Below are 57,173 nucleotides of genomic sequence, written 5' to 3'. Positions count from 1 at the left end.
TTGAAAATACAACTTCTGGCTTTAACGCTTCTACGTTCCTTAAAGAAACAAAAGAGGAATTGGACAAAGTGGTCTGGCCTGGCCGACAGCAACTGCTGAGTGAGTCGGCGGGGGTGTTGTTAATGGTCACTCTCTCGGCCAGCTTGATCTATTTAGCAGACAACTTCCTTCGTTGGGCGTCGGGGCAAATCTTCGGATGACTTTTACATCAGACGAATCAAAACATTCAGACCTCATGGCGGATACAGACGAACGTTCCCAGGAGTTTTCACCCGGAGAGCGCCGTTGGTATGCTGTTCAGGTGGCTTCTGGCTGTGAAAAAAGAGTCAAAGCGAACTTAGAACAACGGGTACAAACCCTAGATGTTGCAGAACGAATTTTGAAGGTGGAAATTCCCCACACCCCAATGATTAAACTGCGAAAAGATGGCAGTCGTCAGCACGGTGAGGAGAAAGTATTTCCAGGTTATGTTCTCATCCAGATGAGACTGAAATGGAATAACGAACTCAATCACTGGGAAATTGACGATGAAGCTTGGCAGGTGGTCAAGAACACGCCACACGTGATTAATTTTGTTGGGGCGGAACAAAAACGGCATTCCGGTCGAGGTCGAGGTCATGTTAAACCTCTCCCCTTGAGCAATGCTGAGGTGGAACGCATCTTCAGACAAGCGCAACAACAGGAACCGATTGTCAAAGCAGCAATGGCGATTGGGGATCATATCATCGTACTTTCAGGGCCTTTTAAAGACTTTGAAGGGGATGTGATTGAAGTCAGTCCAGAACGGAGTAAGCTGAAAGCTTTACTTTCGATTTTTGGACGGGATACCCCGGTAGAATTAGAGTTTAATCAGGTTGAAAAACAAGGCTAAGGAATGGCAAAAAAAGTTGTAGCAGTTATTAAGTTGGCAATTACTGCGGGCAAAGCCAACCCAGCGCCCCCAATCGGCCCAGCCCTGGGTCAACATGGGGTGAATATTATGGCGTTTTGCAAAGAGTATAACGCTAGAACCGCAGATAAAGCAGGTCTTGTAGTTCCGGTAGAAATATCGGTTTTTGAAGATCGGAGTTTCACCTTTATTCTCAAAACTCCTCCAGCTTCGGTGTTAATCCGTAAAGCCGCCGGAGTTGAACGGGGATCGGGAGAACCCAACCGCAAGAAAGTCGGTAAAATTACGCAAGCTCAGTTACGAGAAATTGCGGAAACCAAAATGCCCGACTTAAATGCCAATGATGTGGATGCCGCCATGAAAATCGTGGCCGGAACCGCCCGCAATATGGGTGTAACCATTGTTGATTAAGCCTGTTTGTGACCGATAACTGCACCCAAACAGTGATCGATCTCAATCGGGGGCTCAATGGCGATGAATCATTGAAGTCCGTAAGAATTTCAAGAAATTTTAGTTAACCCTTTATTGGGGGAGAAGTGCATCTTCGTTACCACCCCAGGAGAGATAAAATAGAATGGCAAAAAAAGAATCACGTCGATTACGAGAACTCAGAAAAAAGGTTGAAGACCGACCTTACGAACCTTTAGAGGCGATTAATCTGCTGAAGGAAACCGCTACAGCTAAGTTTCCTGAATCGGCTGAAGCCCATATTCGTTTAGGTATTGACCCCAAATATACGGATCAACAACTGCGGACAACGGTGAGCTTACCCAAAGGTACGGGTCAGGTGATCCGGGTGGCGGTATTGACGAAGGGGGAGAAAGTCGCCGAAGCTCAAGCAGCCGGGGCCGATCTTGTTGGATCTGAAGAGTTGATTAATGAGATCCAGAAGGGAATGCTGGATTTTGATTGCTTAATTGCCACACCGGATATGATGCCCCAAGTGGCTAAACTGGGACGTTTGTTGGGGCCGAAGGGCTTAATGCCTTCTCCCAAAGGCGGAACGGTGACGACGGATGTGACACAGGCGATCGCTGAATTCAAAGCTGGGAAGTTAGAATTCCGGGCTGATCGCACGGGTATCGTGCACGTGATGTTTGGGAAAACCGGATTCTCGGCAACGGATTTACTGGTGAACCTATCCACGCTGCAAGAGTGTATTGACCGCAACCGTCCTTCTGGGGCTAAGGGTCGTTACTGGCGTAGTGTGTTTGTCGCGTCTACGATGGGGCCGTCAATTGAAGTGGATATTACGGCTCTGCGAGAACTGAAAATTGCAGACCTAGTTTAATCTGGGGATTTCAGCCACCCTTGATGATTGATTTGCCTAGGGTGTGCTGATTTCTCCGGTGATCTAGTCGGAATTGGGGGTTGACAAATCCAAGCAAATATGCAATGATTTAAAACTGCGTATTTAAACCAATAAACGACTAACTCACCGCAGACAGCAGGGGCGAAACGCTTAATTTCCTGCCGAGGTTCAATAAGTTTAAAGCTAAACAATCAGGTTACAGACCTTATTAATCTGTCTGTGTTGATGATTTATGTTTAAGTTTTAAGTCTTGACCTCGGTGAAAAAACCGAGGTTTTTTATGGCGAAATCGCTGCTGTTTAATCGGGGAAGGAGTCAACCGTTGTGGGTCATTCCGTCCCTTGGAGGGGATGAGAATGGACTGCAATGCTACATGGAGGTTCAACAAGAATGGGAAGAACCCTAGAAAATAAACAAGGAATTGTTGCTGAACTTAAGGAAACCCTTAAAGGTTCACAACTGGCGATTGTGATTGACTATAACGGTCTATCCGTTGCGGAAATTACTAATTTACGGCAACAGTTGCGTCCTTCAGGCAGTGTTTGCAAGGTGACAAAAAACACCTTAATGCGAATTGCCATCGAAGGTCAAAGCAACTGGGAGCCGTTGAATGAGTTGCTCAAGGGTTCTAACGCCTTTTTATTAATCAAGGAAGACTTCGGTAGTGCCATTAAAGCCTATCAAGCGTTCCAAAAGGCTTCTAAAAAGACGGAAGTTCGCGGCGGCGTCATGGAAGGCAGACTGCTGAGTGAAAGTGACGTCAAAGCCTTAGGAGATTTACCCTCCAGAGAGCAACTTATGGCTCAAATTGCGGGTGCTATCAATGGTATGGCGACCCAACTGGCCGTTGGCATCAACGAGGTTCCAGGGTCTTTGGCACGAGCACTCAATGCCTATGTCGAAAAAGATCAAGATGGCTCAAACGACGAAGCTGCATAGTTTCTGGGAATGCTTGGCCAACGAGTCTCAAACACAAACCGTTACATTGTCTAGGAGTTTAACAAATGTCTGCAACTACTGATCAAATTCTGGAACAACTGAAGTCTTTAACCCTGTTAGAAGCGTCTGAATTAGTCAAACAAATTGAAGAAGCTTTTGGCGTGAGCGCCGCGGCTCCTGTGGGTGTTGCAATGGTTGCTCCTGGTGCAGCAGCCCCTGTGGAAGAAGTTGAAGAAAAAACTGAATTCGATGTCATCTTGGAAGAATTCCCTGCTGATAAGAAAATTGCGATTCTGAAAGTGGTGCGTGAACTGACTGGTTTAGGTCTGAAAGAAGCTAAAGATTTAGTGGAAGCAGCCCCCAAAGCGGTTAAAGAAGCTACTAATAAAGATGATGCTGAAGCCACTAAGAAAAAATTGGAAGAAGCTGGTGCTAAAGTCTCCATTAAATAGTTTTAACGGAGTTTAGTTTTAGTTTTTTATTCATCCCTAACCTGATTTCTGAACGAGAAATCAGGTTTTTTCATAGGATCAGGAAACCATGCAACGCTATTTTGAGATTTTAATATTATTTTGGGAAACTGCGATCGCAGCCGAACTAGAATATCGAATTAACTTTCTAATTTCTGCTGTCACCAGTTTAGGAAGTTTAATAGGCAGTATTTTTAGCCTATTTTTATTTTATAGAACGGGCTATACTTTTGAAGGATGGAGTTGGGAAGAAGTCTTAATTGTTCTGGGAATATTTACAATATTACAAGGATTTTCCACCACAATATTAATTCCCAATTTGAACAGAATTGTCACCCATGTTCAAGAAGGAACCTTGGATTTTGTATTACTTAAACCCCTGAGTAGTCAATTTTGGCTATCGACTCGGATGGTTTCTCCTTGGGGCCTACCCGACCTAATTTTTGGCTGTTCAATGGTGGCTTATCAAGGGAGTAAACTCGGATTAACCTGGAGAGATTATTTAGCCAGTTTATTACCCCTATCCTTTGGAATGATCAGTTTATATAGTATATGGTTTATTTTGGGAGCCACCAGTATTTGGTTTGTTAAAATTTATAATGTTACGGAAGTATTACGAGGATTATTAGAAGCGGGAAGATATCCCATGGTAGCCTATCCCATCGCCTATCGTTTCTTTTTTACCTTTATTGTTCCCGTTGCATTTTTAACAACTATTCCAGCCGAATCAATTCTAGGAAAAACCGAAATATCCTGGGTGATGGCTTCAGGATTATTAGCCCTGGGATTATTATTAATTTCGGCTAAATTTTGGGAATTTGCCTTAAAATTCTATACCAGTGCATCAAGTTAATTCCAAACTTCAGTTAAATCCAAGATAATCAAGAAAGTTATTTATTTAGGAATTAAATTGCGATCGCGAAGCGTGCCGGAGGCATATCGCACCCACTGCCGAAATCCTCGCCTTGCTGCACTATCTCCGATAATTTCACTTTGTTGTAAAAACTGTAAAATTCCGCCTATAACTGGCAAATTTCCAAAGATCTGGCTAGTTTCTGTTGACAAGTATTCACCTTGTTGTAAAATAAAAATTTGTAGTTTTCCTTCTGTATAAATCCACAATTCCGGTACGCCTAAAGCTAAATAAGCATCGAGTTGAGTTTTTGAGGTAACATCAACTTCAATGGCTAAATCAGGAGGCGGATCAACGGATAAATTAACCCTTTGCTTTCCGATCATTAAAGCAGCATTCTGAATATAAAAACAGTTATCGGGTTCGATCCCTGCTGTCATTTCTGGTCGTTTAAAAGTTGTTGATCCAAAAGTTTGTGAATCTAACTCTAATTCATCCAATAGAATTTTCACAAAATCGCTAATGAGTTCTTTTTTTGTTTCATGTTCTGGTAATGGCATCCGAATTTCTAACACTCCTTGATAGTAAACGACCCGTGAAGCCCGATGTTCTCCCATTTCCTCTAAAATGGCTTCAAATTCCTTCCAACTCACCTGGCGCAAAGTTAGATGTTGTCCGGGTTGAATATCAATTTGTTGTAATTCCAATGTAACAACCATTGCAGTCTCCCTAACTCGCTATTATTGTTAATTCCAAACTTCAGTTAAATCTAACATAAACCCCGGCAAAATATCTTCTCCTGATAAATTTTTGGGATGATTCAGTAATTCTACATTCTGATTTTTTCGATAAATTTCTACGGTTTTATTTTTCCGATCAATTAACCAACCCAAACTAGCCCCATTTTCTATATATTCTATCATTTTAGCTTGTAATTTATCTATTGAGTCATTTTTTGAACGCAATTCTAATACAAAATCTGGGCAAATTGGCGCAAAGATTTCCCGTTCCTCCTGTGTTAGTAAATCCCATCTTTCTTGACGTATCCAAGAGGCATCAGGAGAGCGATCAGCACCATTGGGAAGATGAAAACCCGTTGAAGAATCAAAAGCTATTCCTAATTGATTTTGACGGTTCCATAGCCAAAGTTGTCCGGCTATATCAAGATTTTTATTTCCGGTTTCGCTTCCTGTCGGTGGCATTATAATTAACTCCCCTGTAGCCGTTCTTTCTAATTGTAAGTCTCGATTTATTTGAGCTAACTGGACGAAATCTTCATGGGTGATCGATAGTATTAATGAAGGTGAAATATTGACCGCAAGCGGTTGTAAAAAATTAGCTTGTGTCATGATCTTATCCTATATATAGAGAGTGTTTACAAATTCTTTGTGTCTTTGTGTCTTTGTGTCTTTGTGGTTAAATTAGGCTTGACCTTTTGCTATATTTGAAACCCAGTTCCAAGTAAAAATAGTAAATTTCACTATTCAATCTTTACTCAAAAACTGGGTTTCAAACTCAAAGTTTAGGGTTTTTAGAAAAATTAACTCACTTTAGAGGGTTGTTTTTTCTCAACAAAAAAAGATTCCCGAATTTGTTCAGCAATTTGAGAACTGGTTAAACCTAAATCAGCAAAAGATTCATTAGGTTCGGCATGATCGACTAAAATATCGGGAACCCCGAAACGCTTCACAGGAACTACCACGTTATTATCTAATAAAGCCTCAGCAACAGCCGAACCAAAACCCCCCATTAAACAACCTTCTTCTATCGTCACGACTTTCCCAATTTGTTGGGCTAAAGGCGCAATTAATTCCACATCCAAAGGTTTAACAAAACGGGGATTAATTACAGTAGCTTCAATGCCATGTTCACTGAGAATTTCTGCGACTTGCATGGACATATTCACCATAGTTCCATAACCGATTAATAGCAGATCATCCCCATGTCTTAAAATCTCTCCTTTGCCTATAGGTAAAGGTTCCCAACCTTCTTCCATTAAAGGAACACCTAACCCCGATCCGCGAGGATAACGCATAGCAATAGGGCCGTTTGTATGCTCAATTCCGGTGACTAACATCCGTTGTAATTCGGCTTCATCTTTAGGAGCCATAATTACTAAATTAGGCAAACATCGCAGATAGGCAATATCATACATTCCCTGGTGAGTCGGGCCGTCTACCCCAACAATTCCCGCCCGATCTAAACATAAGAAAACCGGGAGTTCTTGAATACAAACATCGTGGATAATTTGATCATAACCCCGTTGTATAAAGGTAGAATAAATTGCTACAACCGGGCGCATTCCTTCGGTGGCTAACCCGGCAGCCATGGTAATGGCGTGTTGCTCGGCAATACCGACATCAATATATTGTTTGGGCAGTTTTTTCTGGAGAATATCTAACCCAGTTCCCGTTGCCATTGCTGCGGTAATTCCCACAATTCTAGGGTCATTTTCCCCCAATTTAACTAAGGTTTCACCAAAGACTTTAGAATAACTAGGAGGTTTGGGTTTACTCGCCGGAACAGCTTTTCCCGTAGCTAAATTAAAGGGGTTTTGAGCATGATAACCGACTTGATCTTTTTCGGCGATCGCATAACCTTTTCCCTTCACCGTGGCGACATGAACTAACACTGGCCCGGGTATTTTATGGGCTTGTTGAAAAGTATTAATTAATTCTTTTAAATCATGACCATCAACCGGCCCCACATAGGTAAACCCTAATTCTTCAAACACCGCCCCGACTTTAGAAACTGCTAACCGTTTCATCCCCTCTTTCATCCGTTCCATTTCCGGGGTGAGGGCTTCTCCCACAAAGGGTAAATGCTTAAATTGTTCTTCTAAATTATCGGTTAAAAACTGAACGGGAGGAGACAAACGCATTTTATTCAAATAACGAGAAATTGCCCCAACATTGGGAGAAATTGACATCTCGTTATCATTGAGAACTACCATTAAATTGGTATGGGGTAAATGTCCGGCGTGGTTAATGGCTTCTAGGGCCATACCTCCGGTTAAAGCTCCATCACCAATAATGGCAACGACTTTGAAGTTTTCCCCCTTCATATCCCGGGCGATCGCCATTCCTAGCCCCGCAGAAATACTGGTAGAAGCGTGTCCGGCTCCAAAATGATCAAATTTGTTTTCACAGCGTTTTAAATAGCCTGCAACGCCGTCTTTTTGCCTTAAAGTATGGAAATTTTGATAACGTCCGGTGATTAATTTATGGGGATAGGCTTGATGTCCCACATCCCAAATCACTTTATCTCGATCTAAGTCCAGGGTTTGATATAAACCTAATGTTAGTTCCACAACCCCTAAACCCGGCCCTAAATGTCCTCCGGTGGCGGCAACGGTTTCTAGGTGTTTCTCCCGGATCTGGCGGGCAATTTGTTCGAGTTGGTGGATCGACAAACCATGGAGTTGATTCGGATGAGTAATTTCACTTAGGTGCATATTTGTTAAATGCCTACATTTACTATAAATGTCATGGTAGCACCGGACGAGTTAGGGGGAGCAGGGCTGGGCTGTTTCATGTTGGATCATGTCAAATCTCAACCTCTGGTTCTAAATTGCTGGTAATACTCTGAAACAGTTGCAAAGCCGCTTCTAAATCCTCCATAATTTCCGTTGCTAAAACCAACGGTGTCGGGAGGTTGTCAGAGTCCTCTAAACTTTCATCTTTTAGCCAGAAAATATCGAGGCTGAGTTTATCCCGTTGCATTAATTCCTCATAACTAAACGCTTTAAATCGTTCCGTCTCTTGACGTTCATAACGATTTTCAACATTAAAACACTGGATAAAATCTAGTAAATTCTCAGACCGTAAAGGATTAGTTTTTAAAGTGAAATGTTGATTGGTTCTAAAATCATAAATCCACAGTTTCTTTGTCCAAGGGTCAGCACTGGCGGGTTTACGGTCAAAAAATAAAACATTCGCTTTCACCCCTTGGGCGTAGAAAATCCCTGTAGGCAATCTCAATAAAGTGTGTACGTCACAACTATGAAGTAATTTTTCCCGAATCTTCTCCCCTGCACCGCCTTCAAAAAGCACATTATCAGGAACAACAACAGCCGCTTTACCGTTAATTTTTAACAAGGTTTTAACGTGCTGAATAAAATTTAATTGTTTGTTAGGAATGAAAAACCAATAAGGTGACTAATTGAGCAATAGTTTACAGTAGATCAAGGTTTCCAGGTTGTAATTGTGCAAGTTATTTATTTTTCATTCCTTAGAAGTCGTTGCTAAAAAGTCATCCCGTAGATAAACAATTTTTTCTTTATCCGCTTTTCCCGCATCATTTATTCATTATACTCGGAGACTGACAAAAGAGGGATATAGCAAGTCTAAATCAGTTGTATAAATTAACAATTAGAGTGTAAAATAAAAGTTCAAGAAAAACAAGAGGAAATAAAAATGTTAGATATGCCAGAAAATCAAGAATTACGAGAAAAATTAAAAGAATTAGAAGAGTATATCTCTAATATCAAAAATGTCAGGGAATGGAAAAGAGGTGAAGCCGTCAGATTGAGATTAATACAGAAAAGCTATGAAGAAATTCAACAGAGATTAGGAGTTTCAATTAGTTTTATCGCTAAGAGCCAGAAAAAATACTTAGAAAAAGGAATTTCGGGATTAAAGTTAGGATATCAAGGTTCAAAAAGCTATTTAACACCCTCACAGCTTGAAGAGATTGAACAGTGGCTAATTCCCTTAGAAAGACGAAACATCTCCGAGCTAGAAAGGCATCTAATCGAAGAGTATGATGTGGTGTTTAAGTCCCCAGAAAGTTATTATAAAATTTTGAGAGACAGTCAATTAAGCTGGCAAAAAGGCAACCTAGAAAACCCTAAAAAAAAACCAGAAGTAATTGCGAAAAGAAATCAAGAAATTGCTGAAATGTTAAGGGGATTAACAGGGGAGATTGAGTCGGGAGAGCTATTGGTGTATGCTCTGGATGAATGTCACCTGCAAGGAGATGATATCTAAGGAAAAGAAGAGAAAGATTGGTTGATAACTTGTTGTTTATTTGCACCTTATGGCCCGAAAGAAAATCCAGTAGAAGCGATCTGGTTACAAGTGAAAAATTTTATTAGACGGTTTTATTATCGATGTCGGAGCTTCTCAATAGCTAAAAAGTTATTCCAGCTTTTCTTTAAGTTTAATTTGTTCAATCCTCCCAACTTAGAAAAATATGATGCTTTTGTACAACTGATTTAGACTCGCTATATAATAATAAACTGTTCCTTCACCTCAGCATCAGGGGTGACACCTTGAAAATTCGTCGGGTTAATTGTTCGAGTTCCCCGTCCTTTCATTTGTTCAAAATAAATCCGTGATTTCACATCTCGCATAAAAATTAAACATTCCAGAGGTTTAATATCTGTTCCCGTTGAAATCATATCAACTGTAACAGCAATGCGAGGATCATACTCGTTCCGAAACCAACGGATTAAATCTTCAGTTTTCTCCCCCGTCGTGCGATAAGTAATCTTTTTACAAAACTGATTTCCCTTGCCAAATTCCTCCCGCAAAATTCGGACAATATCTTCAGCATGGGAATCATCCTTAGCAAAAATCAAGGTTTTCGGAACATCTGTTCTATTAGGAAAAATCTCAGTAAATAATCGTTCTTTAAACGTCCGAATCACCGTGCGAATTTGGTCAACAGCAACCACCGACCTATCCAATTCCTTCCCAGCATAACTTACATCCTCATCCAACTGCTTCCACCTGATTTCACGGGTTTGACGATTCCTTTTATCAACATAAAACCCCGCTTGAATCGTGCTCCCTTGTTCGGTAATCTGAGTTTTAATCCGATAAACCTCATACCCGACATTCACCCCATCGGCTACCGCTCGTTCATGGGGATATTCCATCACCAAATTTTGATTAAAAAAGCCAAAAGTTTGAATAGAAGGCGTTGCCGTCAATCCAATAATAAACCCATCAAAATATTCTAAAACCTGTCGCCACAGATGATAAATTGAGCGGTGGCATTCATCGGTAATAATAAAATCAAACATTTCAAGCGGTATCTTAGAATTATAAACAACATCCTTGGGATTCTGGTTTTCTTCCTTATCATCAAATTGTGATTTTTCCTCATTTTCTGATTCAAATTCAGCATCACCCCGCAACATTGAATAAAGACGTTGAATTGTAGTAATACAAACTTTATTCACCGGAGCAATTGTATTAGAACTTAACAACTGCACGTTATAAAGTTCAGTGAATTTACGCCCATCATCCGGGGTAACATACTGTTGAAATTCTTTCTCGGTTTGTTCTCCTAAATTCTTTCTATCTACTAAAAATAAAACCCGTTTCGCCCCGGCTATTTTAATCAGCCAATAGATAAAACTAACGGCGGTATAAGTTTTCCCCACCCCCGTCGCCATCTGAATCAGCGCCCTAGGGCGGTTTTCCTTCAAGGAATCAAATAAACCTGCCAGGGCTTCTTTTTGACAATCCCGTAAATCCTCAGTATCAATTGTTGGTAACTGTTGCAACCGACCTCTAAGGGTGTCGGGCTGTCCTAACCATTCCTGTAAGGTTTCCGGTTTATGAAACGCAAACACCGACCTGGAGCGATAATCAGGGTCACGGGAATCTCGAAAATAAGTTTCTCCCCCGGTGCTTTCATAGATGAAGGGCAAGGTTTTCTGGTGACAGGGTAGGGTTTTGGGCAAATTAAAGGAATATTTATCGGATTGTATTTCTACCCCACTGAGGGTTTTACCTACAGGTTTGGCTTCAATAACTCCAACAGCTTTGCGGTTAATAAATAGCAGGTAGTCCGCGAACCCAGACTTGAGGGGATATTCCCGCACGGCAATTCCTAACGCCGCGCTCAAATTAATTTGTTCATAGTCTTGAACTTGCCAACCTGCATTAGTGAGGAGTTGGTCAATTTTCTGCCTTGCTTGTGCTTCGGGCTTCATAATAGGTGCAATCTCTACTAGCCTATTATGCTTTATTTTGTATGAATATGGGATTTAAGCTGAGTATCAATATTTTTAATATGGTTGACAAACCAATCTATCAAATCTCGTTTAACCTGAACTCGAATTAATTCTAACGGTTGCTTTTGATCGATTTTATTATTAATATCTTGTAAGGTTGTTAAAAAATTAGTATGGGCTTTTTTGTTGTCGCAAGCAACGGGACATTTATAGCTATCCATGCAGGATTCTTCGTAATTAAAGTGATTATTTGTATACATTTTTAGAAATCCCATAATCCCGCGAATTTCTTGATCGCCTTTGTGATTATCCATGGCAGTTAATAACTGATCCATTTGATCTAATAACTGTTCATGTTGACAGTCGAGTAAGGGGATACCAATTTTCAAAGACTCATTCCATGTTCTCATATTTTTATCCTAACTTTGGGGCTGGAGTGTTAACTTAAAGCGATCATTTCCTGAAGCCGGATCGTAATCCTTGATCATCATCTTAACCCGGATTTTTAAGATAAATTTAATGATTTAATTGCATTAGTCAGGACTTACGCAAAACAACCATATCTAGTAGGGGCGAACGGCCGTTCGCCCCTACAGATGCTGTATAATTGGGTATTCTGCGTAAGTCCTAATTAGTGTTGCGGTGTTCCATTGCTGAAAAAATAATCGGGCATACTGATTACCTAAAAACTATTTTTTACCTGTCAACCAATAGGTAGTCATTTCTCCTTTTCCTTTAATGGAAATTATGCCCCGTTTTTGAAAATTATATTCATCTTTAATTCTGTGATAAGTGGCTTCTGTGACTTGAATTTGTCCGGGTTCACCGGAAGATTCCATCCGAGAAGCAATATTAACAGCATCCCCCCATAAATCATAAATAAACTTTTTAATTCCGATGACTCCAGCTACTACAGATCCGGTATTAATCCCAATTCTAATTTGAAATTGAGAGTCGATATTAAATCTTTCTAAAGGCACTTTAAATTCTGCCATGGCGGCTTGCATTCCTAATGCCATATCGGCGATCGCTTCAGCATGATTGGCTTTGGGTAAGGGCAAACCTCCAACTACCATATAAGCATCACCAATGGTTTTAATTTTTTCTAATCCATGTTTTTCTGCTAGATGGTCAAAAATCGAAAACATTTCATTCAGAACACTAACTAATTCTATCGGCGGAATTTGAGAAGATAGGGGGGTAAATCCTACCACATCGGCAAATAAAATAGTTACTTCTTCAATCGCCGAAGCGATCGCTTTCTTATTATGTTTGAGTTGATTGGCAATAACTTCTGGTAAAATATTTAATAACAATTGTTCCGATCTTTCTTTTTCTAACCTTAAATCGGCGGTGCGTTCTTCAACTCGTTGCTCTAATTCAGCATTGGTTTTTTCCAACTCATTAAAAGAGGCTTTTAACTGTTGGGTCATCGTATTAAAAGAAGTGGCTAAAATCCCTAATTCTTTAATCGGTTCAATGGGGATTGTTTGCTCTAATTCTCCACTGGCGATCGCTTGACTAGCTTGACTCAGACGTAAAATTGGGGTACTAATCCAACGGGCGGTAAAAATACCACATAAGGTGGCAACTAATAACGCCACAATACATAATAAAATAGTTGTCCGAGTATTAGCATGAATTTCCGCCATAAAATCCGATTCCGGTACAACAACGATAATTAACCAATTAATTCCCCGTTGATCAGATAGGGGAGTGACTTGTAAATATTGTTGTTTTCCATTAATCTCAAAGGTCAGTTGAGTTGAGGTTTTAATCTGATCTAAATTACCAAAATATTTCAGTAAATAACTGGAAGTGGCTTGAGTTAAAATATCACTACTTTTAATTCCTTTAATCCGTTCTGTTTCCTTCTGTTTCGCGTGAACAATAAAGGTTTCTTCTAGGGTTGAGGTGGCGACTAAATATCCATTTCTTTCTAAGACAAAGGTTTGTCCAGTTTTGCCAATTTTTAAGCGGTTCAGAAATTGACTAATGCGTTCTAAAGTTAAATCGGTACTGGCTACGCCTAATAACTGTTTATTGCGATTATAAATAGGTTGGTTGGCAGAAATTACTAAAACTTTAGACCCAAAATAGGCATAAATTTCACTCCAAACGGGTTTTCCTGCTTTGACTCCCGCTTCATACCAAGGACGAACTCTAGGATCATAATTTTCTCTGACACTTAATAATTCATTGCGATCGCCCTGATTATTAGTTAACCATTTATGGAATTTTCCGGCGGTACTTTTATCAACAATATCAAATTCGATCGTGCCATCATCATTGCGATTAGCCCCTACATAATAGCCATTTTGTAATCCAATCCCAATATAACTCGCGGTTTTAAATTGTTTTAACTGACTCCACAGATATTTTTCCATCTGAGGAACATTATCTAGGCTAATTAATCCCATTCTCAGGGTATCAACATTAATTTGATTGATAATGTGGGGGGTTTCTAAATAGGTATTGAGTTCCTGTTGGATGCGGTTACTTAATTCAATTCTTAATTGAGTTGCTAAATCATTAACGGCGATCGAACCATTTCTAAAAGACAACCATCCCGTTAGTCCGACGGATGCAAAAATTTGGATCAGAAAGGGAACCACAAAAACAACCCGCAGGGATAGTTTAGGTGCTTTTTTATTGAATCCTAATAGACGACGAGATAGAGATGCCATAGTGATTGTCCCTGATATCAAAATCAACGATTCGCACCCCCCCAACTATAGGTAATGGGTAATGAGTAATGGGTAATGGGTTTTTGATCCACTTATTAAAGCGTTTGCGCCCTTAACTGCCCTAACTACTCGTCTCTAAAGTGGCATACTTGAAAGATAAGGATCTAAACCCATTACCCATTACCTATTACCCCTCACCCAAGGTTGATTGACCTAATCTTAACGAATAATTATTAATTATTGGATTTGGGTAGTTAATTTATCGCCTAGTTTGGGTTCTGTCCCTTTGAGAATTCGCTCAATATTACTGCGGTGTCGCCAGATGACGTAAATTCCCCCGGCGATCGCAAAAATTTGATAGGCCAGAGGTTCCCCAGTTATAATCATTAAAATGGCAATCCCGATCGCCCCGCAAATTGAACTCAAGGAAACAATTCGAGAAATTGCTAAAACCAGGGCAAAAATTCCTAGAGTTGCTAAGGCTAATTTCCAATCTAAGGCAAATAAAATTCCCAGACTAGAAGCAACGGATTTTCCTCCTTTCCACCCGATCCAAATAGATTTGGTATGACCAATAATTACAATTAATCCGGCTAGAATGGCTATCCAATATTGTAATAGATCGGGATTTTGAATTCCGGCATTTGTAGCCAGTTCGGAGGTAAAAGAGAGGGAATAAGTCCAAAAAACCAGAAAAACCGCTAAGGTTCCCTTTAAAATATCAATCAATAAAACCAGTAAGGCTGGGAATTTTCCCAAGGTTCGGAGGATATTGGTTGCCCCCGTAGAACCCGAACCCTCAGCCAGCATATCAACGCCATAAAACCAGCGTCCGATGGCGTATCCCGTGGGTATGGAACCTAAGAAATAGGCTGTTACTAATAATCCTGCATTAATTAATAACCATTCAATCATGTTTAAAAGACCGTTATTTTAAAGGTGCTGAAGTTGTTAAAATCGTTCAGTAGGTGCTTGTTGGGTTTGGGGGTCGGGGGCGAGCGCCAACCACAGGGGAAATTGCAGTAAAGATAGACTAATTCTATCTTCCATATCATCAATAATAATGAAGGGTAAGCGTCCTTCTTTGACCAAACGATCGGCTTTTTGAGAAAGAACTTCCGCTTCTTCAAATAAAACAATTCCCTGTTCTGGGCCAAAATCTCGACGGTCAATCCCTAAACAATCTTGGAGACCGCGGCGCCATTCTCCCAACCGTTCGGGACTATTGGCTAAAACCAGGGTTCTTAGGCGGTTTCCATAGATATTTCTCAATATAGAAATCGTCGCAGAAGCCACTAATATATTCTGTAAACGACTGCCCATGGTGCGTAAGGCGCCCCGTCCTCCTTGGTTAAAAAACCAATTGGAAACCCGTTTGGCGTGAATCGGTTCAAAGGTGCGACGCAGTTGCCAAGGCGGGCCATAATAGTCGGGGGCGCTGCGATATTGATCGAGAAGTTGGCGAATTTTCTGGGTTTGTTCGGTGAAACCCTGTTCTGAAAATTGTGGCGCGGCGGTGTTTTGGGGATTTTCTGCGGGGATAACCACCTTCGTCACTTCTCGGGGTTGGGTGGGGATTGGGGGTTCGGGGGTGTTTTCCGGTATGAGTTCCAATTGTTCGGTGGTGGCGACTAAATCCTGTAAACTCCCGACTAAATAATCCTTAAATCCCTGGACTCGGATGGCGAGTTCTTGGGAGACCCCCGCAAAGGAGGTTCGCATTTCTTTTTGGATGCGATCGCGACGACGTTCGAGTTTTTCGATTTCGATTTGTAAGCTTTGCTTGCGTTGTTCTAACTGATCTAAGGCGGAGGAGATCAATTTTCCCATGGACTGGGTTAATACCAGTTGTTCCTGTTGGATGCGATCATTGGTTGCTTGTAAGGTGGCAATTCTTTTTTGTAGTTCCTGTTCTTGAATCTGTAATCGTTTCACCCGTTGGTCTAACTGGGTGGTGACTTCTTCGATGGGTTCGGATAACAGACGTTCAGACAAACTCGGTGAGGTTGCGGCATTTGATACAGGTTCAGAATTTTGGAGTTCGTCGGACTCCCAAGGGTCAGCAATGGGTAAAGGATTCATATTAATCGGGTTCTCTGCGGTTTCTCCAACGGAGGAATTAAAGGGTGACGTTGATGAAGAAGTGGCCCCGCTTACGGCTGGGTTTTGATCTTGGATTTTAGTTTCGTCTGAATTCATGAAGTTGACAGTCCCGGTCTAAACACAAGGGGGTGTGATGGGTGAAAGTATAGCGTTTTGTTCGGTTATTGGGGTGTTTAGACAGGTTTGTTACCCTGACCTGTTAGAGTGATTGTAGCATTACTTCAACTTCTGAATTAATTCCATGACTGACTATAGAATCATCTGTATCGGCATAGCTTTACTAAGGCGCGTCCCTACACTGATAACTGATAGTGCGGATACTTGATAACTAAAAATGGGAATAGAATTACGCAGTTACGTCTATTTAGATAATCTTCAACGGCAACACGCAGCCTATATTGGTACGGTGTCTCTGGGTTTTTTGCCTTTACCTGGGGATTCTTCTTTGTGGATTGAAGTTTCTCCCGGGATTGAAATTAACCGAATTACGGATATTGCTTTGAAAGCCACTTCCGTGCGTCCTGGGGTGTTGTTTATTGAGCGGCTTTATGGCCTTTTGGAAATTCATTCCAGCCGTCAAGGGGATACAATTACCGCCGGACGGGCAATTTTGGATTTTTTAGGGTTACAGGAAAGCGATCGCCTGAAACCTCAAATTATGTCCAGTCAAATTATTCGGAATCTTGACCCGCACCAAGCCCAATTAATTAATCGTAACCGTCGAGGGCAATTAATTTTAGGGGGCCAAAGTTTGTATATTTTGGAAGTTCAACCAGCAGCCTATGCAGCTTTAGCAGCGAATGAAGCGGAAAAAGCCTCCTTAATTAATATTCTGCAAGTGACGGCCGTGGGTAGTTTTGGACGGCTATATTTAGGGGGAGAAGAACGGGATATTATGGTAGGTTCAAAAGCTGCTTTAGAAGCCATTGAAAATGTATCGGGACGAGCTTATGGAGGTAGTTTTAATCCCCAATAAATACGATAAAAAATATGGCAAATTCAGAACATTTAGCTTGATTATAGCAAGTCTAAATGAATTGTACAAAATAATGATCAAAATTATTAACCCTAAAAAATAGACATAAATTCGGTGTAGGGGCGAGGCGCGCCTCGCCCCTACGATTATTTGGATTTCCAGCTATTTGTACAACTGATTTAGGATTGCTATATATGAAATCTAATTATTAAAGCTACAAAGGACTTACTTGAACTTTTAGCATCTCCCAAGTTTGTCGTTCCATATTCAAGATATTGCCCACTTCTTGCAAGAGTTCATAACTCTTTAAATCTATGGGAATTTCTTCTTCAATGAGGATATCACACAAAGTCTCTAAAGCTAAATTCCACTCACCCGCATGAATATCTGAAACCATAAATTCTATTTGAGTCTCTGATAGTTGTGGTTTGACGATATTAATAACTTGATGGAGTTTACTTTCTACAATTTTATAATTAAACATTTATTTAACTCCTGATAAAATTGCTAGGGATTCTTAGGCAGATTCGTCGGGAAAGCTGTAATGATTCCTCTCCCATCAGGTTCTACTATTACCCTAATATTAACACTATCTCTAGTTCCTTCAATCTGCCATCTTACGGGCTTACCAGCAATGGTATATTTACTTCCCGGTTGACCTGTTCGCTGAACCCACCGAGAATTAGGATCTTGAATCACCTCCGAAATATAATTAATTATCTGCTCGTCGCTCCAGCTTGCGGGAAATTCACTTTTACCAGAAATTCCTCTACCCGGGCCGTGACCGCCTCCGGTTGTGTCACTATCAAGAATGTGTATCCGTTGCTGAGAGTTAATTTGAGATAGACTATTGACATCAACTCCACTGGGAATATTACCTGAAGAATGGTTGTTCATAGATGGCTTTTGGATATTGCCACAATTTTATTGTCAAACATGGGTCGATCTCCTTTTGGACTTGATCATGATCCCGCTTCACTATATTCGATACTCCGAACGAATTCCACCTTCGCATGCTGAGAGATTCTGAAGAATGTTGTTAATCTGATTTTTTACTGTCGTGGTGCTTTTCTTTTATTAGTAGTATCCCCATATCTTATAGTGCATATATGCCTGGTTCATCGTCATTCCCAGGCATAATTTCCCGGCTGCTTTTCACTCCTTTACTCTCGCACAGATCGGCAAAAGATTCTAAACTTTCTAGTCGGGCTGAAAGTTCGCTCAAACTATCCAAATATTTAGCTACAGCAATTTGGTGATAAGTCCAGGCTAGATCAACTGTTGAATGTCACCTACTCTGATAATCCCAGTACCTCATTGCAAAGTTTACAATTTTTGCCTGCCGCTTGGTAATGGATGTTTCATCCCACTCACTACTATCTGAGTTAGTAAACGTGATAAGTTCTTGCTGACAACGAAATCTTGAATTCTGATAGAAGTATTTATATTTAAAATCAAAATCCCGATTTGATTTCGCTGAATTTTCCCAGGACATATCAAGCGTTAAGTTCCCAATACTGTGGATACCATTACTCCAGAAACCTTCATCCATCCGAGCATGAATTTGTCTAGTTTCTTGGGGAATGATATGCTCAATCGACAGACCTTTGTACTGGCGAAATCCTATCGGTTTATCTTCTACGTACTCAGTTCGTCGAAGATAATTTTCATACTGCCAAAATAGATAGTTTAAATCATTTCCTGAAATAGCTTCATAAAAGTCTGGTGAAATAAGTCTCTCCTCAAACTCACGATTACTACAGAACTCACCGACAATATCCTTGAGACCTGATATTAAAACCTCAAAGTCTCCTTGGAAGTTTTGTGCTAACTCATGTAGTCGCTTTGAAATTCTAGTGTTTTTGAGTTTTCGCTTTCGTATTCCATACACTCTGAAACTTATAATTTCCATCAGTTTCGTTACTCTGCCGAAGTTATAGTTTTCTTGGCTATTATCATGCTTGTAAGATACAATGAGCAGTGGCCATAAATAGGCAGTTCTATTTAGATGGATAAGATTGAGTAAGTTTCCTCTGAGATTTTGGGATACTTGATTAAATATTGCAAAAGTTTTGCTCAGTTGACATGAATACTCATCTATAAATTTTGTTGCCTCAGCAAAAGTAGCGGGACTCGCTGTAAGTGAGTTAATTCTTTCCTTGATCAACGATAAATGACGCGAATAATCCTTTTGACCGTCATTAGCCTCAAAAGCAACATAATGATTTCGCAAGATAAAATCTTCGTTGATAGTAAGTTTTTGAATAGTCTCTTCATAATCCCTGTAAATCTCACCAAACCGATTCTGTATTGTTGTCAGATAGCTCTCTGGATCATTAGCTGCAAGATAAACCTTATACATTAAGAAACTTTTGATTTTTTCAAGACTCGTGAGATCTTTACCCCTGTCATTAGTCGTCTCAAAAATTAGTGTTGCCTCTGCATTATTTAGAACAGCATATGTCAGGACTTTAGCCTTCTCAATCTTCTCCCGAATCTCGCGCAAATTTTCAACATTCCGCGTTTCCAAGTCCTTTTTGAAGAAGTTCTTAGCCTCTAATAAGCGACGTTGTGAAGGGGTTTCAATCAAGCTTTCAGTATCCTCATAATCTTCTAATATACACTTACAAAAAAACTGTTGATCGTATTCCAAAACTCTTAACTTATATTCATTTCGGTACTGAACGTATGTTTCACGAAGAATCGATACATCGTCACCGAAGGAATCAAGTTTATCAAGCAACAGCCGCATGAAAATTGTGAGTGTTGTCAGCCTTTGTTGACCATCTACAATGTTGATTATCTTGAAATATCCCTCGCTGTCTCCTATTTGCAGTAGGATTGTTCCAAAAAAGTAATCTTTGCCTAAAGATTGGTTATCAAGATCGCTAATAAAATCTCGCAGTTGCTTTGTTTCCCATGCGTATGCACGTTGATACTTGGGAATGTTGAAAATTCTGCGGCTCTCAAACAGATCACTGATAGCCTTCTGTCCGTTTTCCATTGTGTTTTCTCTCTAGTTTAAATTAAGTTAACTCCATCACTTATAGTTAATAATTTTGGTTAATTCCACTAAATCCTTAAAAATTTAACGGTAGATGGGGTTGTCGCTCCTTCAGGTCTAGGTGGTTAGTGATGCCTGAGTTTCCCAGATGTTGACGAAAGAAGGAACAGCGCGATCAGGATTGTTTTCAGCAAAATCGAAGAATAACTGAATTTGTTCTCCTACATTTCTAAAGCGATCGGGGGGATCGCCGCCGCCTGGAGGGTTTGTAAGGTTACTCATAGCTTAACTGAGATAGACGTGAGGGTATTGATAAATTATAACTGTTGCAGTCGAGCTTGAACCAATTTTTTGAATATTTGTGGCACAGATTCACGGGATTTACGGATAGTAACGATTTAACAATGCTTTGATATTGCTTTGCTACCCTCGCAATGAGATAATTATTAGGTAGTTTTAATCCCGAATAAATACGATAAAAAATATGGCAAATTCAGAACATTTAGCATTATTACAATGGGGATTTCAACGTTGGCAAATTTGGCGTTCAAATAATCCTAATATTCAGCCCGACTTGTGCGAAGCCAACTTAATGGGCGCTGATTTAAACGGAATTAATTTACAAAATACGGATTTAAGTAAAGCCAATTTAATTGCCACGGATTTAAGCTCGGCAAATCTAAAACAAGCCGATTTAAGTTTAGCTCAATTACACAGGGCAAACCTCAGCGAAGCGTTCTTATTTCAAGCTAATTTAAGTCAAGCCAATCTTAGTACAGCCACATTAAACAGAGCAGAATTGATTGAAACCTATCTTTATCGCACGGAATTTAATAATGCTAAATTGATTAAAGCTCATCTAAATGGAGCCTATTTATATCAAGCTAATTTCAGTGAAGCTGATTTGAGTGAAGCTGATTTGAGATTTACTAATTTAAACAAAGCTAATCTTTATCAAGCGAATTTGACCGGGGCAAATTTAAGAGGGACAACCTTAATTCAAGCTAATCTACAAAATGCCAATTTATCCCACGCCAACTTGAGAGGGACAAACCTAACTAAAGCAGATTTACGAGGAGCAAATCTAACCGGAGTTGACCTAAAATTTGCTAACTTAAATGGGGCTATTCTTTCCTAAATATAGCAATGGGCAGATTAGTGTTGACAACTTCTTTGTGTCTTTGTGGTTAAATTAGGCTTAACCTTTGTCAACATAGCCACAATAACATCCTATTGGTGAATCAACACTTTAATCGCAAATTCCGGTAACGCTAACATCCGACGCCAACGCCAAGGTTCTTGATATAATCGATATAACCATTCTAAATGATATTTACAGAAAAATTCCGGCGCCCGTTGTTTAATTCCTGACCAAATATCAAAACTTCCTCCCACACCTATCCAAATCGAATTCGGGCAAAGATGACGATTTTGACTAATCCAAAATTCTTGACGGGGAACACCCAAACCGACTAATATTAATTTGGGTTGTAAATCTTTTAAAGTGATTTTTAAATCTTCTTCTTCTGAAGCAGACAGATAACCATGATAACTAGAAATTCCCAGACCCGGCAGTTTGTGTTGAATATTATCCGCCGCCTGTTCAGCAATTCCCGGTTTTCCCCCATAGAAAAAGACTAATTCAGAATTGTTTAAATTACCAATATTTTCTATCAAGGTTTCTGCTAATTCAATACCAGGACACCGTTGAATTTTTTTGCCCTTATATTGTAAATAAAGCACTACCCCCGCACCATCAGGAATTACTAACTCTGCTGAATGAATAATTTCTGCTAATTTAGGATCTTTTTCTCCTTGAATTGCCATTTCTGCATTCAAAGTAATAACATGGGTTCCTAACCCTTGTTGCCAACGTTGTAACAACCAATTAGTATAATTATTAGTTAAATGCACAGGTAAACCCAAAACCGGAAAACCGTTAAGCGCAGAATCATAAGGCAAAATAGTTGGACTCATAAATGAATTTTAGTAACCTCATACACATTATTACCGAAAACGCGATCAAATTCCCTGAATTCATTCCTGGGGAATTTATTCCCCGTGAATATTTCCATTTTAATATATAATAGAAGAAGTTAAACATAAACTGAGATAAGACGGCAAGATGCCCTGTCTTAAAAAAGAGGCAGAAATTCTATTCTATCTTGATACTCATCCTCAAATGACCCTTCGGCAATTAAAATCAACTGCTCAATATTTTCGCCAATACTTAACTTGGGACTAAGAATAAAAATCCCAGGGATATGATGACTTAAAGCAATATGATCTGCTAAATGAACTGGCATAGACTTGCGGTTATTCGTTACTAAAATACATTGATGTTCTTCACACCAAAATAAAATTTCAGGATCTAAAGTTCCTTTGGGTGGGGCAGTTATCTCCCCAACGGCTATCACGAATAAATCTGACTGAAAACGGCGTAGTTGGTGGGTATAAATTGGATCAATATTTTCATCAATAAGATACTTGAGCATGATCAGTTGAGTTTGCCAATTTTTGTGCCTTCAATTGTCGCAGTTTCTCTACAATTGGGCGAGGATGACGTTGTTGTTCTGCTCGCATTTTATCGCCCCATTCTAACCAATCAGTCATGTAAGCCTCCACTGCTGGTTTGTTATGCAAGTAATATAAAATTGTGGCATACACCTGTTCTAAAGTTAGTGAAGGATAGGTGTGGGCAATTTCTTCTGGAGTTTTGGCACGAAAAAGGTGGTCGAATAAAATTGTTTCAATGCCGATGCGTGTGCCTTTGAGTCGAATGTCATCCGCCGCCAAAAAATTAAAGTAATCTTCTAGGAGCATGGTTTTTTAATATTTGATTACCAAACCGCCATTTGATTTTATCATTTAATCTTGCAGTCACGGAAGCATCTACACAAACCCAAAGGCAAAACCAACCTTAACTCCCCATCTATTTCAAAGCATTCAGCGCTTCCAAAGGTCGCACCATCCCCCAACCCCAACGGTTATCGGGACGTTGCTCCTCGCCCCCTGGATGATAGGCGGTTTTCTTCAAAACATCAATAATTTTACTCAGAGGCGCTTGGGGATAAGCAGACATCAATAACGCTGCAATTCCGGCGATGTGGGGAGTCGCCATAGACGTCCCATCCATGTAGGTATATTGAAAAACGCCGTTATCCATTTTCACCGGAGGAATGCAGGAATAAATCTGGGCGCCGGGGGCGGAAACATCGGGTTTTGTCACCCAGGCGTTAGGAGAGTCGGAAGGGAAGACCAAACTCGCGCCACTACTAAAAAAGGTAATTCCTAAATTATCCCCCTCCGTGAGTTCCACAGCCCCCACAGAGAAAGAATTATAAGCATTACCTGGGGAACTGGTATTTCCGTGATTTTCGTTCCCAATAGCAACAACGGGTAAAATCCCATATTGATTGACTAAAATATCAAATACTTGGGGAAATAAGGGTTCATAGTAACTAAAACCCAAGGACATATTAATAATTTTTGCCCCCTTTTCCACCGCCCAAGAAATTCCTTCAATTAATGTTAATAGGGTTGCATCTCCGACTAATACCGCAGCGACAATTAAATCCGCTTGGGGTGCGACACCAATAGACAAACCCTCCTCGGTTTTTCCCCCGGCAATTGTCCCGCAAACATGGGTTCCATGTTGTCCACTATCAAAACTAGGAGTAGCAGTAATTCGCCGTCCTAACGGGTCAATTACAATAAAATCTTTTACCCGTCCTTTTAAAGCGGGATGGTCTCCATGGACACCGGAATCTAACACCGCTACGGTAACATTTTTTCCCTGGGTTGTTTCCCAAACTTTAGGAATTTCTAAGCGTTTTAATCCCCAGGTAAGTTTATCCTGTTCTTCTTGTTTTTGTAAGCCGGAATAATCAATTTCTTTCGGTTGAATTAAATGGATTTTTTGGTTAGGAAGTATCGCCATCACATCGGGATGTTCAGCTAAAATTGGTAAACTTTGACGGCTGACTTCTATTTGGGCAATGGGTAAACTCCCCTGACCCACGGGTTCGGCATAAAAGGATTGATTCGTCTTTGTTTGATAATCTTGAATAATTTTATTGGCAATGGATAGATTACTTTGTTCTTGTTTTTTTAAAGTATCAAAATAGGCTGCTGTTCCGGGTTGGGGCATTGACCCAGGAGCCACTAAACCTCTATAAATAACAATTGCATCTTTTTTGCTATTCGGTTGACTATGGGCTAAAAAAGGTTCAAAGGCGGGGGAAATTTTAAATTTATTTGTCATCGGGGTTTGACTCCATTTTAATAATTATCCTCTAAACCAGTGTACTGATTTTGTAACTCCAGGGATAGAGGAGGAATTGCTTCAAGGATATTAGTTTTCCTTTTCTGACTCAAATTTTAAGATTCAGGGGAATTTTAAGACTTGGCAGAGATTCACTATTGTTGTAGGATAAAACAATTCTCACAATCATTGATTATCTTAACTTTAAATTAAGCATTAAGCATGAAAAACAAAGATCAAAAACTGCATCGGGTTTGGGGGATTTCAATTTTATATTTTGCCCAAGGATTTCCCTATACTGTCGTTAATATTATGTCGGTGGTTTTTTTAAAGGGGTTAGGGGCAAGTAACGAATTAATTGGATTAACCAGTTTTTTATCCCTGCCTTGGGTAATGAAAGGATTATGGGGGCCAATTGTTGATATTTATTCAACGAAAAGGCGATGGATTTTAAGAATGGAAATTTTATGTATAATCCTATTCTTTATTTTAGCATTGGGGGTACTATTTCCGCAAGCAATTCCGATTTCTATTGCAATTTTTGCCCTAATTGCTTTTATTAGTGCCACCCATGATATAGCCATTGATGGATTTTATTTAACGATATTAAATTTAGAGCAACAGGCATTTTATGTAGGTGTGAGAAATACTGCTTATCGGATGGCCGTTTTGGCGGGAGGCGGCGGTTTAGTATTTTTAGCCGGATATATAGCGGAAAAATATATTCAGGAGAAAAGTCCGACCGGAGAAATTTTATATAACCCCGTTCAGTTTAATTTATTCGGGTCTAATTTTTCCATTCCTCCGTTACAATGGGGATGGTCAATTGCTTTTGCTATTTCTAGTTTAATCTTTTTATTCATCTACGGATTTCAAAAAATTTATTTACCCCGACCCAAAAAAGTAACGTTTTCAGAAACGGAAAATCTCTCCAATTCCGCTAATTTTATTAACTCATTTAAAACCTATTTTACTCAATATAAAATTGGTTGGACTCTCGCTTTTATCTTATTATTCCGTTTGGGAGATGCTTTAACTTTCAAAATGGCTACTCCGTTTTTAATGGATACGGCTGCAAAAGGTGGGCTAGGCATTTCGACGTCGGAAATTGGGATTTTATCGGGGACAGTTGGGGTAATTTTTCTATTATTTGGTGGGTTATTAGGGGGGTTTTTAATTGCCAAACAAGGGTTAAGAACTTGGATATGGCCGATGGCAATTCTCCAAAATTTTACAAATATCTTTTATTGGTTATTAGCTAAAACTCAACCGGAAATTTTTTGGGCTTATGTTGTTAACTCCATTGAACAGTTTACCTATGGGTTAGGGGTGGCGGCTTATACGATATTTTTAATGCAAACTGTCCGTCCTGAATATAAAGCCTCCCATTATGCAATTACAACGGCATTTATGGCGGCGGGGGTATTAATTCCGGGGATATTTAGTGGATATATTCAAGCGGATTTAGGCTATCAAAACTACTTTTTATTGAGTGCAATGGCGGTAATTCCAGGGTTATTAACTATTTTCTTTATTCCCATTAAAGATCAAGATCATATTACTTATGTTCCCAGACCTGGACTTGATGACGAGGACATAAAATAAAGCACCCAATTAAAAATTGTTGTTGGGTTTTATCCCCAAATATTGAGGGCTAAAGCCCAACAACGAACTTGTTTAGAGAACAGCAATACACTCAATTTCTACTAATACATCCTTGGGAAGACGGGACACTTCAACGGTCGCCCTAGCGGGGGCTGTTTCGGGTTTAAAATATTTAGCATAGACTTCATTAACTTGGGTAAAATCGTTCATATCTTTTAAGAATATTGTGGTTTTTACAACATTTTCCCAAGTAGCACCCGCTTCGGTTAATACCGCTTGTAAATTTGCCATGACTCTTTCGGTTTGTTTGGTGACGTTATCGGGATAAAGAATTTCGTTAAGGCGGGGCTCAAGGGCAATTTGTCCTGATAAAAAGATCATATTATTGACCATTACCGCTTGATTATAAGGACCAACGGGTTTGGGAGCGTTTTCGGTTTTAATGATTTTGCGAGTCATGGTTTTTTCTGTGTCTGATACGGTTTTTATTTTGTCTGAAAATTGAGGAGAGTTGTCTTCAGATTTATAGCGTTCTCCATTAGGCATAATTGCGCCAGTGAAGTCAACATTTTGAAGATTCGCTCCATAAATATTAGCACCCGTTAAGTCAGCTTTCCCTAAGTTCGCACCCTCTAAATTTGCGTTAATTAGATTAGCTCCTCGCAAATTAGCTCTTTCTAAATTAACATTTTTAAGTATTGCTTCTTTCAAATTAGCATTTTCAAGATTAGCACGTTCCAAATTAGCATCTGTAAAATCTAATAATGATAAATCTACATTAGCTAAACTAACTAACCGTAAATTGGATGATTGAAAATTACAGTCTCGAAATTGTCCACCCTCTAAATTAGCTCGACTTAAATCTGCATTTTTAAAATTGGCTCCATTCAGATGAGAACATAATAAATTAGCTCCTGTTAAATTGGCTTCACACAGAGAAGTTTGATTAAGTTTCGCTGATGTTACTTGGGCTTCGCTTAAATTAGCTTTGTCTAACGTACTATTACTTAAATCTGATGAATTTAGGGCTGATTTACTCAAATTCGCTCCACTGAGATCAGCCCACATGAGTTTGCTTCTATCTCCTTGAACATTAGATAAATCAGCGTCATTGAGAAAAGCCTTATTAAGCAATGTACCATATAGGTTAGCCTGAGTAAGAACTGCATTGCTTAAGTCTGTACCGGTTAAATCAGCATTTGACAAATTAATATCTCTTAAATCTGTCCCTTCAAGATCAACACCACTTAATTTTGCTCTCTCAAAGTTACGTTCACCTTGAGCATATTTCTCTAACAATTCTTCAGCGTCCATAATTCACCTTTTGATTATCCTTGTATTAGTTTATCATTAATATGAACTCTTAAATATCCTCGTTCCAAGGCTCTGCCTTGGAATGCTAAATAGAGGCTCTGCCTCTATTATGAATTATGATAGTTTTTGGTGGCAGAGCCACCTTAATTGCATTTCTAGGTAGAACCTAGAAACGAGTAAGAAACGAGGCTTTGCCTCTATTATGAATTATTATAGTTTTTGGTGCAGAGCCACCCTAATTGCATTTCTAGGTAGAACCTAGAAACGATTAAGAAATAAGTAAAATATTATCGTTTGGCTGTTATTTGTTCTATTAAACCCATCAATCCGAGTTCAGAATACCCAAGCTATTACCTAAATGATCATTAAAGATTGCACCCCTACTAATTAACTCATTCTTGATTTGTTCGGAAAGACCTAGATTAGATCTAAAATTAGCTTTTTTAACCGTAACTTCTTGTATTTTAGTTAGGGTTAAATTTGCCATACTTAAATCGGAGAAATTCAAATTTGCCAGACTCAAATTCGCTTGAAATAGATTGGCTTTTGTTAAGTTGGCTCGACTTAAATTAGCTCCCATTAAGTCAGTTTTTGTTAAGTTAGATCGACTTAAATTAGCTCCCATTAAATTAGCTTGATTTAAGTTAGCTTCGCTCAAATTAGTTTTAACTAAATTCGCTTGACTGAGATTGGCTTCACTCAAGTTAGCGTGACTTAAATTAGCCTGACTCAGATTTGCTCCCATTAAATAGGCTTGACTTAAGTTAAGTCCACTCAGGTCAACCCCTTGTAAATTAGCCTGACTTAAATAGACATGATTGAGGTTAGCTTCCGCTAAAATTGTATTCCCTAAATAGACCCCACTGAGATAGGCTTTACTCAAATTTGCGCCAGTTAAATTGGTTTGACTTAAATAGGCTTCGGTCAAGTCGGCTTCCCCGAGATTAGCCGCGCTTAAATCAGTTCCAATTAGGTTAGAATTACTGAGGTTAGCACCTGTTAAATTGGCATTTTTCAGGTTCGCCCCCATTAAATTAACCCCTTTTAAATTAGCGAGGCTAAGGTTAGCTTGACTGAGGTTAGCTTCCGTAAAATTAACGTGGCTGAGGTTAGCTTGACTAAAATTCACTTGTCTTAAATCGGCTTGACTTAAATCAATCCCTTGTAAATCAATTCCGATTAAATCCTGGTTTGCATCAATCCCAACAAGTTTAGCTAATTCTAATAAATTATTAGTTTCCGCATGAATCAGGGTTTTAATCTGGCTTTTGATGTGTTCTTTTAACTCTTGATCATTCATAGTTAAACCGACCCTGGAATTTGTTTTAAGAGGATGCTCATAGGATCGGGAAAAATTAATCTGGACATTGTTACTGCCATTTTTAGGAAAAAAATCCTATCCCGAATCTCCTATTTTGGCAAATTCTGACTGGGAAGACTTAATATTGCCTGTCTTAATTGTCCTTGATGCTGATTTAATAGGTCTTGACCGGATACGGCATCTAATCCCGTCCACTGCATTAATAGGGCTAACTTAACGGATTTCTCACTTTTTTCTAATAAAATTTCAGCCGTTTCTCGATCAATTTCCGTCAAATCCATTAATATTCTTAAGGAGCGATCGTGTAATTTTTTATTGGTGACCGCCACATCAATCATGCGATTCCCATAGACTTTTCCCAACTTAACCATAACGCTAGTCGAGAGAATATTTAACGCCATTTTGGTGACGGTTCCAGCTTTTAATCTTGTCGAACCCGCTAATATTTCTGGCCCGACTAATAGACGAATATCCACATCCGCCTCAAATTCCACCTGCTCCACCGGAACACAAGCAATAAATACGGTTTTGGCCCCCCGTTGACGAGCCGCTTGTAATGCCCCCTGGACAAAGGGAGTTGTCCCTCCGGCCGTAATCCCAACCACCACATCTAAATAGGTAATTTGACGCAGGGCGATCGCCCCGGCTCCATCTTCGGCTCGATCTTCCAAGTCTTCCGAACTGCGAACTAAAGCCCCCGCTCCCCCGGCAATAATGCCCTGAACCAGTTCTGGAGGGGTACAGAAGGTGGGGGGACATTCAGCCGCATCCAGAACCCCTAAACGGCCACTGGTTCCCGCTCCCACGTAAAATAGACGCCCCCCCTGACGCAGTGCCGCCGTGGCTAGATCAATGGCTTGGGCCAAGGATTCACGGGAACGGGCGATCGCCAGCAAGGTTTGGACATCTTCCCTGTTGAACAAATCGACTAATTCTAAAGAACTCAGTTGATCTAAGTTCTGACTGCTGACGTTGATTTGTTCGGTTAATAAATGTCCCCGGGATTCCCACTGTTCCATATTTAGCTTGACCTACAATCTGTACTCTTTAAACCCAATTATAATAACCCTTCTAGCCGTTTGCGAATATCGTCTAATTCCGGTGAGACAAAATCCGGCTCTTTCTCTAGGGGTTGGTCTTCCTCGACTTGCCAATCCGTTTGATCAACGTTATTTTCGGGAGGAATGGCTAACTCGCCAGACCCAACCAGTTCCCAGTCATAGTCAACCGAAATACAAAATTCCTTAATTTCTTCCTCGTCAATGGCTTCTACCGTAGCCGTTGGGAAATCCTGAGCTTCCAGAAGCACGCCAAAGCGAATGGCATCATCCTCGTCTTCAAATATTAACACTTTATTGCGATCGCCCATCTGAATCGTATGAATTCCTTCATTTTCTGTTCCAGCGTTGAACAGTAGTACATAAACTCGCATAGCTTTGGATGAAGTTGTGATCACTATTGCTTTAGTATTTTACCGCCAAAGGGGGCAATTTTTGACAAGGGCGATCGGATTGTTTGGGTTCCCAGTCTTCTGTAAGATGAAATGGATCGGAAAACTTATATTTTTTAAAACAGTCAATGCAGTTTGTTAATTTAGCTCCTCACTCCTTAGCTTGTCAACGGTTTATTCAAGATCAAACCTTGTTTCCTGATACTTTTAATTCGACTATTTGTGATCAAGATGAAATGTATTTATTTGCCTTAGCGAATCACGGCACACCCGATCGGGCTTGTATTCGGTATTATTTTAATGGGCGTCGGATTTTAGATAGCGTTAGACAGGTTTTAAAGTGGCAGTTTGGACAATTAGATCGGATTTCGTCTTTCTTGGATTTTGCCAGTGGTTATGGTCGTTTTACCCGGTTTTTGGTTCAGGAAATCCCGCCTCAAAACCTTTGGATTTCTGATATTTATGCCCAGGCGGTGCAGTTTCAAACCGAACAATTTGGGGTGCAAGGAATTGTTTCTACCACCTATCCCCAGGACTATCCGATCCAACAATCTTTTGATTCTATTTTAGCTTGTTCGTTTTTTAGTCATCTTCCTGAAGCCACGTTTTTAACTTGGTTACAAAAACTCTATTCCTTATTATCTCCCGAAGGAATATTAATGTTTAGTGTTCATGACCGAGATTTATTACCCGCCCATTTAGCTATTTCTACCTCGGATATTTTATTTATTCCTAATAGTGAAAGTCGCAGTTTAGACATGAACGAATATGGAACCAGTTATGTCGGTGAAAGTTTCGTGGCGCAGAGTTTAAAAACAATTAGTCAGGGCGAAGCAGTTTATTCCCGAATTCCCAAGGGAATTTGTGGCTATCAAGATTTATATTTAGTCACTCGTACTCCTCAAAAACCCCTATCTTCTCTGCAATTTAGTCACCATCCCCAGGGAAAAATAGAACGGTGTAGCTTAACCCCAGAGGGGAATCTATTATTAACCGGAACCATATCAGAAATTAATCCCAACGGTCAATTAGACTCTATTCTGGTTTCAATTAATGGTCAATTTATAGAAAACGGTTTATTTGCTTTTAAACCCACGGATTCTGATACCCAATGGTCTTGGTCTTATCAACTTCCCTTAGCTGAAATTTCCCCACAAGATATTATTTTAATTAAAGCTATTAATCGTCAAGGATTAGAATGGGTTTTTGAGACTACAACCGTAGAAAAATTAACTCAATTCTATACCCCTAATCTTGATCCCGGTCATGGGTAATTCCTGATAGGATCAAAAATTATCCTGATTCTGTATGCTAATCAGAGTCTATTGATTCAGAGGAGCGGAGCGAAAAAACAACACAACCATTTATAGAGAAGTTTGTCGGGTATAAAAAATAGTCAATTGAGTGTAAAATGTTGTTTTTATTCTTGCCCTCGCTTGTTGTTTACCCCGAAGTACAATGTCAAACTTTCCATCTGTATCTATCCCAGTTGCCAGAGAAACGATCCCTGCGACCCCAGCCGTAATTGTCTTTAATGATGAAGTGGATACACTCATCGGCGGTGAGGGTGCAGACTCTTTCTTTTTACGTCGTAATGGAGATCAAATTGCACCCTTAACCCCGGCTGCATCCCTGATTGGGACAAAAAATGATGATATCCTAGAAGGAACAGCGCTTCGTGATGTGATTACCGGTCGAGATGGAAATGACACGATTATTGGTTTCCTGGGAGATGATTTCCTGGAAGGACAAAATGGAGATGATATTCTATTTTCTGGTCAAGGGAGTGATTTACTGATCGGAAATAGCGGATTTGATACTCTGTTTGGTGATATCGGAGTGGATACCGTTTATGGGGGGCCAGAATCCGATGTAATATTTGGGAATAACGACCAGGATACGCTGTTTGGTGACAGTGCAGATGATTCCATTTATGGCGGTCAAGGCAATGATAGTCTGATTGGTGGAACCGGAAGCGATTTGCTCTTAGGCGACCGAGGTGATGATACCCTGCTGGGCATTTCTAATGAGAATTTAGGCTATACCCTGATTACGGATTTTGATGGAAATGAAGATAAGTTACTCCTAGGCGGGACTCGCGATTTATATACTATTGGTAATTTACCTGCTAATGTACCCGCAGGAGTGGCAATTTTTAAACTGAATCCCAATGGGTCACAACAGTTATTAGCCGTTGTTCAAGGGAATATTGCCCAAACATTAGACAGTGATCAATATGTGTTTATTTAATTAATAATTAACTCAGAATCAAAAGGGAACACCGGAACACCGGAACACCGGAACAGAAATAATACTTCATTACCTATTACCTATTACCTATTCCCTGTTCCCTGTTCCCTATTTTTTGAAGAGTTCAGTCGTCGATTTCTGAGTCTATTTTTATCATCTTCCACCGTATATTCTTCCAAATCATCATCTTGAGTCGAAAGAGAGTCTAGCCTTGCTTGTATTCCTTGAATTGCTTCTTCTGTGACTTGAAAAGAATCCTGGAGATCATAAACAATGTCTTGCGCTTCACCAATTCTTGCATAAAATTCAGGAATAAAATCATCTTTCACCCTCTCTAAATGTTGGGAGAATTTACGACTCTCTCGGGTAATTTTAAAAAACAAAATTAAAATACTTAAAACACTAGCACTAGGAACTAAGACAGCAACTAAAACCCAAGTTGATAATAACGGGTTAACTCGCCTAAAACTTTGGGAAATTTCCGTTTGAACTAAATCCCGGATTAAAATGCGATAGCGCCTGGTGGTATCTACACCATCGCCGCTGGTGTAGGATGTAGCTAAGGAATTGTTAGACGGGTAATTAATTAAATCTTGAGATTTAGAGGATTCATAACCCAATAAACCCGGAAAAAACAGACTCAAACAAGCGGAAAAACTAACAAAAATTAATTCAATTATATTCATTTAATTGCAATAATTAGGAGTCGAAATTTAACTTTAAAAAGTTTTTATCCTGTCGAATCGGATCAAAATCCGTTTCCCGTTTTACTAACTTTTGACAGGCTTCGGGATTTAAGCGCGTAGCCCGTTTTAGATTTTCCAGCGCTAACTCCACTTGCCCTTGAACCGCATAACATCGGGCTTTGTTATACCAAATTCGGTAAAAATCAGGACGAATTTTAGCCGCTTGATTATACGATGAAATCGCCTCATCATACTTTTGCAGTTTCGCTAAAGCAAAGCCCCGATTATTCCAGGCATCCATATAATTAGACTTTAAATCAATAGCCCGTTGGTAGGATAAAATCGCGGCTTCATAATGATTGAGTTTTCCTAAAGCCACTCCTCGATTATTCCACGCATCGGCATAATGATATCGCAACTGAATTGCGCTTTCATAGGAAACAATGGCTTCATGATATCGTTGTAATCGGGTCAGTGCTACCCCGCGATTATTCCAAACTTCTGCTAAATCAGGTTTAATTTTTAACGCCTGATCATAACTTTCAATTGCGGCTTCTAAATCCCCGTCCAAAAATAATTTATCTCCCTGTTTTGCTAAACTAATCGCTTGTTTAAGTTCTGCTTCAGGTTCAACCTCTAAGACTGGAGTTTGCTCGGCCGTTGCGTCAGTAGATTTTTCTTCAACTTCAACCGGAGCCGGAGTTTGATTTTTCTCGTTTTCCGAGGCAATAGGTAATACAATCGGAACTGAAACTTCCTCAGCCGAATTTACCGGGAGTGCTGTTTCATCAGTTACAGATTGATCATGAATTTCGGGTAATAATTCCTCAATCTCTGCACCCGATTTATTGTTTTCTGACTGTTCCGCCCAAACCGCTTCCATCACAGGTAAGGGAGTTTGAGTCGTGAGAGTTTGTAAGGTTTCATGGGCTAAATCATTTTTATTTTGCAATTGATATAAAATTTGTCTAGCTTCGGTGAGTACCCGTTCTATCTCCGTCAGGGTATCGGTTTTAAGACTTTCAATTTCCTGCTCTGCGGATGCCGTTTGTTGGGCTAATTTTTTCAGTAAAAACCAAACTCCGCAGGCTGCGATCGTATTTAAAAGCAGTAATAATAGTAAAATTAAACTTAATAATGCCAGATACCGACGGAAGGTATTATCAACCTGATTTTCTACTTGATTTTTAATCTCCTGTTCCCGCACCGAAGATTCTGATAACGGGGAATTTTGAGCTAGGGAATATGGGGATAAACAGGTAAAAAACAGTAAAATGGTAGCGGTAGCAATCGGGCTCCGTTGATCAAATAGCTTAGGTGTGAACTTCCCCACTGTCCCAAATCGACAAAAGGCGAAGGTGAGCGCAAATTTGTTTGTGTTTTTCATATCATCTAAGCGTGAATCGAGGAAATCCAAATTGGATATCCCCAGGATCAAATTATTGAAGAACAGCAAGAATTAAGAAATACTATCATGTCTGAGTGGATCGAGATCGGGACAGTTGTTGCGGCTCATGGGTTAACAGGAGAAGTCCGGGTTTATCCCAATTCGGATTTTCCAGAACGATTTATTGAACCGGGACAACGATGGTTATTAAAGCCGGGACAAACTGAACCCGAACCAGTGGAATTTTTGGGGGGCTATTTAATGCCCAGTAAGGGCATTTATGTGGTTGAAATCGAAGGAATTGAAGATCGGAATCAGGCGGAAGCGTTACAGGGCTGTCCTTTGTTGATTACTGATCAAGATCGTCCCCATTTAGAGGAAGGTGAATTTTATGTTTTAGATTTAATTGGGTTGGAAGTCTTTGACCCGGAAAAAGCGGAAGCGATCGGAAAAGTCATAGATGTGATTTCAGCCGGGAATGATTTACTCGAAGTGGAGTTATATTCCCCGACTCCTACCCAAGACACGCTAGTTTCTGAACCGATTCCCGAGGGGATTCATCGTAAATCTAAGAAGAAACGTAAACCTAAACCCCTACCCACGGTTTTGATTCCCTTTGTAAAAGAGATTGTTCCAATTGTGGATTTAGAACAAAAACGGATTGAAATTACCCCGCCCCCTGGGTTAATTGAGAAAATGACGTGAACGAAACCTTTTATTAACGGGCTGTATGATAGACTCTAATCTTGCTGTCTGAGATCTTGCCATGACTGACTTAATTAACGATTCACTGGAAAACCTACCGCGCGAGGTTAGGGTGAACCAACTTCGCAATTTGATCGAAACCCTGCATATTGCTGATGAAATTGCTACCAAAGGCTACTTAATCAGTAGTTCTGAACTGGCTGATCTCATGGATATTAATGCTAGTGCTGTCACCAGTCGAGGGGATAACTGGGCCTGGCGCAACTGGGAGGTATCCAGAGTGCGGCGAGAAGGTAATCAAATTCTCTGGCAGTTAGAACGAGTTAACTAGCAGTTTGCTGACCGTTGATTGTTTATTGTCGAGTGCTGATTTAGTAAAGTTCTTCCTCATTACGGGGGAGAACTTTATATGCTTTTAATTTTGTCCAAAGTCCAATATTTAGCGATCGCCCTATTTTAAAATTCTGTTTTTAAGATATTTATTAACTTGGGAATTGATCAGAAATCCATAAGGTGAAGGATCAATATATGCGATTAAAACAAACTTATCCTTGGGACTTGGCTTAGTATGGCGACAAGATTGCACATAAAATATTTCCCATTTAGCTGGCATAAAGTTCTAAATTATGGATGAGGATTTTGCAAATGTTCAATAAGTTCTTCGGAATTATCAAAGGTTTTGATCATATCTTCCACATCAATTATATCGTTCTCATCCGCAGATTTCCAGGCTTGATCGTGACTTAAATTTGTCAGTTCTTCAAAAGACAAACTTCTATATTCTGTTGCTGAATAATTTAAACATTCAATATCAGACTCACTCAAAAAATCTGTATTAGGCTCTCTCAGCTTTTTGATGTTATGCTTATCAACTATCTTGAAAGCATGAAGAACCTGTTCAGATATTTCTGGCGCAGGGTTAAAAATAGGAGACAAATCTCCACGCACTAATTTCACTAAATCATAAATCTCACTGGGAACGGGGCCATGTTTCATAGCGTAATAACTATTACCACAAATCAACCTTCCATATTTTTCTAAGTGTTTTTGATCAGCAAAATACAACACCTTAGAAACACTATGAATTGTTGGTTGAACCTTATTCTCTAATAGCTCCAATATGTAAAGAACAGATTCTATACCTTTCTCAATATTAAAATCAAATTGGTATTCCATAGCAACATTTCCCTAATTACACCAACAAACAATTGCTGACAACATTATAGAAACATAAAAATTAAGTAATTATCGCTCTTGGCAAGTAGTAATCGGATGTTTCAATTATAGCAATACTAAGGACAGTTTTAAAAGAGGTAACAATTATTTGCCAACACATTTGGGTTTTAATTCTTTTCGTAGGTTCTCCCTCGCCATTGAATTTGAGTCTGAGTTGCAGATATCCATAATCTTAATACGGCGACTGGATCAGCGAGGGGAGATAACCAAAATACCCAAGGCATTTGAGCTTGACTCAAATCATAGGATAAAGAGATTGCGGCTGTTAATATTATCCGTAGAAATACTAAAAAACCGTTTAATCCTAATATCGTTGAACTCAAAAAACCGGGTAGGGATAGACTAGAGGAAAAGATTAGATTAATTAGTAATAATGGTAAGGGTAAAGCCTGAACTGCGAATAAGAGAAATAAATCTCCCCACAGTTGGGTTTTAGAACAAGCATCTTTGAGATCGAGCGATCGCCCCCAACCCTCCCAAGTATCTTTTAATCCATCATACATTCTAACAGTTAACACATTTGCGCCATCTAAAAACCCAACTTTAAAACCTTGTTGAGCAATATTTCTAGCTAAAGTTACATCATCACAAAAGGAATTTTTAGCACTCGAATATCCCCCGACTTTTTCTAATACCGAACGCCGACATAAAAAACATTGACCATTAGCCATCACCCGTTCGGGTTTTTGGGGTGACAAATCGGGTGATCCAAACCGATAAACTAAAGTCATTAATAGGGCAGGTTGTAACCACAATTCCCCCGGATATTTCAGAATAAATTTACAGGATAATGATAATAAATCATATTGATTTGCGATCGCCGTTTGCACCACACTCGCCACTAAACCCGGTTGGGGGAGCGTATCCGCATCAATGCCTAAAATCCATTCACTTTTTTCAGAACTTTTCAAAAAACCCGTATTGAGTGCCCAAGGACGACCCACCCATTCTGGAGGTAAAGGATCATCTAAAATCAATCTAAATCTGGGATCAGATTCAGCGAATTGTTGAATAATATCCTGGGTTCCATCCTGGGAATGACTATCAACAATTAGGATTTCTCTAACTTCATAACTTTGCCGTGTTAGCCCTTCTAAACAGGGCGTGACCCGGGCGGCTTCATTCAATGTGGGAACCACAATACTTACGGTTCCTAACAGTTCTAAGCTGGGGTTTTGGGGTTGTAGAGGGGGAACCCTAATCGCCCCTTTGAATAACCGAGATAATAAAATTATGGTGGCGGGAATTTGTAATAGTAATATCACCCCAAAAAATAATATAACCCAAGAATTAGTGACTGAGAAATTAGGAATTATTAATAAGATTGGATTCAACATTAAAATTAGTACAGAAAGGAATAGGAAATACAAAAATACAAGGACACAAAGAAGGATAAAAAAGATGGGCTTTACCTTACCCATCCTTTTTAAATCTTCATACTTACTTCACAACAGCTTCAACGGTCGATGGAGTAATACTATCGCTAGATAATAAACTTTCCATGGTATCCAAAGAAGGTTTAGCATTCCACCAGAAAATAATGGCTGGAACCACTCCAAATAGAATACTTAAAGCTACTGGAAATAGGAACCGAGTATCTAATTCGACAACGGTAATCGCCGCTCCAAAAAAGAAATTGGTGATATAAACAATCAGGGGTAAGGTTAATTGGGAGCGAGATAAAGCAATCGGAGTTTTGCGCCATAAAAACGCCCCGACGCTCATAAAAATAAAGCCCGTTCCCATCCATCCGGCTAAATTTCGATAGGGCATTCCAAAGAATTCACCCACTTCTTGAAATTGCCAAAAAGGAAAAGGAGCTTGACTCATGGCGGGGTCTAATACCAAATCCCAAGCGGTTAGTAATACGGCCCCTAATGCTAAAGCCCAGAGTTGACGTATCCAACTGTCTCCCATTTTTAATTTTAAACCAGCCCGGGCTAACAAATAGCAAGTTAAACCCATATAAAACCAAGATAAGGGAATTGTGAAGGGAACCAGTCCGGCTATTTTATAACCTAAACCACTCAAATATTGATAATGACCAAAGGGAAATCCGGTGCTAGTTCCTAAAAGTTCACTGGATAAGGATAACAATAGGGAGGGAATCATAAAGGCTAAGGTTGTTCCTAGCCCTAAAGTGCGATAGCCATATAATGCCAGCGCCGCCGCCCCAAACACAATATAAGCCACACCTCCGGTCGCCATACTCCAGACAAAGATATTCATCCCCATAGGAGGTAAATTAGCGACCAGTTCAGGGTTAGGGAGGATAAACAATAACCCCGCCAGTCCAAATAGGGTTGACACAACGTGAGCCGTGAGGCAAAATCGTTCTGCAATTGACTTGTGCTTCATGGGACTCCTTGAGAAAGTATTAAGATACGCCAAGCGTTTTTGGTGAATTTTACAAATCTTTATATCAGAATATACCCTTTAGCGCTTCTATCGGACGTAATCTGCTGGAAATCCGGGTAGGATAAGTCTTATTAATACTTTGGATGCTCCAAGAGTTGTTTTTGTAATTTAACTTAAGAATTTTAGAATAGACGGGCTGCGGTAGGATGGGAGTGCAAATCGGATGTCGGTTTGCATCAACTACGCACATTTAAAAGGGGAAGTGGTGTAATGGCAGCAGGTTTGAGCCTGGTAACAACAGCCGCATTAGTTTTACTAGGTTTAGGAACATTGGGGCTAGAAATTCAATATCGTCTGCGTCCGGGGAATAAACTAGAACTCACGCGGGGAGAATGGAATCTGGATTTATCCGACGACCGCCATTATGTCTTGCGGGGAGAACTGGAGTTCCAGAACCTGACCTCAAATCTGGAGATTATGATACCGGAAGTCAGAGCCCAACTGACCCTTTTGTCTAAAGCGAGTTTAGACGGGATTAAACATACCATTAAAGTAATTCCCGCCCATATTGATGCAGGTGCTAGGGAAGATAACTATTGGTTTGGGTATATTGTCAAAGCCCAAAAAACCACCCGCATTAAAGTTTTAGTTGAAATCGAAGGAGAAGATCTAAAATCCTTACAATCGGCTTGGGTGAAGGTTAAGTATCTAACCTATGGGCCAGAAGGACGGATTCCTAAAGTTCGCCACCTTGTCCTACCTCTACAATATCCAGATCCGACCATGATCCCCAATAAACGAGTCGTAGAAGGGGTTGCAGAAGTTTATCCGATTCGTACCCATTTATTAACCCATATTGATGATCCCGTCGAGGTGATTAAATGTTATGTGCTTCCCCATGCTCAAGCCGGGGATATTGTCACCTTGGGAGAAACCCCGGTGGCTTTAATGCAGGGGCGATTTTACCATCCGAGCCAAATCAAGCCGGGATGGGTGGCTCAACGGGTCTGTTACTTCTTTATGCCGACCTCCAGTTTGGCCACGGCCTGCGGGATGCAAACCTTAGTAAATCAGGTCGGATCAGCCCGGGTATTATTTGCTATCGTGGTAGGAACTATCGCCAAACTTCTGGGGAAACCGGGGGGATTTTATCAGTTGGCGGGTGAACAAGCTCGACTCATTGATGATGTGACCGGAACTTTGCCCCCCTATGATCAATTTATTGTCCTAGGGCCAGGTGATCCTCAAAACGTAGTGAACACCCTACAAAAAGAAACGGGGTTAGGGGCGGCAATTGTAGACGTGAACGATTTAAAAGCCGTTAAAATATTAGCATCAACCTCCGGTCTTTCTACGGCTTTGATCGAGGAAGCCTTAAGGAGTAATCCCGCCGGAAATGCCGATGAGCAAACCCCACTGGTACTCATTCGCCCTTTATCAAATCAGTAATTCAGTTAGCAGTTATATTATAGGGGTGAGGAAGTTAAGTTTACAGCCATGGGAAACCTCGCCCCCAGAGTATCAGTTGAAAGCTATGATTACCACTTTAATCTTAACTGTTTATAATTAATTAGATAAATATAAAACTAATTCTTGACTGATAACTGATAACCCCTTTACCTGAGTTGATTCAATGAATTTATTTCTTTCCCAAAATCAAAACCAGTTTAATATTCGCCAATTTCAATACCGCGACCTAGAAGCGATTGAACAGCTATATTGCCAGGCTGGTGATCAATCTGATCCTGACACGGAATCGGCCCAGGAGTTAGAACACCTGCGTCGTTGGTATGGGTTGCTTAAATTTTTAAGCTGGTTTCCCAACCCCTGCCAAAATCTATTTAACGCCTATATTGCTGAACAGTTCGGGCAAGTTTTAGGGATGATTAAAGTCTCACCTTTTAACACGACCCGCAGCACTTGGCGAATTGATCGAATATTTGTAGATCGATTAAACAATCACAGTAGTATCGGTTCACAACTGTTACGGTATTGTTTTGAAACCCTTTGGGAAGCGCGAACCTGGCTATTAGAAGTTAATGTTAATGATAGCAGTTTGATGGCACTCTATCGGCAAAATGGATTTCAACCCTTAGCTCAGATGACTTATTGGGTCGTGGAACCAGAATTGCTAAAAACCTTGGCGAATTCTCAACCGGATTTACCCAACCTCTTACCCGTGAGTAATGCCGATGCTCAACTGCTGTATCAACTGGATACGGTTTCCATGCCTCCGTTGTTGCGACAGGTGTTTGACCGTCATATTTTAGATTTTAAAACCAGTTTTATTCAGGCCGTTGTAGATGCAATCAAACAATGGTTTAGTCGCAGTGAACAGGTCAGTGGCTATGTGTTTGAACCCCAACGGAAAGCGGCAATTGGATATTTCCAGGTGCAGTTATCCCGGGATGGCAGTCAACCCCATGTTGCCGAGTTAACTGTGCATCCGGCCTATACCTGGCTTTACCCCGAATTGCTATCCCAGATGGCTCATTTAGCCCAGGAATTCGGCCCCCAGTCCCTAAAATTGGCGTCGGCTGACTATCAACCCGAACGAGAAGCCTATTTAGAAAAAATTGGGGCCGCACGGGTGGAACATACTTTGTTAATGTCCCGTTCCGTTTGGCATAAATTACGGGAATCAAAATCTTCCCTCGAAGGGTTACAATTATCCGATGTCCTACCCAGTTGGCAACCCGCCCATAAACCCGTACCCACTCCGATGTCTTGGTTAGGGCCAACGGTCAAATCTCCTTCCCCAGTACAAAAATCTACGGTGGAGGGGATCTCGGAAACACCGGAATTAGACCCCAAAAACTCAACCCAAAAGTCCCTAGATTTACCGTCTGATCCTGCGTAATTATGGGAAAATCCCTGTTTATTTCCGCCTTGGGATTAGATATTGGTCGTAAACGCATTGGTGTTGCTGGTTGTGATGGCACGGGCTTAATTGCAACGGGACTCACCACGATTCTGCGACGTTCTTTTGCCCAGGATATCGCTCAATTTCAAGAACTGGTACAGCAGAGGCAAGTAGCGGTATTAGTGGCGGGTTTACCTTACCATCTCGACGGTTCTTTAGGTTCTCAGGCTAAATATACCCAAAACTATGCTCAACGGTTAGCCCATGCCTTGAATTTACCCCTGGAATACATTGATGAACGGCTCACCTCCTACCAAGCGGAACAATTAATGATTGCGGATAATATTTCTCCCTCTCGCAATAAAAGCATGATCGACCGCAAAGCCGCCGCCTTGATTTTGCAACAATGGTTAGACCAGAGGAGGCAGGGGGCACTTCGACAGGCTCAGTGGCCGCAGGGGAGGTAGGGGGAGCCGGGGGAGTAGGGGAGTAGGGGAGTAGTGATTATTGTATCCCTGAATAAGTTGTTACCAGTAACGTTTAATATGGTTAAAAATAGTACGATATAAATGATGTTCCCATCTAAATTTCCCGAAGAAAATGGACGTTCTGAGGAAGAACAAGTGACCGTGACCCTGACGGATGAACAGGGGCGATCGCTGGTTTGCGTCTTACAATCCTCAATTGAGTTAGAAGGTCAAGATTATGGATTACTTCTACCCGTGGACTCGCCCATCGAAATTCTAACTTGGAATGACGATGAGGATGATGATGAATCCGCAGTTCCGGTAGAATCAGAAGAAGAAATTGACAGAATTTTTAAAACTGCTAAAGCGGTTTTAGCAGAACACAATTTGGATCTACAACGCACGGGGATTACCCTAACGGTAGCCGGAGAATTACCGGATTTTCCAGAGGAGGGAGACTCGAATCTGGATCTGGATTCTGCTGAACCCGATGAACAAGAATATGAGGAATTGCTGTGGTTAGCTAGTTTCTACCATGAGGAACAGGAGTATGGCATTTACACCCCAGCCGATCCATTTTTTATTCTGGCTAAAGCTAATGAAGAAGGAGAATATAAACAACTATCTCCCGAAGAATTTAAAAGGTTAGAACCTCTTTTACCTTTAATTGAAGATCAACTTTTTGATGCTTTGGATTAATAGATTTAGATCTGTTTCTACTGTTTTTGTGGGCAGATCTTTTCTAATAATTTAGCTAAAAGAATTTCAGTTTTTATGCAAGTTTTAATTAGGGAGAAGTGGCTTGGGAATTGCACCAACAAAGCAGAAAAAAACTCAAGACAGAAAAACGATGAAACGGTTTTCTAAAGGATTTTTTTACCTTCTAATTCTACCGATTATTTGGGGATTCTTCGGATGGCAGGGTTGGGCTTGGTGGAGTTGGGCCAGTGCCGCTCCCCAAACAGAGCAACAGGTTAACTCCTCTGACACCCAGGGAAACAGCGTTAAAATTCTAATTCCCCCGGGAACTTCCAGTCAGCAAATTGGGGAAGATCTGAAGGCGGCGGGATTAATTCGTTCGGATTTGGCTTGGAGACTGTGGGCGCGGTGGTTAGTCTTCCAAAACCCCCAAGGGGATTTTAAGGCGGGAAGCTATTCCTTGGCTCCTACCCAGTCCCTGAGTCAAGTGGCGTCTACGATTTGGAATGGTGAGGTGATGACTCTGAGTTTCACCGTCCCCGAAGGGTGGTCAATTCAACAAATGGCCGAATATTTTGAGGGACAGGGATTTTTCTCGGCGGAGGAATTTCTTGTGGCGAGTCGCCAAATTCCCTATCAAGATTTTCCTTGGCTTCCACCCAATTTACCCTTATTAGAGGGCTTTTTATTTCCCGACACCTATCAAGTTGAAGCGGCTGAAGTTACCCCTCAAGGCGTGATCCGTCAGATGTTGAATCGGTTTCAAGAACAGGCTTTACCCGTTTATCAACAAGCTGCATCTAAACATAATTTGAGTTTAAATCAATGGGTTGCATTAGCTAGTATTGTGGAAAAAGAAGCCGTTATACCGAGTGAAAGAAATCGGATTTCCGGGGTATTTCATAACCGTTTACAACAGGGAATTCAACTAGCGGCTGATCCGACGGTGGAATATGCTTTGGGTATTCGTCAAACCGTTGCTCAACCTTTAACCTTTAAACAGGTGGAAACGCCCTCTCCCTACAATACTTATATCAATGTGGGTTTACCGCCAACGGCGATCGCGAGTCCAGGTTTAGCCAGTTTAAAGGCTACCTTAACCCCGGAAAAAACGGATTATTTGTATTTCATGGCGCGATACGACGGAACCCATATTTTTAGTCGGACGGAGGCCGAACATCAAGCAGCGATCGCTGAAGTTGAACGCAATCTTTCTGCTCAATAGGAAATCCTAAAAAAAGGATAGGAGTGTGGAAACGAGCGGGTATTTAGACCACCAGAAGGAAACACGAAGCTGGGGAATTTATTCCCCTTGAATATAATTCAATCAATACCTGATAAACACTGGATAATATAGCATTAGTCAGTAATTACGAACACTCTACATAACCATTTAATCATAAATATTGAACAACAAAAAACGCCCCCCTTTCGGAGAGCGTCTTTTGGAATATTGAGGTTAAAAATTAACCATTAATTTGAGGAGCAACCAAAGCCACAGGAGCGGACTCACCAGAAGCTAAGTCTAAGGGGAAGTTGTGAGCGTTGCGCTCGTGCATGACTTCCATACCCAGGTTAGCCCGGTTTAACACATCAGCCCAGGTATTGATCACCCGACCGGTAGAGTCGATGATTGACTGGTTGAAGTTGAAACCGTTCAAGTTGAAGGCCATGGTTGATACACCTAAAGCGGTGAACCAAATCCCAATCACGGGCCATGCGCCTAACAGGAAGTGTAAGCTACGACTGTTGTTGAAGCTGGCATATTGGAAGATTAAACGACCAAAGTAACCGTGGGCTGCAACGATGTTGTAGGTTTCTTCTTCTTGACCGAATTTGTAACCGTAGTTTTGTGACTCGGTTTCGGTGGTTTCACGCACCAAGGAAGAGGTAACTAAAGAACCGTGCATGGCGGAGAACAAGCTACCACCAAAGACTCCAGCAACTCCCAACATATGGAAGGGGTGCATCAAGATGTTGTGTTCGGCTTGGAACACTAACATGAAGTTGAAGGTTCCAGAGATGCCCAGGGGCATACCATCAGAGAATGAACCTTGACCGATGGGGTAGATCAGGAACACGGCGGCTGCTGCTGCAACGGGTGCAGAGTAGGCGACGCAGATCCAAGGACGCATACCTAAGCGGTAGGACAATTCCCATTCCCGACCCATGTAGCACAGGATGCCGATCAGGAAGTGAAAAATCACCAACTGGTAAGGGCCACCGTTGTACAGCCACTCATCTAAGGAAGCTGCTTCCCAGATGGGGTAGAAGTGTAAACCAATGGCGTTAGAGGAAGGAACAACTGCACCAGAGATGATGTTGTTTCCGTATAACAGTGAACCAGCAACGGGTTCGCGGATACCATCGATGTCTACGGGGGGAGCCGCGATGAAGGCGACGATGTAGCAGATGGTGGCGGTTAATAAGGTGGGGATCATCAGAACACCGAACCAACCGATATAAATGCGGTTGTTGGTGGATGTCACCCAGTTACAAAACCGTTCCCAGATAGAGGCGCTTTCGCGCTGCTGAATCGTGGTTGTCATTTTGGTTATGATTGCTATGTATTTGTCGAGGTACGTTTGGTATCTATGTCTACTAGATTAACGGCTTTGTTACGGTTTGTAAAGTCTTTTAACATCAGGGTTTTGGATAAAAGTCATAAGTTTTATTAATACTATCGGTCTATTGCCTAAATTGTATGGGGTTTGACCCAAAATCCACAAAAAATACCCCCCTTTCGGAGAGCATTTTTGTTTACTCTGTACTGAATCATGCGGACAAAAGGACTTGAACCTTCACATCTTTACGATACTAGAACCTAAATCTAGCGCGTCTACCAATTCCGCCATGTCCGCGTTTATTGTTCAATACCATATCCTAGCACAGATCCGCAGAATTTAACATTAATAATTTGATTTTACCTGATCGGCGACTGCTTCAATAGCTTGCAGAAGTTGGGTATTATTCCAACCCAAGGCTAGATTAGCCGCGATCGCAGCCCCTCCAGCCCCTACCCCTTCTTTCACATAACCCTGTTCATAGGCTCGCAGTTGCGGATAAACCGAGGTAGAAAAATTCAGTTGCGTGGCTAATAGGGGGACATTTCCTACCAGTTTGGCCAAACCAACCGTATCCCCCGTGGTATCTTCAGCGACCCAACGGGTTGTTCCCACCACCACCCCATCAGCACGCCAAGGAATAGGATATTCAGAGGCGATCGCCTCTACCAAACCATAAACCGCTAACATCTGAGTTCCACCCGCCAACAGCACCCCTACGGTACGACTAGCCGCCAAAGTCATGCCCGCTACCACAATTTGCATCGGATCACCCACCGCGGCCACTAACTCGAACGGATCAATCTTTATCCCCAATAACGGCCAAAACCCGGCTTGTTGTAATCCCGTGGTGGCGATCGCTAATTTTTGGCCATGATTACACTGGGGATGACTACTATTGACCTTATCCATGGCAGAAATTCCTAACCCCAGCAACACCGCTAAGGCCGTAGTAGTTCCGCCCACCACACATTCCGATAAAATCAGATAACTATTTGGGGCATCCTGCGCCATCCGTTCACCCCAGATCAACCCCTGCTCAAACAGATGCTTGACAGTCCCTAAAGTCATGGCAGAACCCGATGTTATACATTTGGCCGCCACTCCCCCCAAGTCAATCGTAGGAACCGCAGGAGCGACAGATAATCCCGCATTGAACAGATACAAAGGACATTTTAAGGATTCCACCACCGCCCGGGAAATTAACACCGGAGAAGCCCCGGCATCTAAGGGTGGTAAGGGATACTGGGGATGGGGTTGGGGCCCATTATAGAGAAACTCAGCATCCGCAACGGCCGTATATTGTCGAGACTCTGGTGTAGCTCCGGCGGCGGAAATCCCTGGAATTAAAGCTGTGGCGGTAAATCCCAACACACAAGCAAATACAGGTTGAGTTCCTTGATAGCGGTGTAACCACTGATTTCCTTGATCGAACTGGGCATAAACTCGAACTGTCATAGATAATAGGGGGAGAGGTGAGAAACAACCGTGGCTTCAGTGATCGTTAGAGGATTTGGGCAGAAAATACGCTAAGATAACGATTGCTGTAATACCAAAATACAGGTTTCAACTGTATTAAATAAAGAGAGAATCTTCTCTGAGCAGCCACTCATCCACAACCTAAATGACATCCAACCAAGCGTCTGACCGTCTTAAACAAAATGTTGAAAGAATTATGCACCTGTGGGAGAACCGGGTTCGTGATGAAGTCAGGGCATCAATACATCAAAACTCTCTTGTCTTGCAAGATTCCCTACCTCTGTTCTTAAACCAAATGGTAGATGAACTCTCAGACACAATGGTCAGGACATCTACCCAAATCAAAGCCGACGAGGTAGAAAGCACTCGGATTGGCAAGCTACATGGGCATGAACGGGCAGGGTATGCTGACTACTGTATGAGTCAACTCATTTGGGAGTATCACATCCTCCGTCAAGTCATCTTTCAAGTTTTAGAAGAAGAATCACCTTTAGGAATTAAGGATCGAGAAATTATTATCTGCTCTATTGAGCAAGCCGTTAATGACGCTGCTACTCAATTCTCCGAAACGCTGCAAGATATTCAAGAACTATTTTTAGTGACGCTAACTCACGACCTCAGAGGGCCTCTTAATGTTGTAAAAATGGGAACTCAACTGACTCTGAGGCGGCTTGAACGAGAAGACACCCATGTCGATGTGGCAACGAGGATGATCAGCGCGGTCAATCGGCTAGATTCCATGATTCAAAATCTGCTTGATGCGAGTCGGCTGCGGACAGGACAGAGCTTAGTAATGAAATTTGAAGAATGCAATTTAGAGGTACTACTTCAGGAGGTAGTAGAGGAGTTGAGCTTCGCTTATGGAGGGCGGTTTGTTGTGGTCTCTGATTCTGAGATCAGGACTTATTGCAGTCCCAAAGAAATACGACGAGTGATTGAAAACTTAGCCATTAATGCGGTGAAATATGGTGATCCTACTACGCCGATTACACTGACACTTCAGCAAACCCAAACACAGGTCAACCTGACTATCCATAATCAAGGTGAGCCGATTGCCCTAGACGCTCAATCAATCATATTTCAACAATTTCGTCGGACTATTTGTGCGGAGGATCAAACAGGCTGGGGATTAGGGTTATTTTTATCTAAGAGTATTATGGAAGCGCATCAAGGAACCCTTGAGGTTGAAAGTGGAGAGGGTAAGGGGACAAGATTTATTATCAAGTTACCCAAGGTTAAGGTTTAAATATTTTCCCATAGTGTCACTCGTAATCTAATAAAACCTGTACCCATTTGGGAGGCCGAGGAATCGGGCTATTGAGACGATCTAATAATAATAACGAGACTAGATGAACCACAAATAAATAGACAATACTATTAATTAAAATCATCAGAACAGCCAGCACCTGCACAAAGACTAAACTGGGTTGAGCCAAAATCCCCAACTTAATAAAAATCCAGTCCGCCACCGCAGTAATTTGGATCGTAGCGTAGGCCCACAAATTCCGCCCTAGCAGGATGGAAAGTAACCAATATTTAAAGAAAAAACCAATAGCAACAATCAAAGAACCCGTCCCAATCGAAAGCCACCAAGGAGATTTGCGTTTCCACATTCCGCCCAAAACCACCCCTAACCAACCATAAGGAATTAAAAATACAATACTGCGAGTTGGCCCCATTAATACCGATAATAATAGAAATGAAGCCACGGCCCCCATAACCGAAGCTCGTTTTCCCCAGCGTAAATATAATAAGGCCATGGGCAGGGAGAAAAACAGCCGCAGCACTGGCCCCATGGGAAAATAATAATTAACAAACCAAATCAAACTCGCAGCACTAGCCAGAAAAGCCGTTTCCACCAGAATTAAAGATTTGGGAGAGGAATCACTCATGCAATAGGGAATAGAAAATGGCGAATGGGGAAGGGGGAAGGGGGAATGGCTGGACTTCAGATCAGACTAATATCCGTTCTAGGGCATGGACATCGGGAATACTCAAAATATCCCGTTCCCGATGAATTAATCCTTTTTTCTCTAATTTACTGAGAACCCGAGTCACCGTTTCCCGGGCCAGACCACTCAAACCACTTAATTCCCGATGGGGAAGATTAGGAATTTGTGTTCCTCCTTGATCTGAAGTTGTACCTTGGCCTTCGGCCAGAAATAGGAGAATATCAGCCACCCGGGAGGTACTATCAGATTCGCGCAGTCTCAGACGTCGATTCACCTGGCGTAAACGTCGGCCCATCAACTGAGCCAGTCGCATTCCCGCCTTGGGTTCGGTGGTGATCAACTCCACAAAATCCTGAGCCGGCATATTCCCAATTAAGGTTGGTGCTAATGTAATAACATCGGTGGAGCGGGGGACTTCATCAAGTGCCGCCATTTCTCCAAATAGTTCACCCTTACCCAAAATATTCAGCGTTACTTCTTTACCATCCAAATTATAGGTACGAATTTTGACCCAACCGTCCAGAATAAAATAAACGGAACTTCCCCAGTCATTTTCTAACAAAATCACTTGGTTGGCTGGATGGTTTCGACCCACAATATGAGAGGTTGCTTTATCCGCCGCCTCCGGTGGCAAGCCTTGAAAAAAAGGCGTTGAGCAGATCATCTTGTGGATGTCAGAGTGATTGTCACGGGAGAAATACCGATCTTCCATGAGGCTGTGATAATACTATAAATTCGCATTGAGCAACGAGCTAATCAAGAAATGGAGTTATCAGTTAATTGCACCCAAAGCAGAATTAGGATTCTTTATGGGTCAATTACCCTAAAATTTCCCGATGATTGTTAACTCGGATTCCGCCTGGTGTTAATGACAACACCGAATCAAAAATTACTAGGCAGTTTTATATTTTAGAGCTATCAGGACATAAAAAAGTTAAACTGGTTTAGTTTTTAACCCTATTGCCTCCGGCGGGTCATGAGCCGATCCATCCGAGATCTCAAGTTAGCTCCTTGATTCCTTCGTGCCAAGCCTAACATATTATGGAGATAACCACTGCTTTAATCAAGGGAATCCTTGAGATTGAGTAATTGTCAAGTGGAAAACCCGCAGAACGGATCAACTTTGTCCCATTGTTAGAACGATATATTGAGGGGGTTCAGCCTTGAATGTTCAGAAAGGTCAGATTCAAGCACTCATCACCGAAATTGACGAGGTTCTCAGTCAGCCCAACTTGCGTTTGCCCTGGGTTGTCTTTGGGGAAACCGTAACACGCTCCCGTCAAGTCCTAGAGCGTGTCCGCAAGTATTTGATTTTTCTGACGGAACAAGCAGACGAGGAGGCTCCCCTCTCGCCGATGGAAACGAATCAGCCGTCTATCTCCCCCGGAACGCGAGAACCCCTGTGGCAAGCCATTCGACGGGAAATGATTTATTTGCGGAGCCATTTGACCCAGCCGCTTCAGGATGAGATTGATCATTTGCGTACCGAACAACGCAATTTGATTCAGGAAATTCAACAATTAGAAGCCCGAAAAGCCCAGGCCCTAGGTCAAGTCTCACCTCAACCCTATCAACAACAACTCAGTCGTGAATTTTTGCAAGAGTTCATGACTCGACTACAAGATAGTCTGATTCATAACGTCACTGAAACTCTAAACCATATTGAAACCCGATTTTTAGATTCGGTTTTATTAACCGAGACTCCCTCCCTCCCGCCTTCGGAACGGTTTGACACACCCCCAGCCTCCCTCTCTAATCTGACTCCGGCCCAACGTCTGGAACAGATGCGACAGTTACAGGCCCAATCCGATCATTTGTTGATGACCTTAGATTCGAGTCTGAGTGTCATTTTTGAAGCCTTGCAACGAAACCTGCAAACCTATTCGGATTCCCTGGGACAAAGCCTAGAACGGATGCACAGTTTGGGAAAACAGGGGGAAGTCATGTTTACCACCTTAATCAACCAGTTAGCCCAACAGGTCGGTCAAGAAACGTCTTCCTATTTACAATCTTCATTACAATTAACTGAATCGGAAACCCCATCCAAAACCGCCGATTTACCCTCTCCTGAGTCTGTAGTTTCTCCACCCCGGGATTTTTCCTCCGCTTTTGAGGGCTTCTTTCCCTATGCGGGGGCAGAAGTTCCTCGACAACGGAATTCTACAATCCCTGCTGATCGGGATCTCCCGGAAGAACAACAATTTAAGATCAGTGATGAATTCCAGGTTGAGTCCAAGGAAAACGTCCCCCTCTCCTCTGCTGCTTCGACTCAGGATGGGTTAGATATCATGCCCGAGGAGTCTCTTTCTCTCGATTGGGATGATTCGGATCAATCGATGGTCGAACCCTCTGCCCCCGATTCAGAATTAGAAAGTCTGTTTGATCTGGCGACCCCGACAGAATCCCCCGGTATTGCCACGACTCAAACCCAAGATGGGGATTTATTTGGGGATGATTTTGATGTAATTCAGGTTTTGGAGCAGGGAAACGATATTTCTAACGAGATTAAGGAATCTGCAACCGTAGAGAATGATACGGAACTCGATTTAGATCCAGAAGATTTATTTGCGGATTTAGAAATAGAAACAACCAAAATTGAACCCCTAGAATCAGAGAATATCGATACCGAATCCTTCGACGAAACGGCCGGTTTCTTGAGCTTAAATAGCTTGGATATATTCAGTCAACCGGATCAAATTGTCCCGATAGAATCGGACTTTTCCTTAACCGCAGATGTTCTTGATCCTGTATCCTTAGAGTCTGAAAACTTATTTACACCAGAAGTTGAGTTAGTCTCTCCCCTAATCGATGAAATCACCGATTCCTCTTTCGCTTATACACCTAATCCCTTTGAAGAAACCTTGGCCGATTTAAGTGATGTTTTTGAAGAACCCACGTTTGAGGCGGTTCCTTCCCCGAATTCCGGTGTGGTCTCGGCGAGAACCCAACAAGAACTCACAGGAATCGCCAGTCCGATGGTGTCTTCTCCTGACCCTATTGAGAACAAAACGGTCAATGTAGAAAAGGATATTTATATTCAAGCTTCACCGGATGAAAATTTACTTCCCATAGATTTGAGTGCCGATAGTGAACAAGTGGATTCTCGTTTATTAATTGATCGCAATACTTTAGAACATTTAGAGGCTGATCTATTTAATTTAGAACAACCTGAAACCACTCAAATTCCCAAACAAACTTCCATAAAATCCACTCCTTCTCAACCTCAATTCACCCTGCAAAATTCACCCCAAAAAGCAGTTATAAAAGTAGCTCAACCCGAAGAAACGATCACTTTTGAAGATTTATTTAGAGATCTGGGAATGGAGCCTAGTTCGGCTCAATCAGTCCCATCTTTTTCCCTTGAATCTCGGAATCAACCAGCGGCAGAAAAGCAAAATACATCAACTACAGGATTGTCAGATTTAACTTTAGATGATGTTTTCAATAGTTTTAATCTATCCGAGGAAGAAAGCCTGAATTGGGATACGGAACAGGAGGGGGATTCACTCAATCTTGAAGCACTAAGTCAGGAGTTTTTTAAAAACTGATCATCGGGATACTTGATAACTAATTATGACTCAATGGTATTTAGGAGTTGATGTAGGAACAACGGGAATATCCGCGGCGTTGTTGCATCGTGAAACCCAGAAAATTTATCCGATTTATTGGCAAGCGGAACAGACAGAACTTTCTGAAGTTGAGGATATTCCCTTCACCTTTCGGCTTCCTTCTCAGGTTTACTATTTAGACCCCGACCAGGATACAACCCAAAGCCTCGTCCAACGGTTTAAACCCTTATTAAATTTGGGTATTCCCTATGATCAATTGGTTGATTCCCCTGAATTAATCCGGCTTCCCATAATTCAGTGGTCAGAACAACAAACCCTGCCCTTGGGGGGATTCCGAGAGGCTTGGACAGCCTTATTATCCACATTACATCCGGGTCGAGTCTTACCCGAGCGCAGAATTTACCCCGCCCGATCTCCAGACCGGGGAACTGCACCGATCATAGCCTTACCTAATGTCTATGCTTTGGGTGCAGTGGGACTCGATGCAGTGGAATTTCAGCAGGCATTAAAGGGTTTAGATGGGGTGATCTTAGGCTGTCCTACCGATGCTACAGACGCCTATCGTTTCAATCTTAGGGAAGCGGTATTAGCAGCCGGAATTATTCAACGTCCTGAACAAATTTTTATAATTGAGGATGCGATCGCCACTCTATTATATCAATTCTATCTCCATCCTCCCGATCCGAATAGCACAATTTTAATTATTAATATCGGTGCGACCACAACGGAAATGGCTGTGGCAAAACTTCCCCAAGATTTAACCGAGTTTACGGCTTCCCAAGTGGTTTGTGATCATTTAGCCTATGCCGGAGATGCCTTAAATCAGGATATTATTACTCAACTATTAATTCAGTCCCAAGGTTTATCCTTCCCAGAACTGGATATTAGGAATTTAGAATTTCCTCAACCGGGACATCCTGATTTAGTCAAACGTTATCGTTTAAAACAGATTTTACACAGTGATCCTGCGGGTTTAAAGCTATTAGAAATTGCAGAAACTTTAAAATTTGAACTGCAACAACGCGATCGCTATACCTTAACTTTAAACAACCATTCTTGGGAGATTTCCCAAAAGGATTTAGAACAAAAGATTTTTATTCCCTTTATCCAACAGTTAAATCAAGAACTCAACCATCTTTTCAGCACCCAGGGAATTTCTCCGATTAGAATTACTCAAGCTATTTGTACGGGAGGAAATGGAACTTGGCCGACCTTAAGCCGTTGGTTACGCCAAAAGTTACCCAATGCTTTGATCACCCAAGATAGTCCCCATGATCAATATAATAGTGATAATAATTATTCCCATTGTAGTCGGTTAGCTTGGGGTTTAGCCCTATTGCCCCTTTATTTTAAAGTCTTGGATCTGTCTCGACATCAGTACAGTGATTATTTTCTTTTAGCGGAACTTTTACGAGTCTTTAAAGAACAACCTTTATCTTTATCAGAAGTTTATCAACTCTTAGAAAATCGTGGGGTAAATACCCGTTCTGTCTCCGATAGAATTCTAGCTATTCTTAATGGAAAATTACCCTCGGGTTTAATTCCTTCACCTGCTGATGCAATTTGGTTAACGGTAGAGTCTCAAAATAATCCTGATTATCAAGGGTTACTCGAAGGAGCATTATTTTATCAAGATGTAGATAATAATTATTTTCTCAGTTTAGATCGCGCCGACCTAACCCGAAAATATTTAGCACAATTAAGTTTAAATTCCCTACAAAATTGGGAAGAACCATTAATCAGTTATCAGTCATCAGTTTAAGAGTTAACAGGCTGTAGAGACGTGCCATGGCGCGTGTCTCTACTCTCTACTGAAATTGATTTCAAGGCTTTTAGCCTTAAGTTTAATATAATATAATAACCGATAACTGATAACTGATAACTGATTTATGAATTTACCGAATTGGATTACTATTTCTCGCTTGTTCGGAATCCCATTTATACTCTATTATTTACATGATCCAACTATTACTAATCGTTGGATTTGTTTAGGAATTTTTTTAGTAGTAGCCAGTACCGATTGGTTAGATGGATATTTAGCTCGAAAACTGAATCAAGTTACAGATTTAGGAAAATTTCTTGATCCTTTAGTCGATAAATTATTAGTTTTCGCGCCCTTACTGGCTTTAATTGAGTTAGGAACAATTCCAGCTTGGGGAGTATTTTTAATCCTAGCACGGGAACTAACTATTGCAGGATGGAGAGTCAATCAAACTCAAATTTCTGGAGCCAATATTTGGGGTAAATTAAAAACAGTTAGTCAAATTTTAGCGATCGCCTTTCTAATATCACCTTTACCTGAACCTTGGCAAACTCCTAGCTTAATCTTATTCTGGATCTCAGTAGGATTAACCCTAATTTCCGGTTTAATTTATCTAATTCCTCAACCTTCTGTAGAATCAAGTGTTAAGAATATCAAAACCTAAAATAATCAAAAACTTAATCTTCCCCATTACCCATTACCCATTACCCATTACCCATTACCTAAATAAATATGGGGCGACAAAAGCCACCCCATATCAAACTATAAATTAGTAGTCAGGATCTTAGTAGTCGAAATCGCCACCCATACCAGCGCCAGCACCAGCAGGAGCGCCGTCTTTAGGTTCCGGTTTGTCAGCAACGATACACTCAGTTGTTAACACCATTCCAGCGATAGAAGCCGCGTTTTGCAGAGCAGAACGGGTGACTTTGGCAGGGTCAACAATCCCAGCTTCAAACATATCCACAAATTCGTTAGAAGCCGCGTTGTAACCAACGTTGAAGTCTTTTTCTTTGACTCGTTCGGCTACCACAGCGCCGTTAACGCCTGCGTTTTCAGCAATTCGTTTCAGGGGTGCAGCCAAGGCACGGGACACAATTAAGGCTCCGGTTAAGGCTTCATGGGTCAGGTTAGCATTAGCCCATTCTTCCAGTTGAGGAGCTAAGTGGGCTAAAGTTGTACCACCACCAGGAACGATACCTTCTTCAACGGCCGCTTTCGTGGCGTTGATGGCATCTTCCAGACGCAGCTTGCGATCTTTCATTTCGGTTTCGGTAGCCGCACCGACTTTGATCACAGCCACGCCACCAGCTAATTTAGCCAAGCGCTCTTGGAGTTTTTCCTTGTCGTAGGAAGACTCGGTTTCTTCCATTTGACGGCGAATTTGCTCACAACGGGCTTTAACAGGTGCTTCATTGCCTTCGGCAACGATAGTGGTGTTATCTTTGGTCAGGGTGATGCGACGGGCTTTACCCAGCATATCCAGCTTGGTGTTTTCCAGTTTCAGACCAGCATCTTCGGTGATTAGTTGACCACCGGTTAAGACGGCGATATCTTCTAACATGGCTTTCCGGCGATCGCCAAAACCAGGAGCTTTCACCGCAGCCACATTCAGCACACCGCGCAGACGGTTAACCACCAGGGTTGCTAAGGCTTCTTTTTCAATATCTTCAGCGATAATCACCAAAGGACGGCCAGAACGGGCAACTTGCTCCAGAACAGGCACTAAGTCCTGAACTAAGGTGATTTTTTTATCGGTAATTAACAGATAGGGTTCTTCCAGAACCGCTTCCATCCGTTCGGTATCGGTGGCGAAGTAGGGGGAGATATAGCCTTTGTCAAAGCGCATCCCTTCGGTAATTTCTAATTCGGTGGTCATGGATTTTCCTTCTTCCAAGGAAATCACGCCTTCTTTACCGACTTTATCCATGGCCGAAGCAATCATTTTACCGACTTCTTCGTCGTTTCCGGCGGAGATGGAACCGACTTGAGCGATCGCTTTGGAATCTTCCACTTGGCGAGCGTGTTCGGCGATTTTTTCGACTAAAAAGGTCGTGGCTTTATCAATACCGCGTTTGAGTTCGATGGGGTTAGCACCGGCCGCCACGTTCCGCAGACCTTCTTTAACCATGGCGTGGGCCAGAACCGTTGCAGTGGTGGTTCCGTCGCCAGCCGCATCGTTGGTTTTGGAAGCGGCTTGACGAATCAAGGCAACTCCTGTATTTTCGATGTTATCTTCTAGTTCAATTTCTTTAGCAATGGTGACGCCATCATTCACAATTTGGGGCGCACCAAATTTTTTTTCTAATACGACGTTGCGGCCTTTGGGGCCAAGAGTCACAGCAACGGCTTCCGCCAGGATATCCATACCACGCTCTAGGGCGCGACGAGCATTTTCGTTGTAAATAATACGTTTAGCCATGTTTTGTCTTCAGGTTTTAGGTTGATAATTAGAATTGAATTACTGAATCTTGGGGTTTTAACTTTGTAGATCGGATAACAAATTTGTGGTGTACGATCTAAGGTTAAAAACGCCGATTAGTTGACGATCGCTAGGATGTCTTTTTCTGCTAACAGAACAAATTCATCGGTACCGAGTTTGATGTCAGTACCAGCGTATTTGGAGTAGAGAACTTTGTCACCGACGCTGACTTCTAGTTCGCAGCGAGAACCATCATCATTGCGTTTGCCAGGGCCAACTGCCACAACTTCGCCCACTTGGGGTTTTTCTTTGGCGTTATCAGGGAGAAAAATCCCACCTGCTGTTTTTTCTTCAGATGCACTAACTTTAACGAAAACGCGCTCACCAAGGGGTTTAACGGTTGATACGCTTAGAGATACAGCAGCCATTTATGAGCCTCCACTTTACATAAATACAAATATTTGGTGATCAGAGCTTTGTCATTTCCTTTGGGGAATTGAAATTAGCACTCTCGATCCCTGAGTGCTAATTTACCGAAAAAAGCGTCCCCATTGCAACAGTCTAAGTTGTACGGGTTCCCGAACAAGGGAGCGGGGGAGCAGGGGGAGCAGGGGAGGCGG

The 57,173-nt window shown here is 41.3% G+C and carries 56 protein-coding genes, 1 tRNA gene and 1 other annotated feature (1 of these 58 running past the window's edge); of the genes, 24 read left to right on the top strand and 33 right to left on the bottom strand.

Annotated features, from left to right (window positions below; all coding sequences use genetic code 11):
- From secE to PL9631_RS06645, 7 genes are all read left to right on the top strand, one after another.
- Positions 1–200, top strand: partial view of a preprotein translocase subunit SecE gene (secE, locus tag PL9631_RS06675; RefSeq protein ID WP_083618285.1) — the 3' portion only. Its footprint begins 31 nt before the window's first position; only the last 200 of its 231 coding nucleotides appear in the window; its start codon lies off the left edge, out of view; it ends in the stop codon at positions 198–200.
- The gene (nusG, locus tag PL9631_RS06670) at positions 197–871 is read left to right on the top strand and encodes a transcription termination/antitermination protein NusG (protein ID WP_083618273.1); all 675 of its coding nucleotides are present in this window, start codon (positions 197–199) and stop codon (positions 869–871) included. Before secE ends, nusG begins: the two co-directional genes overlap by 4 nt.
- A 3-nt stretch (positions 872–874) precedes the next feature.
- Positions 875–1,300 (top strand): 50S ribosomal protein L11, encoded by a 426-nt coding sequence (gene rplK / locus PL9631_RS06665; RefSeq protein WP_083618271.1) that lies wholly within the window; start codon positions 875–877, stop codon positions 1,298–1,300.
- A gap of 163 nt (positions 1,301–1,463) precedes the next feature.
- The gene (rplA, locus tag PL9631_RS06660; protein WP_083618269.1) at positions 1,464–2,180 is read left to right on the top strand and encodes a 50S ribosomal protein L1; all 717 of its coding nucleotides are present in this window, start codon (positions 1,464–1,466) and stop codon (positions 2,178–2,180) included.
- Between the two features lie 129 nt (positions 2,181–2,309).
- Positions 2,310–2,445: a sequence feature (ribosomal protein L10 leader region), on the top strand.
- A 146-nt stretch (positions 2,446–2,591) separates the two neighbouring features.
- Positions 2,592–3,140, top strand: a complete 549-nt coding sequence (gene rplJ, locus PL9631_RS06655) for a 50S ribosomal protein L10 (protein WP_083618268.1) — start codon at positions 2,592–2,594, stop codon at positions 3,138–3,140.
- A gap of 65 nt (positions 3,141–3,205) precedes the next feature.
- Positions 3,206–3,592 (top strand): 50S ribosomal protein L7/L12, encoded by a 387-nt coding sequence (gene rplL, locus PL9631_RS06650; RefSeq protein ID WP_083618267.1) that lies wholly within the window; start codon positions 3,206–3,208, stop codon positions 3,590–3,592.
- Between the two features lie 88 nt (positions 3,593–3,680).
- Positions 3,681–4,463: an ABC transporter permease gene (locus PL9631_RS06645; RefSeq protein WP_083618266.1), complete on the top strand. Its 783-nt coding sequence runs from the start codon at positions 3,681–3,683 to the stop codon at positions 4,461–4,463.
- Between the two features lie 41 nt (positions 4,464–4,504).
- Here the strand turns inward: PL9631_RS06645 and PL9631_RS06640 are convergent, their stop codons facing one another.
- The 4 genes from PL9631_RS06640 to PL9631_RS06625 form a co-directional block, all read right to left on the bottom strand.
- The gene (locus PL9631_RS06640; RefSeq protein ID WP_083618264.1) at positions 4,505–5,182 is read right to left on the bottom strand and encodes a Uma2 family endonuclease; all 678 of its coding nucleotides are present in this window, start codon (positions 5,180–5,182) and stop codon (positions 4,505–4,507) included.
- 27 nt (positions 5,183–5,209) lie between these two features.
- The gene (locus PL9631_RS06635; protein WP_083618262.1) at positions 5,210–5,812 is read right to left on the bottom strand and encodes a Uma2 family endonuclease; all 603 of its coding nucleotides are present in this window, start codon (positions 5,810–5,812) and stop codon (positions 5,210–5,212) included.
- A 191-nt stretch (positions 5,813–6,003) separates the two neighbouring features.
- Positions 6,004–7,917 (bottom strand): 1-deoxy-D-xylulose-5-phosphate synthase, encoded by a 1,914-nt coding sequence (gene dxs / locus PL9631_RS06630; RefSeq protein ID WP_083618261.1) that lies wholly within the window; start codon positions 7,915–7,917, stop codon positions 6,004–6,006.
- A gap of 91 nt (positions 7,918–8,008) precedes the next feature.
- On the bottom strand, positions 8,009–8,602 hold the full coding sequence (locus PL9631_RS06625) for an HsdM family class I SAM-dependent methyltransferase (RefSeq protein WP_156090475.1): 594 nt from the start codon (positions 8,600–8,602) through the stop codon (positions 8,009–8,011).
- Between the two features lie 276 nt (positions 8,603–8,878).
- On the opposite strand from PL9631_RS06625, the gene PL9631_RS06620 reads away from it, so the two are divergent.
- Entirely contained in the window at positions 8,879–9,451 is a 573-nt protein-coding gene (locus PL9631_RS06620; protein ID WP_083618259.1) for a helix-turn-helix domain-containing protein, read from the top strand.
- 236 nt (positions 9,452–9,687) lie between these two features.
- On the opposite strand, the gene PL9631_RS06615 is transcribed toward PL9631_RS06620, so the two are convergent.
- The 5 genes from PL9631_RS06615 to PL9631_RS06595 form a co-directional block, all read right to left on the bottom strand.
- Positions 9,688–11,409, bottom strand: a complete 1,722-nt coding sequence (locus tag PL9631_RS06615; RefSeq protein WP_197046284.1) for a type I restriction endonuclease subunit R — start codon at positions 11,407–11,409, stop codon at positions 9,688–9,690.
- A gap of 32 nt (positions 11,410–11,441) precedes the next feature.
- Positions 11,442–11,840 carry a bacteriohemerythrin gene (locus PL9631_RS06610; protein WP_083618254.1) on the bottom strand — a complete coding sequence of 133 codons (399 nt, stop codon included), beginning with the start codon at positions 11,838–11,840 and terminating at the stop codon, positions 11,442–11,444.
- A 279-nt stretch (positions 11,841–12,119) separates the two neighbouring features.
- Positions 12,120–14,117 carry an adenylate/guanylate cyclase domain-containing protein gene (locus tag PL9631_RS06605; RefSeq protein ID WP_083618252.1) on the bottom strand — a complete coding sequence of 666 codons (1,998 nt, stop codon included), beginning with the start codon at positions 14,115–14,117 and terminating at the stop codon, positions 12,120–12,122.
- A 237-nt stretch (positions 14,118–14,354) separates the two neighbouring features.
- Entirely contained in the window at positions 14,355–15,032 is a 678-nt protein-coding gene (gene plsY, locus PL9631_RS06600) for a glycerol-3-phosphate 1-O-acyltransferase PlsY (protein ID WP_083618250.1), read from the bottom strand.
- 36 nt (positions 15,033–15,068) lie between these two features.
- A complete protein-coding gene (locus tag PL9631_RS06595) occupies positions 15,069–16,316 on the bottom strand; it encodes a DUF3086 domain-containing protein (RefSeq protein WP_083618246.1) in 1,248 nt (415 codons plus the stop codon).
- Between the two features lie 238 nt (positions 16,317–16,554).
- Between PL9631_RS06595 and PL9631_RS06590 the strand changes: the two genes are divergently transcribed.
- Complete coding sequence (locus tag PL9631_RS06590; protein ID WP_083618243.1) at positions 16,555–17,196, top strand: hypothetical protein; 642 nt, start codon at positions 16,555–16,557, stop codon at positions 17,194–17,196.
- 214 nt (positions 17,197–17,410) lie between these two features.
- On the opposite strand, the gene PL9631_RS06585 is transcribed toward PL9631_RS06590, so the two are convergent.
- The 4 genes from PL9631_RS06585 to PL9631_RS06570 all read right to left on the bottom strand — a co-directional run bounded on the left by PL9631_RS06585 (position 17,411) and on the right by PL9631_RS06570 (position 20,482).
- Complete coding sequence (locus tag PL9631_RS06585) at positions 17,411–17,680, bottom strand: MafI family immunity protein (RefSeq protein WP_083618241.1); 270 nt, start codon at positions 17,678–17,680, stop codon at positions 17,411–17,413.
- Between the two features lie 23 nt (positions 17,681–17,703).
- Positions 17,704–18,093 (bottom strand): EndoU domain-containing protein, encoded by a 390-nt coding sequence (locus PL9631_RS06580; protein WP_083618238.1) that lies wholly within the window; start codon positions 18,091–18,093, stop codon positions 17,704–17,706.
- Positions 18,094–18,484: 391 nt separating this feature from the next.
- Positions 18,485–20,200 (bottom strand): DUF262 domain-containing protein, encoded by a 1,716-nt coding sequence (locus PL9631_RS06575; RefSeq protein WP_083618236.1) that lies wholly within the window; start codon positions 20,198–20,200, stop codon positions 18,485–18,487.
- 117 nt (positions 20,201–20,317) lie between these two features.
- Positions 20,318–20,482, bottom strand: coding sequence for a hypothetical protein (locus tag PL9631_RS06570; protein WP_156090474.1), 165 nt, complete (start codon positions 20,480–20,482; stop codon positions 20,318–20,320).
- A 202-nt stretch (positions 20,483–20,684) separates the two neighbouring features.
- Here PL9631_RS06570 and PL9631_RS06565 point away from each other — a divergent pair, with 202 nt between their 5' ends.
- Complete coding sequence (locus PL9631_RS06565) at positions 20,685–21,338, top strand: pentapeptide repeat-containing protein (protein ID WP_083618234.1); 654 nt, start codon at positions 20,685–20,687, stop codon at positions 21,336–21,338.
- A gap of 92 nt (positions 21,339–21,430) precedes the next feature.
- Here the strand turns inward: PL9631_RS06565 and PL9631_RS06560 are convergent, their stop codons facing one another.
- From PL9631_RS06560 to PL9631_RS06545, 4 genes are all read right to left on the bottom strand, one after another.
- A complete protein-coding gene (locus PL9631_RS06560; RefSeq protein ID WP_083618232.1) occupies positions 21,431–22,177 on the bottom strand; it encodes a WecB/TagA/CpsF family glycosyltransferase in 747 nt (248 codons plus the stop codon).
- Positions 22,178–22,335: 158 nt separating this feature from the next.
- On the bottom strand, positions 22,336–22,695 hold the full coding sequence (locus PL9631_RS06555) for a DUF5615 family PIN-like protein (RefSeq protein WP_231516660.1): 360 nt from the start codon (positions 22,693–22,695) through the stop codon (positions 22,336–22,338).
- On the bottom strand, positions 22,676–23,023 hold the full coding sequence (locus tag PL9631_RS06550; protein ID WP_083618228.1) for a DUF433 domain-containing protein: 348 nt from the start codon (positions 23,021–23,023) through the stop codon (positions 22,676–22,678). The genes PL9631_RS06555 and PL9631_RS06550 overlap by 20 nt, the downstream gene beginning before the upstream one ends.
- 109 nt (positions 23,024–23,132) lie before the next feature.
- Positions 23,133–24,464, bottom strand: a complete 1,332-nt coding sequence (locus PL9631_RS06545) for a S8 family serine peptidase (RefSeq protein ID WP_083618226.1) — start codon at positions 24,462–24,464, stop codon at positions 23,133–23,135.
- Between the two features lie 222 nt (positions 24,465–24,686).
- Between PL9631_RS06545 and PL9631_RS06540 the strand changes: the two genes are divergently transcribed.
- Positions 24,687–26,069 (top strand): MFS transporter, encoded by a 1,383-nt coding sequence (locus PL9631_RS06540; protein ID WP_083618223.1) that lies wholly within the window; start codon positions 24,687–24,689, stop codon positions 26,067–26,069.
- A 72-nt stretch (positions 26,070–26,141) separates the two neighbouring features.
- Here PL9631_RS06540 and PL9631_RS06535 read toward each other — a convergent pair whose 3' ends face one another.
- The 4 genes from PL9631_RS06535 to PL9631_RS06520 form a co-directional block, all read right to left on the bottom strand.
- Positions 26,142–27,383: a Rid family detoxifying hydrolase gene (locus tag PL9631_RS06535; protein WP_083618221.1), complete on the bottom strand. Its 1,242-nt coding sequence runs from the start codon at positions 27,381–27,383 to the stop codon at positions 26,142–26,144.
- 322 nt (positions 27,384–27,705) lie between these two features.
- Complete coding sequence (locus tag PL9631_RS06530) at positions 27,706–28,683, bottom strand: pentapeptide repeat-containing protein (protein ID WP_083618219.1); 978 nt, start codon at positions 28,681–28,683, stop codon at positions 27,706–27,708.
- Positions 28,684–28,793: 110 nt separating this feature from the next.
- The gene (gene murQ / locus PL9631_RS06525; RefSeq protein WP_083618217.1) at positions 28,794–29,723 is read right to left on the bottom strand and encodes an N-acetylmuramic acid 6-phosphate etherase; all 930 of its coding nucleotides are present in this window, start codon (positions 29,721–29,723) and stop codon (positions 28,794–28,796) included.
- Positions 29,724–29,761: 38 nt separating this feature from the next.
- Complete coding sequence (locus tag PL9631_RS06520) at positions 29,762–30,136, bottom strand: DUF3110 domain-containing protein (protein WP_083618216.1); 375 nt, start codon at positions 30,134–30,136, stop codon at positions 29,762–29,764.
- Positions 30,137–30,282: 146 nt separating this feature from the next.
- On the opposite strand from PL9631_RS06520, the gene PL9631_RS06515 reads away from it, so the two are divergent.
- Both PL9631_RS06515 and PL9631_RS06510 read left to right on the top strand, forming a co-directional pair.
- Positions 30,283–31,428 (top strand): class I SAM-dependent methyltransferase, encoded by a 1,146-nt coding sequence (locus PL9631_RS06515; RefSeq protein WP_083618213.1) that lies wholly within the window; start codon positions 30,283–30,285, stop codon positions 31,426–31,428.
- Positions 31,429–31,612: 184 nt separating this feature from the next.
- Positions 31,613–32,404 (top strand): calcium-binding protein, encoded by a 792-nt coding sequence (locus PL9631_RS06510; protein WP_083618211.1) that lies wholly within the window; start codon positions 31,613–31,615, stop codon positions 32,402–32,404.
- 83 nt (positions 32,405–32,487) lie between these two features.
- Here PL9631_RS06510 and PL9631_RS06505 read toward each other — a convergent pair whose 3' ends face one another.
- Both PL9631_RS06505 and PL9631_RS06500 read right to left on the bottom strand, forming a co-directional pair.
- Positions 32,488–33,090 carry a hypothetical protein gene (locus PL9631_RS06505; protein WP_083618209.1) on the bottom strand — a complete coding sequence of 201 codons (603 nt, stop codon included), beginning with the start codon at positions 33,088–33,090 and terminating at the stop codon, positions 32,488–32,490.
- 13 nt (positions 33,091–33,103) lie between these two features.
- Positions 33,104–34,477, bottom strand: coding sequence for a tetratricopeptide repeat protein (locus PL9631_RS06500; RefSeq protein ID WP_083618207.1), 1,374 nt, complete (start codon positions 34,475–34,477; stop codon positions 33,104–33,106).
- Between the two features lie 87 nt (positions 34,478–34,564).
- On the opposite strand from PL9631_RS06500, the gene rimM reads away from it, so the two are divergent.
- The gene (gene rimM / locus PL9631_RS06495) at positions 34,565–35,182 is read left to right on the top strand and encodes a ribosome maturation factor RimM (protein WP_083618205.1); all 618 of its coding nucleotides are present in this window, start codon (positions 34,565–34,567) and stop codon (positions 35,180–35,182) included.
- Between the two features lie 61 nt (positions 35,183–35,243).
- Positions 35,244–35,513: a hypothetical protein gene (locus PL9631_RS06490; protein WP_026787989.1), complete on the top strand. Its 270-nt coding sequence runs from the start codon at positions 35,244–35,246 to the stop codon at positions 35,511–35,513.
- A 293-nt stretch (positions 35,514–35,806) separates the two neighbouring features.
- On the opposite strand, the gene PL9631_RS06485 is transcribed toward PL9631_RS06490, so the two are convergent.
- The 3 genes from PL9631_RS06485 to cruF form a co-directional block, all read right to left on the bottom strand.
- A complete protein-coding gene (locus PL9631_RS06485) occupies positions 35,807–36,358 on the bottom strand; it encodes a Panacea domain-containing protein (protein ID WP_083618204.1) in 552 nt (183 codons plus the stop codon).
- Positions 36,359–36,525: 167 nt separating this feature from the next.
- Positions 36,526–37,761: a 2'-O-glycosyltransferase CruG gene (gene cruG, locus PL9631_RS06480; protein ID WP_231516666.1), complete on the bottom strand. Its 1,236-nt coding sequence runs from the start codon at positions 37,759–37,761 to the stop codon at positions 36,526–36,528.
- A 97-nt stretch (positions 37,762–37,858) separates the two neighbouring features.
- On the bottom strand, positions 37,859–38,776 hold the full coding sequence (gene cruF / locus PL9631_RS06475; protein WP_083618202.1) for a gamma-carotene 1'-hydroxylase CruF: 918 nt from the start codon (positions 38,774–38,776) through the stop codon (positions 37,859–37,861).
- Between the two features lie 270 nt (positions 38,777–39,046).
- On the opposite strand from cruF, the gene PL9631_RS06470 reads away from it, so the two are divergent.
- The 5 genes from PL9631_RS06470 to mltG all read left to right on the top strand — a co-directional run bounded on the left by PL9631_RS06470 (position 39,047) and on the right by mltG (position 44,030).
- Complete coding sequence (locus PL9631_RS06470) at positions 39,047–40,225, top strand: F420-0:Gamma-glutamyl ligase (RefSeq protein WP_083618200.1); 1,179 nt, start codon at positions 39,047–39,049, stop codon at positions 40,223–40,225.
- 184 nt (positions 40,226–40,409) lie between these two features.
- A complete protein-coding gene (locus PL9631_RS06465) occupies positions 40,410–41,636 on the top strand; it encodes a GNAT family N-acetyltransferase (protein WP_083618198.1) in 1,227 nt (408 codons plus the stop codon).
- A 2-nt stretch (positions 41,637–41,638) separates the two neighbouring features.
- The gene (gene ruvX / locus PL9631_RS06460; RefSeq protein WP_083618195.1) at positions 41,639–42,106 is read left to right on the top strand and encodes a Holliday junction resolvase RuvX; all 468 of its coding nucleotides are present in this window, start codon (positions 41,639–41,641) and stop codon (positions 42,104–42,106) included.
- A gap of 105 nt (positions 42,107–42,211) precedes the next feature.
- Positions 42,212–42,805, top strand: coding sequence for a DUF3727 domain-containing protein (locus PL9631_RS06455; RefSeq protein ID WP_083618191.1), 594 nt, complete (start codon positions 42,212–42,214; stop codon positions 42,803–42,805).
- A 151-nt stretch (positions 42,806–42,956) separates the two neighbouring features.
- Positions 42,957–44,030, top strand: coding sequence for an endolytic transglycosylase MltG (mltG, locus tag PL9631_RS06450; protein WP_083618408.1), 1,074 nt, complete (start codon positions 42,957–42,959; stop codon positions 44,028–44,030).
- A gap of 241 nt (positions 44,031–44,271) precedes the next feature.
- On the opposite strand, the gene psbA is transcribed toward mltG, so the two are convergent.
- The 3 genes from psbA to cobT all read right to left on the bottom strand — a co-directional run bounded on the left by psbA (position 44,272) and on the right by cobT (position 46,827).
- A complete protein-coding gene (gene psbA, locus PL9631_RS06445; RefSeq protein ID WP_083617855.1) occupies positions 44,272–45,354 on the bottom strand; it encodes a photosystem II q(b) protein in 1,083 nt (360 codons plus the stop codon).
- Positions 45,355–45,583: 229 nt separating this feature from the next.
- A tRNA-Leu gene (locus tag PL9631_RS06440) sits at positions 45,584–45,666 on the bottom strand.
- A 48-nt stretch (positions 45,667–45,714) separates the two neighbouring features.
- Positions 45,715–46,827 (bottom strand): nicotinate mononucleotide-dependent phosphoribosyltransferase CobT, encoded by a 1,113-nt coding sequence (gene cobT, locus PL9631_RS06435; protein ID WP_083618189.1) that lies wholly within the window; start codon positions 46,825–46,827, stop codon positions 45,715–45,717.
- Positions 46,828–46,993: 166 nt separating this feature from the next.
- Between cobT and PL9631_RS06430 the strand changes: the two genes are divergently transcribed.
- Positions 46,994–48,094 carry a sensor histidine kinase gene (locus tag PL9631_RS06430; protein WP_083618187.1) on the top strand — a complete coding sequence of 367 codons (1,101 nt, stop codon included), beginning with the start codon at positions 46,994–46,996 and terminating at the stop codon, positions 48,092–48,094.
- Between the two features lie 16 nt (positions 48,095–48,110).
- Here the strand turns inward: PL9631_RS06430 and PL9631_RS06425 are convergent, their stop codons facing one another.
- Together PL9631_RS06425 and PL9631_RS06420 are read right to left on the bottom strand one after the other, a co-directional pair.
- Positions 48,111–48,740 carry a DUF2232 domain-containing protein gene (locus PL9631_RS06425; protein WP_083618185.1) on the bottom strand — a complete coding sequence of 210 codons (630 nt, stop codon included), beginning with the start codon at positions 48,738–48,740 and terminating at the stop codon, positions 48,111–48,113.
- Positions 48,741–48,801: 61 nt separating this feature from the next.
- Complete coding sequence (locus PL9631_RS06420; protein WP_083618183.1) at positions 48,802–49,512, bottom strand: Crp/Fnr family transcriptional regulator; 711 nt, start codon at positions 49,510–49,512, stop codon at positions 48,802–48,804.
- A 451-nt stretch (positions 49,513–49,963) separates the two neighbouring features.
- Here PL9631_RS06420 and PL9631_RS06415 point away from each other — a divergent pair, with 451 nt between their 5' ends.
- The 3 genes from PL9631_RS06415 (at position 49,964) to pgsA (ending at position 54,795) form a co-directional block, all read left to right on the top strand.
- Positions 49,964–52,348 carry a hypothetical protein gene (locus tag PL9631_RS06415; protein WP_083618181.1) on the top strand — a complete coding sequence of 795 codons (2,385 nt, stop codon included), beginning with the start codon at positions 49,964–49,966 and terminating at the stop codon, positions 52,346–52,348.
- A gap of 25 nt (positions 52,349–52,373) precedes the next feature.
- Positions 52,374–54,131: an acetate and sugar kinases/Hsc70/actin family protein gene (locus tag PL9631_RS06410; protein WP_083618179.1), complete on the top strand. Its 1,758-nt coding sequence runs from the start codon at positions 52,374–52,376 to the stop codon at positions 54,129–54,131.
- Between the two features lie 127 nt (positions 54,132–54,258).
- A complete protein-coding gene (pgsA, locus tag PL9631_RS06405) occupies positions 54,259–54,795 on the top strand; it encodes a CDP-diacylglycerol--glycerol-3-phosphate 3-phosphatidyltransferase (RefSeq protein WP_083618178.1) in 537 nt (178 codons plus the stop codon).
- Between the two features lie 120 nt (positions 54,796–54,915).
- Here pgsA and groL read toward each other — a convergent pair whose 3' ends face one another.
- Positions 54,916–56,553, bottom strand: coding sequence for a chaperonin GroEL (groL, locus tag PL9631_RS06400; RefSeq protein WP_083618176.1), 1,638 nt, complete (start codon positions 56,551–56,553; stop codon positions 54,916–54,918).
- Positions 56,554–56,669: 116 nt separating this feature from the next.
- Positions 56,670–56,981: a co-chaperone GroES gene (gene groES, locus PL9631_RS06395; RefSeq protein WP_083618174.1), complete on the bottom strand. Its 312-nt coding sequence runs from the start codon at positions 56,979–56,981 to the stop codon at positions 56,670–56,672.
- Positions 56,982–57,173: the final 192 nt, after the last annotated feature.

The sequence above is a fragment of the Planktothrix paucivesiculata PCC 9631 genome (genome assembly GCF_900009265.2).
Lineage (GTDB): Bacteria > Cyanobacteriota > Cyanobacteriia > Cyanobacteriales > Microcoleaceae > Planktothrix > Planktothrix paucivesiculata.
This window is presented reverse-complemented; position numbering and strand designations above follow the sequence as displayed.

What these genes read in the sequence shown, in the direction of transcription:
- nusG (WP_083618273.1), top strand. Translation starts at nt 197, where the DNA reads ATGACTTTTACATCAGACGAATCAAAACATTCAGACCTCATGGCGGAT.
- rplK (WP_083618271.1), top strand. Translation starts at nt 875, where the DNA reads ATGGCAAAAAAAGTTGTAGCAGTTATTAAGTTGGCAATTACTGCGGGC.
- rplA (WP_083618269.1), top strand. Translation starts at nt 1,464, where the DNA reads ATGGCAAAAAAAGAATCACGTCGATTACGAGAACTCAGAAAAAAGGTT.
- rplJ (WP_083618268.1), top strand. Translation starts at nt 2,592, where the DNA reads ATGGGAAGAACCCTAGAAAATAAACAAGGAATTGTTGCTGAACTTAAG.
- rplL (WP_083618267.1), top strand. Translation starts at nt 3,206, where the DNA reads ATGTCTGCAACTACTGATCAAATTCTGGAACAACTGAAGTCTTTAACC.
- PL9631_RS06645 (WP_083618266.1), top strand. Translation starts at nt 3,681, where the DNA reads ATGCAACGCTATTTTGAGATTTTAATATTATTTTGGGAAACTGCGATC.
- PL9631_RS06640 (WP_083618264.1), bottom strand. Translation starts at nt 5,182, where the DNA reads ATGGTTGTTACATTGGAATTACAACAAATTGATATTCAACCCGGACAA.
- PL9631_RS06635 (WP_083618262.1), bottom strand. Translation starts at nt 5,812, where the DNA reads ATGACACAAGCTAATTTTTTACAACCGCTTGCGGTCAATATTTCACCT.
- dxs (WP_083618261.1), bottom strand. Translation starts at nt 7,917, where the DNA reads ATGCACCTAAGTGAAATTACTCATCCGAATCAACTCCATGGTTTGTCG.
- PL9631_RS06620 (WP_083618259.1), top strand. Translation starts at nt 8,879, where the DNA reads ATGTTAGATATGCCAGAAAATCAAGAATTACGAGAAAAATTAAAAGAA.
- PL9631_RS06615 (WP_197046284.1), bottom strand. Translation starts at nt 11,409, where the DNA reads ATGAAGCCCGAAGCACAAGCAAGGCAGAAAATTGACCAACTCCTCACT.
- PL9631_RS06610 (WP_083618254.1), bottom strand. Translation starts at nt 11,840, where the DNA reads ATGAGAACATGGAATGAGTCTTTGAAAATTGGTATCCCCTTACTCGAC.
- PL9631_RS06605 (WP_083618252.1), bottom strand. Translation starts at nt 14,117, where the DNA reads ATGGCATCTCTATCTCGTCGTCTATTAGGATTCAATAAAAAAGCACCT.
- plsY (WP_083618250.1), bottom strand. Translation starts at nt 15,032, where the DNA reads ATGATTGAATGGTTATTAATTAATGCAGGATTATTAGTAACAGCCTAT.
- PL9631_RS06595 (WP_083618246.1), bottom strand. Translation starts at nt 16,316, where the DNA reads ATGAATTCAGACGAAACTAAAATCCAAGATCAAAACCCAGCCGTAAGC.
- PL9631_RS06590 (WP_083618243.1), top strand. Translation starts at nt 16,555, where the DNA reads ATGGGAATAGAATTACGCAGTTACGTCTATTTAGATAATCTTCAACGG.
- PL9631_RS06585 (WP_083618241.1), bottom strand. Translation starts at nt 17,680, where the DNA reads ATGTTTAATTATAAAATTGTAGAAAGTAAACTCCATCAAGTTATTAAT.
- PL9631_RS06580 (WP_083618238.1), bottom strand. Translation starts at nt 18,093, where the DNA reads ATGAACAACCATTCTTCAGGTAATATTCCCAGTGGAGTTGATGTCAAT.
- PL9631_RS06575 (WP_083618236.1), bottom strand. Translation starts at nt 20,200, where the DNA reads ATGGAAAACGGACAGAAGGCTATCAGTGATCTGTTTGAGAGCCGCAGA.
- PL9631_RS06570 (WP_156090474.1), bottom strand. Translation starts at nt 20,482, where the DNA reads ATGAGTAACCTTACAAACCCTCCAGGCGGCGGCGATCCCCCCGATCGC.
- PL9631_RS06565 (WP_083618234.1), top strand. Translation starts at nt 20,685, where the DNA reads ATGGCAAATTCAGAACATTTAGCATTATTACAATGGGGATTTCAACGT.
- PL9631_RS06560 (WP_083618232.1), bottom strand. Translation starts at nt 22,177, where the DNA reads ATGAGTCCAACTATTTTGCCTTATGATTCTGCGCTTAACGGTTTTCCG.
- PL9631_RS06555 (WP_231516660.1), bottom strand. Translation starts at nt 22,695, where the DNA reads ATGCTCAAGTATCTTATTGATGAAAATATTGATCCAATTTATACCCAC.
- PL9631_RS06550 (WP_083618228.1), bottom strand. Translation starts at nt 23,023, where the DNA reads ATGCTCCTAGAAGATTACTTTAATTTTTTGGCGGCGGATGACATTCGA.
- PL9631_RS06545 (WP_083618226.1), bottom strand. Translation starts at nt 24,464, where the DNA reads ATGACAAATAAATTTAAAATTTCCCCCGCCTTTGAACCTTTTTTAGCC.
- PL9631_RS06540 (WP_083618223.1), top strand. Translation starts at nt 24,687, where the DNA reads ATGAAAAACAAAGATCAAAAACTGCATCGGGTTTGGGGGATTTCAATT.
- PL9631_RS06535 (WP_083618221.1), bottom strand. Translation starts at nt 27,383, where the DNA reads ATGGACGCTGAAGAATTGTTAGAGAAATATGCTCAAGGTGAACGTAAC.
- PL9631_RS06530 (WP_083618219.1), bottom strand. Translation starts at nt 28,683, where the DNA reads ATGAATGATCAAGAGTTAAAAGAACACATCAAAAGCCAGATTAAAACC.
- murQ (WP_083618217.1), bottom strand. Translation starts at nt 29,723, where the DNA reads ATGGAACAGTGGGAATCCCGGGGACATTTATTAACCGAACAAATCAAC.
- PL9631_RS06520 (WP_083618216.1), bottom strand. Translation starts at nt 30,136, where the DNA reads ATGCGAGTTTATGTACTACTGTTCAACGCTGGAACAGAAAATGAAGGA.
- PL9631_RS06515 (WP_083618213.1), top strand. Translation starts at nt 30,283, where the DNA reads ATGCAGTTTGTTAATTTAGCTCCTCACTCCTTAGCTTGTCAACGGTTT.
- PL9631_RS06510 (WP_083618211.1), top strand. Translation starts at nt 31,613, where the DNA reads ATGTCAAACTTTCCATCTGTATCTATCCCAGTTGCCAGAGAAACGATC.
- PL9631_RS06505 (WP_083618209.1), bottom strand. Translation starts at nt 33,090, where the DNA reads ATGAATATAATTGAATTAATTTTTGTTAGTTTTTCCGCTTGTTTGAGT.
- PL9631_RS06500 (WP_083618207.1), bottom strand. Translation starts at nt 34,477, where the DNA reads ATGAAAAACACAAACAAATTTGCGCTCACCTTCGCCTTTTGTCGATTT.
- rimM (WP_083618205.1), top strand. Translation starts at nt 34,565, where the DNA reads ATGTCTGAGTGGATCGAGATCGGGACAGTTGTTGCGGCTCATGGGTTA.
- PL9631_RS06490 (WP_026787989.1), top strand. Translation starts at nt 35,244, where the DNA reads ATGACTGACTTAATTAACGATTCACTGGAAAACCTACCGCGCGAGGTT.
- PL9631_RS06485 (WP_083618204.1), bottom strand. Translation starts at nt 36,358, where the DNA reads ATGGAATACCAATTTGATTTTAATATTGAGAAAGGTATAGAATCTGTT.
- cruF (WP_083618202.1), bottom strand. Translation starts at nt 38,776, where the DNA reads ATGAAGCACAAGTCAATTGCAGAACGATTTTGCCTCACGGCTCACGTT.
- PL9631_RS06470 (WP_083618200.1), top strand. Translation starts at nt 39,047, where the DNA reads ATGGCAGCAGGTTTGAGCCTGGTAACAACAGCCGCATTAGTTTTACTA.
- PL9631_RS06465 (WP_083618198.1), top strand. Translation starts at nt 40,410, where the DNA reads ATGAATTTATTTCTTTCCCAAAATCAAAACCAGTTTAATATTCGCCAA.
- ruvX (WP_083618195.1), top strand. Translation starts at nt 41,639, where the DNA reads ATGGGAAAATCCCTGTTTATTTCCGCCTTGGGATTAGATATTGGTCGT.
- PL9631_RS06455 (WP_083618191.1), top strand. Translation starts at nt 42,212, where the DNA reads ATGTTCCCATCTAAATTTCCCGAAGAAAATGGACGTTCTGAGGAAGAA.
- mltG (WP_083618408.1), top strand. Translation starts at nt 42,957, where the DNA reads ATGAAACGGTTTTCTAAAGGATTTTTTTACCTTCTAATTCTACCGATT.
- psbA (WP_083617855.1), bottom strand. Translation starts at nt 45,354, where the DNA reads ATGACAACCACGATTCAGCAGCGCGAAAGCGCCTCTATCTGGGAACGG.
- cobT (WP_083618189.1), bottom strand. Translation starts at nt 46,827, where the DNA reads ATGACAGTTCGAGTTTATGCCCAGTTCGATCAAGGAAATCAGTGGTTA.
- PL9631_RS06430 (WP_083618187.1), top strand. Translation starts at nt 46,994, where the DNA reads ATGACATCCAACCAAGCGTCTGACCGTCTTAAACAAAATGTTGAAAGA.
- PL9631_RS06425 (WP_083618185.1), bottom strand. Translation starts at nt 48,740, where the DNA reads ATGAGTGATTCCTCTCCCAAATCTTTAATTCTGGTGGAAACGGCTTTT.
- PL9631_RS06420 (WP_083618183.1), bottom strand. Translation starts at nt 49,512, where the DNA reads ATGGAAGATCGGTATTTCTCCCGTGACAATCACTCTGACATCCACAAG.
- PL9631_RS06410 (WP_083618179.1), top strand. Translation starts at nt 52,374, where the DNA reads ATGACTCAATGGTATTTAGGAGTTGATGTAGGAACAACGGGAATATCC.
- pgsA (WP_083618178.1), top strand. Translation starts at nt 54,259, where the DNA reads ATGAATTTACCGAATTGGATTACTATTTCTCGCTTGTTCGGAATCCCA.
- groL (WP_083618176.1), bottom strand. Translation starts at nt 56,553, where the DNA reads ATGGCTAAACGTATTATTTACAACGAAAATGCTCGTCGCGCCCTAGAG.
- groES (WP_083618174.1), bottom strand. Translation starts at nt 56,981, where the DNA reads ATGGCTGCTGTATCTCTAAGCGTATCAACCGTTAAACCCCTTGGTGAG.